Below are 55,969 nucleotides of genomic sequence, written 5' to 3'. Positions count from 1 at the left end.
GGCAGGCGTGATCTGGCAGTGGCGTCGCTGGTGCCTGAATCCTCTGTACGCCATGGGGGTGGAGGGGCGCTGGGCCGCCGAGGCCTATGCAGCAGCCCACTACCCCTTGCATGCGCTGTATTTCGAGGACGACGAAATGATGTCGCTGGCCAGCGTTCAGTCGCTGGTGAACTGGTACAAAAGTGCGCCCAGCACGCTGGAGCGAGTGGACCCGGGGCTGGCTCCGGGCGGACGCATAGGCCATCTGGGGTATTTCAAGGAAGAGATGCGCGAGCTACTGTGGCAGCCCCTGTTGCCTTTGCTGCAGAGCTGGCGCGACGGTGATCGCGGCCCAGGCAAACCCTTGTTCGGGCCGCATGAGTCACCTGTTTGACGGCTTTCATTCCCACCCTTGGGCAACACTGCCAATCATGAGCACAGACCTCCACCCCTTTGATCGTGCCGTAGCGCTGACCGCTACGGGCGTGCCCAATCAGTACCAGGGAGCGGCCTCGCCCGATTACTGGAATATGGTCGGCCCTTATGGCGGCATCACGGCGGCCAGCCTGGTGCAGGCCATTGCGCAACACCCGCAGTGCCTGGGCGATCCGCTGTCCATCACCGTCAACTATGCGGCAGCCGTGGGACCGGGTGCTTTCGAGATCGACGCCAGGCCGGTGCGTACCAACCGCTCCACCCAGCACTGGCTGCTGACGATCACCCAGCCCGATGACCAGGGCCAGCCGCAGATCGTGACCACGGCAACGGCCGTGACTGCGGTACGCCGTCAGACCTGGAGCGTCAGCGATATGCCCATGCCCGAGGTCCGGGCTGCTGCCGAGGTGGAGCGTGTGCCGCCGCTGTTCAAGGCCTCAGAGTGGCTGACCCGCTATGAGATGCGATTTGTGGACGGAATCCTGCCGCGTGAGGAGGACGGGGCCGAGCGCGACAGTCTGACGCGACTCTGGGTGAGAGACAATCCGCCGCGTCCGCTGGATTTCGCGTCGCTGGCTGCGGTCTCCGACGTGTTCTTTCCGCGGGCGTGGCTGCGCCGCTCCAGGCGCGTGCCGGCGGGTACGGTGTCCATCACGGTCTACTTCCATGCCGGACGCGAGGAGCTGGCCGAGGCAGGTGACGGATTGCTGCTGGCGCAGGCGCGCGGGCAGGAGTTCCGCAACGGATTTTTTGACCAGACGGCCCAGTTGTGGAGCCAGTCCGGCCAGATGCTGGCGACCAGCCACCAGATTGTTTACTACAAGGAGTAGCGCGCCGAAACCGGCAAGCTGTTCACATCATTCACAAGGCAACACCATGAGCAATACCCAGGATAGCCAGGACATCCTGGTACACACCGAAGAGGGCGTGTGCACCATCACCTTCAATCGTGCGGCGAAGAAGAACTCCTTCACCGAGGCCATGTACACCCAGATGGCGGATGCACTGGCGGCCGCCAAGGTCGACGCAGGCGTGCGCGTGGTGGTGTTCCAGGGCGACATCGCCATCTTCAGCGCAGGCAACGATATTGCGGACTTCCTGAAGCAGGCCTCCACCCCCGATGCCATGGGCGCCGATGCCCCCGTGTGGCGTTTTCTGCAGGAAGTCTCGGCCTTTCCCAAGCCGCTGATTGCTGCGGTCTGTGGCCCGGCCGTGGGCATTGGCACCACGCTGCTGCTGCACTGCGATCTGGTCTATGCCGGCGATAACGCCGCTTTCTCGCTGCCCTTCATCAACCTGGGCGTATGCCCCGAAGCGGCATCCAGCCTGCTTCTGCCCCAGATGCTGGGTTATCACCGCGCCGCCGAGGCCCTGCTGCTGGGCGAGCCCTTCATGGCAGAAGCCGCGCTGGAGGTGGGCCTGATCAACCGCGTGGTGCCGCCCAACGAATGCAATGCCGTGGCACAGGCCCAGGCCAGAAAGCTGGCGCGCAAGCCCTTGTCCTCGCTGATCGAGACCAAGCGCCTGATGAAGGGCGGCCAGGCCAAGGCAGTGGGCGAGCGTATCGTGGAAGAAGGCGCGGTCTTCGCCCGCATGCTGCGCGAGCCCGCAGCCAAGGAAGCCCTGACGGCCTTCATGGAAAAACGCCACCCCGACTTCAGCCAGTGCTGAAGTCAGACATTGCGGCAGCAATTGGAGCGTAGCGATGGGTGGCGGTTTCGCCAAAAACGCCACCCCGACTTCAGCCAGTGCTGAAGTCAGACATTGCGGCAGCAAGTGGAGCGCAGTGATGGATGGTTGCTTTACTCAAAGCGCCATCCGGATTTGGGCATGTACCGGCATCCCGGCCAGCTTCGCCGGCTTGCGGCCGTGCCGATCTGAGAATCGCCCGTTGCAGGGCGATTTTTCTTTGACCGTTTTTCAGGATTGCCTATGACATCCAGGTCCGTACCGTCCCTCAATTGGGCGCAGGAGGCTGCCGAGTCCGTGCAGTTCGAGCCGGAGTTCATCTCCGGCTTGCGCGAGATCTTTGAAACGCGCGTGGCCTTCAACCAGACCATAGGGCTCAAGATCGGCGAGATCACGCCCACGCTGGTGCAGGGGCATATCGCCATGCGACCTGATCTGATCGGACATTCGGCCTATCAGCGCATTCATGGCGGCGTGATCAGCGCCGGCCTGGACTCCATGGGCGGGCTGGCTGTAATGGCGGCCATTGCGGCCAAGCATATGGACGATACGCCCGCGCAAAGACTGCATCGGTTTTCCCGGCTGGGCACAATCGATCTGCGGGTGGACTACATGCGCCCCGGCATCGGCAAGGAATTTCTACTCACTGCCAGAGTGCTGCGCCTGGGCTCGCGGGTGGCGAATACTCAGATGGAGTTTCTGTCGGTGGATGGCGAGCTGCTCTCGACCGGCACAGCGGCCTATATCGTCTCTTGACGCTCTCTGAAACGAGAGCGTCAAGCGCCAGCGAAATATGGACTGGCAGCAAAAAGTGCTTCAAAGATGGGCAAGTGAACGCTTGCCCGGATGCAGCCAAATCTTTCATTGTGTGAGATCAGGCAATGCATGCAAGTAACTGAAACTTGTGAAAGCTTTGCTTACCGTTATTGCGAGATGACGGTAAATGTTGCTACTTATGCTGCATAGGATGGCACTTTCTGACTAGGAGATTCCTGCCATGGCTGTGCAAAACCCGTTCTTCGGCAAACGCGATAACGATAACTTTCCTTCACGCAGTTCCGTCAGCGGGCTTTCGACAGCGAATAGTGCTGCGACATCTGGCGCCAGCTCTCTGAGTAACGCGGGCCTTGGCACGGCACCATCGAGCACCATGCGTGCGGCTGCGACTGCGACTGCAACTGCCACCGCACATGCTGCGGAGGAAAACGGAGGCAGCAAGCTGACCGTCGGTCCGAACATCAAGCTCAAGGGCGTGGAGATCACGGACTGCGACACCTTGGTAGTGGAGGGAACGGTTGAGGCGACCATGAACTCCCGTGTCATCAAGATTGCCGAACAGGGGGCGTTTCACGGTACGGCCGAGATCGATATCGCAGAAATCCACGGCAAGTTCGACGGCACTCTCACGGTGCGCGAAAAGCTGGTGATCTATGGTTCCGGCAAGGTCAGCGGCACGATCCGCTATGGCAAGGTGGTGATCGAAGAGGGGGGCGAGTTGACGGGGCAGATCGAAGCGGGAACCCGCTCCGGCACCAGCAACTCCAGCACTGCCTCTGCTTCAGCCTGGAGCAAGAGCAGTGCCGGCAGCAGCGCCAGCAGCCAGGTGAGCGGTGTGACCAGCAGCAATGAAACGACGGGTAGCGCTGCAGTCGCCTGAATCTCTGCGCACAGCCCATGAAAAAAGCGACCTTCGGAGGTCGCTTTTTTATGCCTGAACAATGTCAGTTCTTGCTGGCAGCAGCCTGAGCCTGGATTTTCTCGCGCCAGGCACGTGTCTGCTCGGTGTCGGGCAGAGACTGGGGCTTGCCGGTAGCGTCTATGGCCACATAGGTCAGGCGGGCCTCGGTCACTTTGACATATTTGCCCTGGTCGGAAAAGCGCTCGGCAAAGACTTGCACATCCACGGCGACCGAGGTGCGACCCACATGCTGCACGCCAGCATAAAAGGACAGGATGTCGCCCACGCGCACGGGTTGCTTGAAGATGAATTCGTTGACGGCCACGGTCACCATGCGGGTGTGGCTGATGCGTTGAGGCAGCACCGAGCCGGCCAGATCCACCTGCGCCATGACCCAGCCACCGAAGATGTCGCCATTGGCATTGACATCGGCAGGCATGGGCACGACTTTGAGAACCAGTTCCTTGTCGGCGGGCAGGGCAACGCTGGGAAGGTCGGGCGAACGGGGGGGCATGGAAATCTGTGACACGAATGGAAAGATTGAATTGTCCCTCAACATCGGGTTTCTACCATGTTGGCGAGGAAAAGCCACTAACGACGGTTCGGGCAAGTAAGTAGGGGGTAACTATGCAGCGGTGTTTGTGGTGGATCTGTGGATGCCTGAGTGTCGTGCTGGCGGCCTGCAGCAGCCATCCGGTAAAAGCCCCAATATCGGGCAGAGACGATGTGACATCTGCAACGCCGCTCAAACCGCTTGTGCAGGCCGTGCAGCCCTCCTGCCATCCGGAGCCCTTGACCGGCGCGGCAGCGCTGGCCGGACCTTTCACGGCAATGACTCCCAGGCAGGCCTTGCAGGCCGGTGCGCTGAATGCGCGTGTCTGCTGGGCTGGCGGGCTGCGCACCCTAAGAACGTGTTGACGATCTCCTCGCGCCACGACAGTGGCTTTGCGGGATGGGATGCAAGGCGCGTTACCGCAGCAATAGCTGTGCTATTGCGAGGATTCGCAACGCCGCAGACCGCCCGCAAAGTCCCTGTCCCGAAGGGTTGGAGCGCAATCGGGCGATTTCTGTACGCTGTCTCTTGCTTGCACCCCGGTGCAAGCGGCGAGCCATCGCTTCGAACTCATCCCGATTGCGCTCCAACGCGGCTGCGTAGAGATCGTCAACACGTTCTAAAGGCGGTCAGCGAGCAGCGCGATTGCATGGTTGTGCTGCATGCCGAGTTCAGCGAGCAGGGCTTTCTGTCCTGGCCGCGCGAGGCAAGCTTCTTCAAGGCCTGTGGTGCAGGCCCGTATGACAGACAGTTGCTGCAGCCCTTCACCCTGGTCTGGGTGAGCGCAAAAGTGACGGGACAGGCAGAATTCGTGGGTACCCAGATTCCCGTCATAGAAATAGACGCCCTCTACCGCGGCTCCGACTGCCTGCAGGGCGACACAGCTCCACAATGCGTTCACAGTTACCTGCAACCCCTGAAGAAGCCGCAGTAGCGGCAAACCAGTCAGACGGCGCCACGCTGCGCCGCCTCTTTCCCTATATCTGGCGCTACAAATGGCATGCGCTGGCAGCGCTGGTGTTCATGATCTGCGCCAAGCTGGCCAATGTGGGCGTGCCCATCTTGCTCAAGCATCTGGTCGATGCGCTGGATATCAAGCCCGGGCAGGCGCAGGCCGTGCTGGTGGTCCCCGTGGGGCTGCTGGCGGCCTATGGATTGCTGCGTTTTTCCTCCACCATGTTCACCGAGCTGCGGGACCTGGTCTTTTCCAAGGCCACGCAGGGCGCATCGCGCTCTATTGCGCTGTCGACCTTCGAGCATCTGCATGCCCTGAGCCTGCGCTTTCATCTGGAGCGCCAGACCGGCGGCATGACGCGCGACATCGAGCGCGGCGTGCGCAGCACCGAGTCACTGATCTCGTATTCGCTCTACTCCATCCTGCCCACGCTGATTGAAATGGCATTGGTGCTGGGCATTCTGGCCGTGCGTTTCGACATCTGGTTTGCCGTCATCACGCTGGCAGCGCTGGTGTTCTATATCGGCTTCACGGTTACCGTGACAGAGTGGCGCACCCGCTTCAGAAAAGAGGCCAATGCGCAGGAGTCGGCGGCCCATACCAAAGCCATTGATTCGTTGCTGAACTACGAGACCGTCAAGTACTTCAACAACGAGCAGTTCGAGTCCGCGCGCTATGACGAGAACCTCGAAAACCTGCGCCGCGTGCGGCTCAAGAGCCAGACCACGCTGTCCATGCTCAACTGCGGCCAGCAACTCATCATCGGAGCGGCGCTGGTGGCCATCCTGTGGCGGGCCACGCAGGGCGTGGTCGACGGCAGGCTGACGCTGGGCGATCTGGTCATGATCAATGCCTTCATGATTCAGCTCTACATTCCGCTGAATTTCCTGGGCGTGATCTATCGCGAGATCAAGCAGAGCCTGACCGACCTGAACCGCATGTTCACGCTCATGGACAAGGAGCGCGAAGTGGCCGATGCGCCTGGCGCCCAGCCCTTGCAGATCGACAATCCGCCGCCCGAAGTGCGCTTTGAGAACGTGCAGTTCGCCTACGATAGCGCGCGGCCCATATTGCATGACGTGAGCTTCACCATTCCTGCGGGCAAGACCGTGGCCGTGGTCGGTCCCTCGGGTTCGGGCAAGAGCACGCTGGCGCGTCTGCTGTTTCGCTTCTATGACGTGCAGGGCGGCCATGTGCGCATTGCCGGACAGGACATCCGCACGGTGACCCAGAGCAGCGTGCGCCATTGCGTGGGCATTGTTCCGCAAGACACGGTGCTATTCAACGACACGGTGGCCTACAACATCGCCTATGGACAGCCGGGTGCCACACAGGAGCAGGTGGTTGCAGCGGCCAAGGCTGCACGCATTCATGACTTCATCGAGCACACGCCCCAGGGCTATGCCACGCGCGTGGGCGAGCGCGGCCTCAAGCTCTCGGGCGGTGAAAAGCAGCGTGTGGCGATTGCGCGCACCCTGCTCAAGAACCCGCCGATCCTGATCTTCGACGAAGCGACTTCGGCACTGGACAGCGCCAATGAGCGCGCCATCCAGAACGAGCTGCGCAGCGCGGCGCAAGGCAAGACCTCACTGGTCATTGCGCACCGCCTGTCCACCGTGGTCGAGGCGCATGAAATCCTGGTCATGGACAGCGGCCGCATCATCGAGCGCGGCACGCACGAGGAGCTGCTGGCCGCCGGAGGACGTTACTCCAGCATGTGGAATATGCAGCTCAACCAGGCGGAGTCAGCGGAGATTCCCGCCTGAGTGCGGTCACCTTTCGCCAGACGTTTGATAAGCCACCTTCGGGTGGCTTTCTTTTTGGCTGCTCTGCTTGTATGTATACATGTTGCTAAGTGTTTGCCCTTGGATTTGCAATTAAATCGCTGTTATTTGATTTTTATGTATACATTTCTTCCATCGCCAAGAACTAAATACCCGCGAGACATGCCTCCCTCCATTGCCCCCGCTGCAGCGGAAGAAAACCATTCCCAGGTCGTGAAGGCGCAGTTGCAGCTGCGCGAAATGATTCTTGCCGGCGAGATGGCGGCCGGAGAGCGCATCTCGGAGCTGGTGCTGGCCGAGCGTCTGGGCATCTCCCGCACCCCCATACGTGCAGCGCTGATGCGGCTTGAGCAGGAGGGCATGCTGGAAGCCACGGCTGGCGGGCGTGGCTACAAGGTGCGCGTGCTGTCCGAAGCAGACGTGTCGGATGCCATCGAGCTGCGCGGCACGCTGGAAGGTCTGGCGGCGCGCATGGCGGCCGAGCGCGGGGTGGATGAGGCCCTGCTGGCGCGAGCCGCGCGCTGTCTGGATGCCATCGACCGTGTGCTGGATGCCCAGAACTGGGGTGACGAAGCGTTTTCCGCCTATGTGGCCTTGAACTCCGAATTCCACGACATCCTGCTGGAGATGTCCGGCAGCAGCTTCATGCAGCGCGAGCTGGAACGGGTCAAACGCCTGCCGTTCGCGTCCCCTTCGGGCTTTGTGGTGGCCGACTCCGAGTCGCCGCGTGCCCTGCGCAGCCTGATCCTTGCGCAGGAGCAGCACCGCGAAGTGATTGACGCCATCGAGCACCGCGAAGGCGCGCGTGCCGAGGCGCTGATGAAAGAGCACTCGCGCATTGCGCGTCGCAATCTGCGCGAAGCCATGCGCTCGCCAGAGACCACGCGCGTACCCGGTGCGCAATTGATACGCGCCAGCCGCTGACGGCCGGTCCGAGGCCGTCGCTCGGCGCAGCAGACCCTGACGATAAATACAAGGAGACACCCATGATGAGCAAGCAAGCACAGCCCACCTATCCTCGCAACACCTGGTATGTCGCTGCCACGGCGGCCGAAGTCACGGACAAGCCGCTGGGGCGCCAGATCTGCGGTGAGCGCATCGTTTTCTACCGCGCCCTGGAAGGCAAGATGGCCGCCGTCGAGGACTTCTGCCCGCACCGTGGTGCACCGCTGTCGCTGGGCCGAGTCTGCGAAGGCAAGCTGGTCTGCGGCTATCACGGGCTGGAGATGGGCTGCGACGGCAAGACGGTTTCCATGCCCGGTCAGCGCGTGCGCGGCTTTCCTGCCATCAAAAGCTACCCGGTGGAGGAGCGTTACGGCTTTGTCTGGGTCTGGCCGGGTGACAAGGATGCGGCCGATGCAGCGCTGATCCCGGATCTGCAATGGCATGACAACCCCGAGTGGGCCTACGACGGCGGGCTGTTCCACATCAAGGCCGACTATCGTCTGATGATCGACAACCTCATGGATCTGACCCATGAGACCTATGTGCATGCCAGCAGCATCGGTCAGGCCGAGATCGACGAGACGCCCTGCAAGACTGAGGTCATAGGCGAGAGCGAAGTGGTCACCAGCCGCTTCATGGAGAACATCGAGGCGCCTCCGTTCTGGAAGATGGCATTGCGCAGCAATGGTCTGGCCGATGACGTGCCTGTGGACCGCTGGCAGGTCTGTCGCTTCACTCCTCCCAGCCACGTGCTGATCGAAGTGGGTGTGGCACATGCCGGCAAGGGCGGCTATGACGCAGCGGACGAGCACAAGGTCTACAGCATGGTGGTGGACTTCATCACTCCGGAGACCGATGGCAGCATGTGGTACTTCTGGGGCATGGCGCGCAAGTTCAATCCTGGCGATGCATCGGTGACGGCGGCCATCAAGCAGGGCCAGCACAAGATCTTCAGCGAGGACCTTGAGATGCTGGAGCTGCAGCAGCGCAACCTCGCTGACTATCCGGACAGGCAGCTGCTCAAGCTCAATATCGATGCCGGCGGCGTGCAGTCGCGCAAGATCATCGAGCGCCTGATCGACGAGGAGAAAACCGAGTCGGTCGTTGCGGCGCTGGCTTGAGCGGCGGCAGGCAGGGGCAGATCATGTCTGTAGATGGAGTAATCTTGCAGCTCCCCGAATCGGAGTCAGCGCTGTCCATAGTCAGCGCTGCCCTTGCTACGCTGCTGCATGGAATCGCCCACCACACCCAACCCGCTTTCCCTGGATCTCTACGACCAGCCAGGTCATCTGATTCGACGCGCCCAGCAGATTGCTGCGCTGCTGTTTCGAGAAGTGCTGGGCCCCGATGTGACTCCGGTTCAGTACGCCATCCTGCGCATGCTGCAAGAGTCTCCCGGTATCGATCAGGTGACGCTGGCGCGTCTTGTCGCACTGGACAACTCGACCACGGCCGATATCGCTGCGCGACTGGAAAGCAAGGGCTGGATTCATCGCGAGCTGCTGCCAAGGCGTCAGCGCCGCTTGAGTCTGACCACCGAGGGCGAAGCCATGCTGGCCGCATTTGTGCCCAATGTCTACGAGCTGCAGCAGCGCATGCTCTCCGCGCTGGAGCCCGAGGAGCAGGCGGAGTTCAAGCGTCTGTTGCGCAAGTTCGTGCAGTTGCACGACAGCACTGAAGCCGGCGAGCAAGCGGCGATCAACGGCTAGCAGCCCGTTCTGGCGCGGCGGATGCACCTCGATCACGCCGGCCAGCGCAGGCGGTGAGCCGGCACGACTAGGGAATCCACTTGTGCTGGATCAAGACTTCATTCAGTAAACTGAATGTGATTCAGTATGCTGAATGAATGATAAAAAACAAGGAGACAACGATGGAACAGGATTTGCGCGCGCATCTGGACCAGCGGCCCATGACGACCTTCCAGTGGTCGGTCATCGCGGTATGCATGGCCCTGAACATGATTGATGGTTTTGACGTGCTGGTGATGGCTTTTACGGCGTCGGCGGTGTCCGGGCACTGGAAGCTCAGCGGATCGGAGCTGGGCTTTTTGCTCAGTGCCGGCCTCTTCGGCATGGCCGCAGGTTCGCTGCTGCTGGCGCCCATGGCCGACAAGCTGGGGCGTCGTCCCTTGATTCTGCTGTGCCTGGCCGTGTCCGGACTGGGCATGCTGGCGTCGGCCTGGAGCCAGACGCCTATGCAGCTTGCGGTGCTGCGTGTGATCACGGGCCTGGGCGTGGGGGGCATCCTGGCGTGCAGCAATGTGATTGCCAGCGAATATGCCTCGCTGCGCTGGCGCAGTCTGGCGGTCACGCTGCAATCGACCGGCTATGCGCTGGGCGCGACCATTGGCGGCAGCATTGCGGTCTGGCTGCTGGCGCACCATGGCTGGCGTTCCGTTTTTATGTTCGGCGGATTTTCCACGCTCGCGGTGCTGGTTCTGGCCTGGTTCGCCTTGCCTGAGTCCATGGACTTTCTGCTGGTCAAGCGGCCCGCCAATGCGCTGCAGCGTCTCAATGCACTGATCCGCAAGATGGGCCTGCCCGCAATGGGCTCCTTGCCTCAGGCCGTGGTGGCCGGCAGTGGTGAAAGCAAGCGCATGGGCCCGTTGCAGCTGCTGTCTCCCCAGCTGCTGCGCCCCACGGTGCTGGTCTGGCTGTCCTTCTTCTCGGTGATGTTCGGCTTCTATTTCGTGATGAGCTGGACGCCCAAGCTGCTGGCAGCCTCGGGCCTGACGCCCGAGCAGGGCGTGACCACGGGCGTGCTGCTGAGCCTGGGCGGCATTCTGGGCGCGACCTTGCTGGGCCTGCTGGCGGCGCGTTTTGCGATTCACCGTGCGCTGGCGGTCTTCATGCTGGTGACGGCAGTGCTGCTGTGCTTTCTGGTGGGCAGCTCCGGTGCGCTATGGATGTCGTACACGCTGGCCTTCCTGATCGGCATGTTCGTGAACGCCTGCGTGGCCGGCCTTTATGCGATTGCGCCCGTGGTCTACGGCAGCGATGTGCGCGCCACCGGCGTGGGCTGGGGCATCGGCATCGGCCGCATCGGTGCGATTGTGTCGCCGCTGGTGGCCGGCGGACTGCTGGATGCCGCCTGGTCGCCCGATCAGCTGTACCTGGGTTATGGCATGGCCTTTGTCCTGGCTGCCGTCATCGTGTCCCTGCACCGCATTGCCGGTCCGCAGGCCGGGCACAGGCGCACCGCGTCCGAAACCGTGGCCGCTCATTGAGCAGGGAGACTTCGATGAACCAGATTTCTCACACCATGAGCGCAGCCGTGCCGGCCTTTGCGCTGGATCAATGGTATGTGGCGGGCTTTGCCTGGGAGCTCAAGGACCAGCCGCTGGCGCGCACCTTGCTGGGCCAGCCGGTGGTCTTGTTCCGCACGCAAGATGGCCGCGTCGCGGCGCTGGAGGATCGCTGCTGCCACCGCGAGTTGCCGCTGTCCTGTGGCACGGTGGAAGCTGCGGGTCTGCGCTGTGGCTACCATGGCCTGCTCTTCAGCCATGAGGGGCGTTGCCTGGAAATACCGGGCCAGGAACGGATTCCGGCCAAGGCCTGCGTGAAGCCCTTCGAGCTGCGCGAGCGCGACCAGATTCTCTGGATCTGGATGGGAGCGACGCCGGATTCCGTGCCGGGCACGGAGCCGCCGGCCTATGCCGTGCACAGCGACCCGCAATACCGTTTTGGTGGCGGCGTCTACCACTATGACGCACCGTATCAGTTGATTCACGACAACCTGCTGGATCTGAGCCATCTGGGCTATGTGCATCTCAAGACCATCGGCGGCAACGCCAGGGTGCATATGAACGCGGATCTCAAGGTCAGCCAGGACGGGGACTGCGTGAAGGTCGTGCGCTGGATGCCTGACTCCGATCCACCGCCCACCTATGCGCAGGCCTGGCCATTTCAGGGCCGCATCGACCGCTGGCAGGAAGTGGAATTCCACCCCTCGCATGTGCGTATCTGGACCGGTGCCATGGATGCCGGCCAGGACAGATTGGACAACCCGGCGCGCGAAGGATTCCATATGCGCGGCTTTCACGGCGTGACGCCGGAGACGGAGACCAGCGCGCATTACTTCTGGACGATTGCGACCAATCCGCATCCGCAGATGCAGGACACGACACAGCTGGTGATCGATCAGACGGCGGCCACTTTCGAAGAAGACAAGGTGGTCATCGAAGCCCAGTTCCGCAACCAGCAACGCTTTGGCTCACGCGCCGTGGTGGATATCCATGTGGATGTGGGCCCCAATCGTGCGCGGCGCGTGATCGAGCGCTTGCGCCAGGCCGGCGCGCAGGCCTCGCAGGCGCTGGCCTAGCAACGCACAAGCAAAAGAGAAGTACCCGAGATGAAGAGTGAAACCACGTTCGATGTGCGCATTGCGCACAAGCAGGAGCAGGCGGCTGGCATCTGCAGCCTGGAATTGCGGGCTCTGGAAGGCAGCAGCCTGGCGCCGTTCAGCGCCGGCGCGCACATCGATGTGCACCTGCCCGGAGGGCTGGTGCGCCAGTACTCGCTGAGCAACGACCCCGCAGAGCTGGACCGCTATGTGATTGCCGTGCTGCGCGAGCCTGCCTCGCGCGGCGGCTCGGCGGCCGTGCACGAGCAGTTGCAGGCCGGCCAGCAGATCACCATCAGCCAGCCGCGCAACCATTTCGAGCTGCATGCGCCGGCCCGCAAGCACCTGCTGCTGGCGGGCGGCATAGGCATCACGCCGATTCTGGCCATGGCGCGCAAGCTGGCGCGTGACGGTGCGGACTTTGCCTTGCACTACTGCGGCCGCTCGCGCGAGCGCATGGCGTTCGCCCAGACCATCGAGGCGGCGCAGTGGGCTGACAAGGCGCAGATCCATGTGGATGACGCCCATGGAAAGTCGTCGCTGAGCTTGAGCGAGTTGCTGCAGGTGGTAGAGCCGGACCAGCATCTGTATGTCTGCGGGCCCAAGGGCTTCATGGACGCCGTGCTCGATACGGCGCGAGCGGCGGGCTGGCCTGCCGAACAGTTGCACTACGAGTTCTTTGCCGCCGAAGTGGAGCACCGCGACGACGACGAGAGCTTCGAGGTGGAAGTCGCCAGCAGCGGCCAGGTGGTGCGCGTCACGCCGGCGCAGACCGTGGTGCAGGCGCTGGAGTCCATCGGCGTCTGCGTGCAGACCTCGTGCGAGCAGGGCGTCTGCGGCACCTGCCTGACGCGCGTCATCTCGGGCAAGCCCGATCACCGCGATATGTATCTGACGGAAGACGAGCAGGCGGCCAATGACCAGTTCCTGCCCTGCTGCTCGCGCGCCAAATCGGGCCGCCTGGTGCTGGATCTGTGATGCAGGGCCGGGGGCGGGCTTTGACCATGCGCGGGCAGGGCTGGCGCAGCCTGCTCAAAATAGGCGTTTTCCATGAAAGCGCCGCGTTCCCGCCATGAAGCCTGCCCTGCTAGTTCTGAATCTCCAGGTCCCCGCCCATCTGCAGCAGATGGAGCAGACCTTTGCCGACTTTGATGTGATCTATGCGCCCGAGGCCGATCAGGCCGAGGCCGCAATCGCCGCCCACGGCACGCGCGTGCAATGTGTGTGCACGATTGGCGCGACGGGCCTGTCGGCCGCGCAGATGCAGCGCATGCCCCGGCTTTCGCTGGTCTGCGCCATGGGCGCGGGCTACGAGAACATCGATGTGGCCTATGCCAAGGCGCACGGGATTGCCGTCGGCAACGGCGTGGGAACGAACGACGACTGCGTGGCCGACCACGCCATGGGTCTGCTGATCGCCGCCGTGCGCGGCATCGTCAAGCTGGACAAGGCCACGCGTGCCGGCATCTGGCGCTCGGCCCTGCCGCTGCCGGCCAATGTCTCAGGCAAGCGCCTGGGCATCGTGGGACTGGGCCAGATCGGCGCCAAGATCGCCAGGCGCGCGGCCGCGTTCGATATGCCCGTCGGCTATCACAACCGCAAGCCCCGCGAGGGCGTCGAGCACCAGTACTTCGACGATCTGCTGGCGCTGGCCTCCTGGGCCGATGTGCTGCTGGTGGCCACGCCGGGCGGCGCTGGCACCCGCCATCTGATCAATGCCGAGGTGCTCGATGCACTGGGCGAAAAAGGCGTGCTGGTGAATATCGCGCGCGGCTCGGTGGTTGATACCGCAGCGCTGGCCGACGCCGTGCGCGCAGGCCGTCTGGCCGGTGCCGGGCTGGATGTCTACGAAAGCGAGCCGCTGCCGCCACAGGAGCTGATCGATCTGGACGCCGTGGTGCTGACGCCCCATGTGGGTGGGTGGTCCCCCGAGGCGGTGCAGAACTCGGTGGACCGCTTCATCGCCAATATGCGCTGCCATCTGGATGGCAAGCCCTTGGTCTCGCCTATCTGAGTGCTATTGAATTGGAAGCTGCTTGCGCTTGATATTGTTGTATTTCAATATGATTTGACTTTGAAATTCAATTATATAAAGCGCTTATAGCTTTGATATTCATAGCAATAAAAATCCCCGCCACGGAAAGCCGTGCGGGGATTTTTACTATCTGCGGTGCCATGAAGCTGGCGCGGACCAAACCAGTGACACCAAGCAAGGGCCGCCCCGCAGCGAGGGTGTCGTCCCCCTCCCGAAGAGAGAGGGGGAAGCTGCGGGGCCGCCTAGGCGTAGCGGCTCAGGGGAGCTTATTTCTGGCTGGCGGCAATGGCTTTTTCGGCCTTGTCGACCAGCGGTGCGCCGATCTGGCTCTTCCACTTGTCGTAGACGGGGCGGGTGGCCTTGACAAAGGCTTCGCGCTCGGCCGCGTTAGGGGTGGTCACGGTCACGCCCAGGCCGGCCAGGTCCTTGAGCAATGGCTTGTCGGCTTCCACCAGGCCCTTGCGTGCAATGGCGATTTCTTCCTTGGCGGCGTCCAGTGCGGCCTGCTTGACGATGGCCTGGTCGGCAGGCGTCCAGCTGGCCCACACGTCCTTGTTGACGACAAAGATCAGCGGATCGTTCATGTAGCCCCACATGGTCAGATGCTTCTGGCCCACGGACTGCAGCTTGGCAGCCATGTACACGCCAATGGGGTTCTCCTGGCCGTCCACGGCACCACTGGCCATGGCTGGCTGGGCATCGGCCCAGCTCATCTGCGTGGGGTTGGCGCCCAGGGCCGTGAAGGTGTCCAGGAACAGGGGCGAGCCCACGACGCGGATCTTCATGCCCTTGAGGTCGGCGGGAGTCTTGATGGCGTGCTTGGAGTTGGAGATTTCGCGGTAGCCGTTCTCACCCCAGGCCAGGGGCACCACGCCGCCTTTTTCCAGGGTCTTGAAGATTTCCTGGCCCACTTCGCCCTGGGTCACGGCATCCACGGCCTTGAAGTTGGGGAAGAGAAAGGGCATGGAGAACAGGTTCAGCGACTTGACCTGGGGCGACCAGTTGATGGTCGAGCCCACGGCCATGTCGATCACGCCCTGGCGCAGCGCGGAGAACTCGCGCGTCTGGTCGCCCTGCACCAGCGAAGTGCCGGGGTAGAGCTTGATGTTGATGCGGCCCTGGGTGCGCTCGCGCACCTTGTCGGCCCACAGCTCGCCGCCCTTGCCCCAGGGGAAGGCCGTGCCCAGCACCAGGGACATGCGGTATTCGCTCTTGTACTTGGTCTGTGCCATGGCCATGGGCGATGCAAAGGCCACAGCGGCGGCAGTGGCCACGGCGGATGCGAGGAAGGTACGAAGTTTCATTTGGTTTGTCTCCCTTTTTAGAAACGAAAAAATGCTTTGCTTGATTGACGCATTGCACATGGAATAAACACGGCCCATCTCAGCGGACACCACGCAAGGGCCTGAGCCGGCCGCGCCGCTCCGCAGCGCTGGTGTCGTCCCCCTCCCGCGAAGCGAGAGAGGGGGAAGTGGTGGGGCCGCCCAGGCATAGCCGCTCAGGGGATCAATAGCCAAGTCTGGCGGGCAGCCACAGTGCCAGCTGGGGGAAGGAAATGACCAGAATCATCACGGCGAACATGGACAGCAGCATCCAGCCCACCCAGCGCACGGTGGACTCCATGCGCACGCCCGCAATGCGGCAGCTGACCATCAGGTTCACGGCCAGCGGCGGCGTGAACTGGCCCAGTGCCACCTTGAGCGTGAGGATCACGCCAAACCAGACGGGATCCCACTGGTAGTGATTCATGATGGGCAGCAGCAGCGGCACAAAGATCAGGAAGATCGAGATGCCGTCCAGGAACATGCCCACGGTGATCAGCAGCAGGATCAGCAGGCCCAGCACGCCGTATTCGCCGAGACCGGAATTCACGATGGCATTGGCCACCGGATCGATCACGCCCAGCGTGGACAGCGAGAAGGCAAAAATACCGGCCAGCGACACCACCAGCAGGATCACGGCCGACAGCTCGCCCGCCTCGCGCAGAATCGGAAACAGGTCGCGCACGCCGATGGTGCGGTGAATCACCATGCCGACGAACAGCCCGTAGAACACGGCAACCACGGCGGCCTCGGTGGGAGTGAACCAGCCCATGCGCATGCCGCCCAGGATCAGCACCGGAGCTGCCAGGCCCCAGGATGCCTCGCGCAGGCTCTTCCAGAACGGCGGGCGGGGCATGGAGGCTTCGAGCGCGCCCATCTTGTGCTTGCGCGACATCCACACGGCGGGAATGATGAGCGCGATACCCGCCAGCACGCCGGGAATCATGCCTGCCGCGAACAGGGCCGGCACCGAAGCGCCGGGCACCAGCACCGAGTAGATGATGAAAGCCACCGAAGGCGGAATCAGAATGTCCGTCGCTGCGGCCGCTCCGACCACGCTGGCAGAAAAGCTCTTGGGATAGCCGGCGCGGCTCATGGCGGCAATCATCACGCCGCCCACGGCCGCTGCATTGGCCGGCCCGGAGCCGGAGATGCCGCCCAGGAACATGGCCACGGCGATCGCCACCAGCGGCAGCATGCCGGGGCCGCGGCCCACGATGGCCACGGCAAAGTTCACCAGCCGCAGGGCAACGCCCGAGCGATCGAAGATGGAGCCCACCAGCACGAACATCGGAATGGCCAGCAGCGGATATTTGCCCAGTCCGGCATAGAAATTCTGCGGCACGGCCAGCAGGCCGAACCACTGCGTATCGGCATTGGCAAGAGCAATCGCGGCCACCCCGGCCAGACCGAGGGCCGCGCCGATGGGCACGCCAATGAACATCAGGCCCAGAAAGGCCACGAACAGCAAGGTGGCGATCATGCGATCTCCTTGCTGTGGTCTTTTTCCACGGGCTCGTCAGGGATGGCGCCGGGCTTGCCCTGGCGGATGAACAGCCCGATGGCGCGCGCGGTGATCAGGGCTGATACCAGGGGCAGCCAGATCGAATACCACCACTGGGGCAGGCCGATGCCGGGCGAGGTCTCCTCGAAGCGGAAGTCGTCCCAGACCACGCGCACGCTGAGCACGGCGATGATGGCAAACAGCAGCGCCACCATCAGAGAGCCGAACCGGGCCAGAGCCTTGCGGCGCTGGAGCGAGCCGCTGTCCGAGAAAAACTCGATGCGGATATGCTGATTGCGGGCCACGGCGGCAGAGCCTGCGACCAGGGCCAGCAAAATCATCAGAAAGACGGAGATCTCCTCGGTCCAGGCGAAGGAGGAGTTGGTGAAGTAGCGCACCAGCACATTGGCAAACGTGATCAGGGCCAGAGCGGCCATGATGATCACGGTCAGCCAGTCTTCGATGCGCAGGGAGCGAGGCTCGTCCGGGCGCGCGCCGGTATCGGCGGCACCATCGGTCTCGGGAGGAGTGGAGGACATGAACGCGGAAAGTCAGAAAAACACACAGGAGTCAGGGCAGCTCGCCTGAATGGCGTGATCCGCGCGCACTCGATGAGAATGCCCTTATGTTCACGACTTGCGCAAAACGGGTTCAGGCAAGACGATTGCCTCAGGAGGCAGGCCGTCGTTGCATTCTTGTTTGCGTAAGTCCTTATGTTGTTCCTTGACCTTCACGGCGTTGTGCGCCGGGATGGCTTGGAGCGAGTAGACACACCGGATAGATGTGAACAAATATTATCAAGGTATCTATGCCGCAGGGCTTACGTCCGGCGGCAGGCATTACCCTAGGGTCTGGCGACCAAGGCATGGCTCATCGTCGAGTCTGTGTTTTGTCCCGTTTACCAGCCAACAAGGATTACCTCCGTTGCACAGCTTTGGTGCAGGGCAGCGGATAATGAGAGTCTATGGAAACCAAATGGCTTGAAGATTTTGTCAGCCTTGCTGAAACCCGCAGTTTCAGCCGCTCGGCCCAGCTGCGCCACGTTACGCAGCCTGCGTTCTCGCGCCGTATCCAGGCGCTGGAGGCCTGGGCGGGAACCGATCTGGTCGACAGAAGCTCGTATCCGACGCGCCTGACGCCAGCAGGCAAGACCATGTACGAGCAGGCGCTGGAGATACTGCAGTCCTTGCAGAGCACCCGAACCATGTTGCGCGCCCACGTCAGTGCGGGCAAGGGCATGGTGGGCTTTGCCGTGCCGCATACCTTGGCGTTCACGTTCTTCCCGAACTGGGTTTCGGCCGTGCACGAGAAGTTCGGCCCCTTCCGCAGTCGTCTGTTTGCACTCAATGTGCATGATGCGGTGATGCGCCTCGTGGAAGGCGGCTGCGATCTGCTGATTGCTTACTACCACTCTTCTCAGCCCTTCCAGCTGGACCCTTCGCGCTATGAGATGGTGAGCCTGGGGCATGAGGTGCTGGCTCCCTACTCCAAGCCGGACGAGAACGGCAACCCCATCTTTGTCCTGCCCGGCCGCCAGGGTCAGCCGCTGCCATACCTGGGCTATGCCGCTGGTGCCTATCTGGGGCGGGTGACGGAGCTGATCCTCAAGGAGGCGGCCGAGGCCGTGCACCTGGAGCGCGTCTATGAAACCGATATGGCCGAAGGCCTCAAGGCCATGGCGCTGGAAGGTCATGGCGTGGCTTTTCTGCCCTACAGCGCAGTACGCGGCGATCTGGAGTCCGGTCGACTGGTGCGTGCCGTGCCGGAAGGCGTGACCGGTTTTCAGATGGACATGGAAGTGCGGGCCTATCGGGAAAAACCCACGGGCGATGCCCCTCAGGGAGGAGCGGCCGCGCTCTGGAACTTCCTCAAGGAGCAGGGCGAGATTGCGGGTGGCGAGGTCAAGGCTGTGTAACCGGGTCGCGTGTTGCTTTTCTTCCAAAAGGGCCAGTTGGCCCTTTTTTTGCTTGTGTGACCAGTATGTCGTGATTTCAGGTATTTTCCTGGTGAAAACCCTAATGTTATGCATCGGGTTAATACTGAATATGCAAGTTGCGCATAAGGATTTTTGCCATCGGCATTGGCTTGTGAAATCACGAAAGCATTAGAGTTCGCAGCTTGCACAAAAAGAGGTGCTGCTTTGCAACACAAGATTGAGGCGGTAAGTAGGTGGTTGCCTTCCTGAATTACCTACGGGAAAAGTCTTAGAAATGATTGCATTTCAGCCATCTTCATGACTGCACAATGTGTGCAGTACATTTGTTAACGCAACCTGTCCACCCTCACAAAGGGCGATGCGTTAAGGAGTGGCAAGCGTTTTTGGTCCTTACCAATAGGAGATCCGTATGAAGAAGCATTTGTTGGCCATCGCCGTAACCGCACTGGCAACTGGCACCGTGTTTGCCCAGGCCAATGACACCTTGGCCAAGATCAAGTCCACCGGCAGCGTCACTCTGGGCGTGCGTGAATCGTCCGGCCTGGGCTATACGCTGGGCAATGGCAAATATGTAGGCTTCCATACCGAAATGGGTGAGCGCATTCTCAAGGACATCCAGAAGCAACTGGGCCTGACAGCGCTGGAAGTGAAGTACCAGCCTGTGACCTCGCAAAACCGTATTCCTCTGGTGCAGAACGGCACCGTGGACATCGAGTGCGGCTCCACCACCAACAACACGGCTCGCCAGAAGGATGCAGCCTTCGCCTTCACCACCTATGTGGAAGAAGTGCGCATTGCCACCCGTGCCAACTCCGGCATCACCGGCATCAAGGATCTGAACGGCAAGACCATCGTGACCACGACGGGTACGACTTCCGTGCAGACCCTGCGCAAGAACAAGCGCGCTGACGGCCTGACCTTCAAGGAAGTCATGGGCAAGGACCACGCCGACAGCTTCCTGATGCTGGAGACCGGCCGCGCCGATGCCTTCATCATGGACGGCTCCATCCTGGCCGCCAATATTTCCAAGTCCAAGACTCCCAACGATTACAAGATCGTGGGTGAAGTGCTTTCGGTGGAACCCATCGCCTGCATGATGCGCAAGGACGATCCCGCCTTCAAGAAGGCGGTGGACGAATCCATCGTGCGTCAGATCAAGGACGGTTCTCTGACCAAGCTGTACGACAAGTGGTTCCTGCAGCCCATTCCTCCCAACAACGTGAAGGTGGGTCTGCCACTGTCGGCAGCGACCAAGGATGCGTGGGCTCACCCCAACGACAAGCCGATGGAAGCTTACGAAGTCAAGTAATCCCGCCTATAGGTGTACCGCCCCTTCTGCCAAGCGGTTAGAAGGGGCTTTTTTGTTGCGAGGGCCGGTGTGAGCGTTTGCCCTCATAAACCGAGAATGAAAGAGGTGCTCGTATGAGTTGGGATTGGCAGGTGTTCTGTCAGGACACCATTACCCAAGAGGTCGGGCAGAGTTGTTTTGGCAAGAACGGTGACATCACCTATCTGGACTGGATGCTGTCGGCCTGGGGCTGGACCGTGTCGGTGGCATTGCTGTCGCTGGTCATCGCTCTGGTGCTGGGCGCAGTCATCGGTACCTTGCGTACCTTGCCCGATCGTCCGTGGATCGTGCGCCTGGGCAATGTCTGGGTGGAGTTGTTCCGCAATATTCCGTTGCTGGTCCAGGTGTTCATCTGGTACCACGTGGTTCCGGCCATCTTCCCTGCAATGAAGTCCCTGCCGGGCTTTGTGCTGGTGGTATTTGCGATCGGTTTCTTCACCTCGGCGCGTATCGCCGAGCAGGTGCGCTCCGGTATTCAGGCTTTGCCGCGGGGCCAGCGCTACGCCGGTATGGCCGTGGGGTTCACGACCTTCCAGACCTACCGCTATGTGCTGTTGCCGATGGCGTTTCGCATCATCATCCCGCCGCTGACCAGCGAGGCCATGAACGTGTTCAAGAACTCGTCCGTGGCGTTTGCCGTTTCCGTGGCCGAGCTGACCATGTTTGCCATGCAGGCCCAGGAAGAGACTGCTCGCGGCGTCGAAATTTATATGGCTGTGACAGGTCTGTATGTGATTTCTGCCTTCATCATCAACCGCATCATGGCCTTCATCGAGAAGCGTTCGCGCGTTCCCGGCCTGATTGCAGCCAGCGGTGGAGGCCACTGATATGAATCTCAACCTTGACTGGTCGTTTTTCTCGCCGGGCCTTTTCAGCAACTATGTGCTCAAAGGCCTGTATTTCAGTCTCACGCTGACGGTGATTGCCACATTGGGCGGCATCTTCTTTGGCACGCTGCTGGCGCTGATGCGTCTGTCGGGCAAGAAGTGGCTGGACCTGCCTGCCACCATCTATGTCAACGGCATGCGCTCCATCCCGCTGGTGATGGTGATTCTGTGGTTCTTCCTGCTGATGCCTATGCTCATCGGCAAGCCCATCGGCGCGGAAACCTCGGCCATCATTACCTTTGTGGCGTTTGAGGCCGCATATTTCTCTGAAATCATGCGCGCCGGCATTCAGTCCATTCCACGTGGTCAGGTGTTTGCCGGCCAGGCGCTGGGCATGACCTATGGTCAGAACATGCGTCTGGTGGTGCTGCCTCAGGCCTTCCGCAACATGCTGCCCGTGCTGCTGACGCAGACCATCATCCTGTTTCAGGACACTTCGCTGGTCTATGCGATCGGCGCCTACGACATGCTCAAGGGCTTCGAGCTGGCGGGCAAGAATGATGGCCGGCCGATTGAATCCTATCTGGCGGCTGCCGTGACCTATTTTGTGATCTGCTTTGCACTGTCTTGGTTCGTCAAGCGTCTGCACAAGAAGATCGCCATTATTCGATGAAACACCCCCTGAGTCGCTTTGCGCCCTCCCCCTCAAGGGGGACGACGGCCTCGGCTGCGGGGCGGCCCTTGCTGGCCGACCCTGGCCTGACCGAGCCCGTTGCAGGCGCTGCGATGGATCACTGACAAAAGTCGGAGTGAAAAATGATTGAACTCAAGAACGTTTCCAAGTGGTACGGCAGCTTTCAGGTGCTGTCCGATTGCTCCACCAATATCAACAAGGGCGAGGTGGTGGTGGTGTGCGGCCCTTCGGGCTCCGGCAAGTCCACGCTGATCAAGACCATCAATGCGCTGGAGCCTTTCCAGAAGGGCGAGATCTTTGTGGACGGCACGGCAGTGCACGATCCCAAGACCAATCTGCCCAAGCTGCGCAGCCGCGTGGGCATGGTGTTCCAGCACTTTGAGCTGTTCCCCCACCTGTCGGTGACGGAGAACCTGACCATCGCTCAGATGAAGGTGTTGGGCCGCAGTGCTGCCGACGCCAAGACCCGTGGCCTGAAGATGCTGGACCGTGTGGGCCTGACCGCTCACAAGGACAAGTTCCCCGGCCAGCTCTCCGGTGGCCAGCAGCAGCGCGTGGCGATTGCGCGCGCTCTGTCGATGGATCCCATCGTCATGTTGTTCGACGAACCCACTTCGGCGCTGGATCCTGAAATGGTGGGCGAAGTGCTGGACGTGATGATGGGCCTGGCCCATGAAGGCATGACCATGATGTGCGTGACCCACGAAATGGGATTTGCGCGCAAGGTGGCCAGCCGTGTGATCTTCATGGACGTGGGCGGCAAGATTCTGGAAGACTGCAGCAAGGACGAGTTCTTCGGTCATCCCGAAAACCGCCAGCCGCGTACCAAGGAATTCCTCAACAAGATCCTGCAGCATTGATGCTGCAGGCAACCCGCTAAAGGCGCTCGCAGGAGCGCCTTTTTTCATGGTCAGGCCATGAGAGGGTTTGAATAAAAGATGAGCCCGCCTGCATCAGGCGGGGCCTGGCCGGCGCGCGCTAGTCAAGCTGCACGCCGGTTTCCCTGACCAGCTGGCTCCAGTCGTCCAGGTCCTGGCGCAGGGTCTGGGTGAATTGCGGAGGCGTGGTCAGCGGCAGGTCCGAGAAGTTGAGCTCGCGCATGCGCTGGATCAGGACCGGGTCGCGCAGCGCACGCAGCACCTGTTCGTTGAGCCGCGCGACGATGGCCGGCTTGGTCTTGGCCGGCGCGAAGATGCCGTACCACGAGTAGTTCTTGAATGGGTAGCCGGCCTCGGTCATGGAAGGCACCTCGGGCAGGGAGGGCAGCCGCTCCGTGCTGTGCGCCAGCGCCTTCACGCGGCCGGCCTTGACCAGTTCCACGGTGGTGGCGGTGTCACCGAAGCCCGCATCCACCTGCCCGCCCATGATGTCCTGCACGCAGGGGCCGGAGCCCTTGTAGGGGATGTGGGTCATGGTGATGCCGGCCTGTTTCTTCAGGCTTTCCATGGTCAGGTGGCCGCCCGAGCCCAGACCCCAGGAGCAGTAGTTGAGCGTGTCGGGATGGGCCTTGGCATAGCTCACGAATTCCTGCAGCGTGTTGACGGGCAGGTCCTTTCTGACCAGCAGCAGATTGCCGGCACGCCCGATCTGGGCGATGGGGGCGAAGTCCCTGAGCGGGTCGTAGGGCAGCTTGCGGTAGAGGCTGGGGTTGACCGCCATGGTGGCCGCGTAGGTAAACAGCAGGCGGTAGCCGTCGGCCGGGCCCTTGGCCACGGAATCGACGCCGATGATGCCGTTGGCGCCGGGGCGGTTGTCCACCACGAAGGGCTGCTTCATGGCCTTGCCCAGCGCGTCGGCGAACAGGCGGGCAATGGTGTCGGTGCCGCCTGCGGCCGCTGTGGGCACGACCAGGGTCACGGGCCGGCTGGGGTAGCCGGCGGTGTCTTGCGCATGGGCGGTGCCGGAGGTGGCGGAGGCCAGCGCTGCAGCGAGGGCCAGGCAGCGGCGCAGGTGGTGCGGTTGAGTGTGCATGGATATCTCCTTGGTGGGACTGGCCAGCGGGCGGGCTAGCGGATGCCGAAGCGGCCCTGCGTGCCTTGCTCGATCATGTCGGCGCTGACTTTGTAGAGATTGCGCGATACATAGCTGGCGACCTGGGCCGCGCGCTCGCGCAGCCAGGCGGCCTTGAGGGCACGCGCCTGGGCGAGTTCGGGCGCGTCGCCATGGGCGGTGGCCAGCAGGTCGATGACGTGCAGGGCCAGTTGCCACTGGCCGGCGTCGGCCAGGGCCTGGGCGCTGGCGATGACGGCGGCCTTGTCGGTGATGGCCCGGGCCACGGCGGCGCCCACGGCTTCGGGCGGCTCGGGGTGCAGGGTGGTGGGATTGCGGTCCCACCAGCCGTTTTCCGAGCGGTAGATGTCGCGCACGATGTAGCTGGGGTCCCCATACGTGGGTTTCATCCAGGGCATGCCGAACAGCTCCTCGGGGTAGTGCATCCGGGCCAGCACCTGCTGCTCGCCCAGGCCCTGGTTCATGAGGCTGACCACTTCGGCGCGCAGCCAGCGCAGCGCGCGGGCCGTGTGGGTGAGCACCTTCTGCACTTCGGCCTCGCCCTCGATCACAGGGCCGAATTCGCGCACGGCGATGCGTGGATCGAGCGCGGCCAGGGCTTCGAGCGTGCCGGCCCAGCGCACGGTGTCGCGCAGCGTGCGAAACGGCGTGCCGATGTTGGGAATGGAGTCCAGCAGCGCCGCGCCGCCGTAGATCACGCGCTGCGCGGGGCTCCACAGGGCGATGGCGTCGTCGGTCTCGGACGGAGTCCACAGCAGTTCGATGCGCTGCTCGCCGCTGCCTATGACCAGGCGCTGGTCAAAGGTTTCAGTGGGCTCGTGCATGGCCAGCCGGCGCTCGAAGAAGCCGGGTGAGCGGTTGAACTGCACTTCGGCCATGCGGTGCTGCAGGGCCTGCGTCTCGCGGTAGCGTGCGTGGCGGCGCAGCACGTTGCGGTGGGCGATGAGGCGGGGCGCGGGCTCGCCGCGCTGGCGCGCATGCTCCAGCCACTGAGGCACGCCGGCGTTGTAGCCGATGTGGCCGTGGCTGTAGCACAGCGCATGCACGGGGGCGTCGCTGAGCGAGCGCAGGCTGTCGATCATGCCCTGGGTAACGGAGCCGCCGGGGCCAGCGTCCACGACCACCAGGCCGGCGTCCGTCTCGGCCACGAAGGACTGGCCCTGGCCGCGCAGTATGTGCAGGCCCGGGGCCACGGTTTCGCTGCCCGTGCCCACGAGCAGGAAGGGCTTGTCGTCGTCTTTGCTGTCCATGTCAGGTCTCCTGTTCATCGTTCAGGCGCTGCAGCGGCGGCAGTGCGTAGCGCCCGTTCAGCAAGTCGGTGCGCGGCAGATAGGCGCGCAGGCAGAGGTAGAAGCGGCCTTCGGGCGCGGGCAGCCAGTTGGCGCGCGCGGCTTCACTGTGTGGCGCGGCGTGCTGTATGTGCAGGGTCAGGCCACCGTCGGCGTCGTGCTGCATGCCGGTGCTGCGGTCGCCTATGGCGTAGCGGTCCAGCGGGTTGTCCACCAGCATGTAGCTGCGCGCGTCGTACAGGGTGATGGACCAGAACGCGTCCACGGGCGGCAGGGCCCCGGGCGCAAAGCGCAGGCGGTAGCGCGCGCCGCCGTCCAGGGGCAGGCCCCGGGCATCGGTCCAGGCCATGGGGTAGACGGCTTCGCGCCCGTCCAGCATGCCTATGTACTTGAGCGCTACCTGGGCGCGGGTGGCGTAGTCGTCGCCGAAGCTGTCCATCACCAGCGGCGGCACGATCCAGCCCGAAGCCTGGCTCGTGCCGGACTGTGCGCTGCGCAGCCGCAGCAGCACGGCGTCCAGCGCCTGTTGCAGGACCGGGGCCTGCCCCTCGTCCGGCCCGGTGCAGCCGCTGCCCAGGCCCACGGCTGCAAAGCGCTCCACCAGTTCGCGCTGCGCCGCGGGCGGCGGATTCTCCCGCAGCGCGGCGTTGACCTGGGCAGCGAAGTGGGCTGCCGTGGCCGGGGCCTGGGGGTCGCAGTCCGGCGTAAAGGCGTGGGGTGCGGGCGCGACTGCCGCCTGGCCGGCCAGCCAGTCGGCCAGCGGGGCCATGCTGAAGCCGTCCTGCAGCGCATGCACGGCCGCCAGGTCCCGGGGGCCGTCCACCAGGATGCGGCCTATGATCCAGAGCCAGCGCGTGGGCGCCTGGATGTGGGCGCCGGGCGCATCGAAGCCCGCGGGCAGCGCGCCGCTCCAGCCTGGCGGCGTGACCAGGAAGGAGCGCGCCTGGGTACCGGTCAGGCGCGGGCCTATGTGGGCGAAGGGATTGGTGTAGAAGTCCAGCAGGCCCAGCACGTAGTAACGCCCCGCGGTGTCGGGCACATTGATGACCAGCGGTCCTGCGCCCAGGTCCAGCCAGGCATTGGTGTAGAGCGTGTCGTTGTTGGGTGTGACCACGCGGCTGGTGCCGGCGCGCAGCAGCTGGCGCGCGTGGGTGAAGAGGTTGCACCAGCGCATGCCTTCAGGCGCGGCCTGGCCCGCCTCGGTGCGCCGGGGCGAGGTGGCAGCGCGCATGCGGCGCATCTCGTAGAGCGGGTAGGCCCAGGTCACGGCTTGCTCGGCCAGGGCCTGCTGTGCGGCGGCCGTTGTGGTGACCGTCATGCGTGCACCGCCTGTGCCTGCAGGGCGGGAATGCGCCAGCTCTGCACGCCGTCGCGCGGGTAGTACATGCGCAGTATCAGATAGAAGCGCCCGGCGGGCGAGGGAAGCCAGTTGGCTGCATTGGCGGGGCGCTCGTGGTCGATCTGTATCTCCAGGCTGCCGTCGGCGCCGAACTGAAGGTCTGGCGTGCGGTCGCCGATGGCGTGGCGGCGGATGTCGTTGGGGTAGAGAAAGCGGTCGCTGTCATACAGCGTCACGGACCAGAAGGCATCGGCCGGCGGCAGGTCGCCCGCTTCGAAGCGCATCACATAGCGCTGCTGGCCGTTGAGCGGCTCGAGGTCGGCGTCGTAGTGCGAGGCGGAGTAGATGGCCTCGGTGGTGGCCAGCGCGCCCAGGCCCAGGTAGGCGGTGCGGGCGCGGATCAGGAAGTGGCTGCCGTAGCGGCCGGTATTGGTCGTCATAGTCCACGGCCTAGGACGGCGGTTGCTGCCCATGGCCGCCACGGTCTGCACGCCGTCGGCAAAGCCTTCGATGAGGCCGGCGCGCGTGGGCTCGTCCAGTGCCTCCCAGGAAAAAGGCACGCCGGGCACCAGGCCGGCCTGGCCCAGCCAGGCGACCAGGCCGCGGTCCTCGATGCGGCCAGGCGCCTCGGCCAGCGCCTGGCAGAGATTGGTGAAAAAGCGCGGCGCCACCTGCTGCGCGGGCTCTCCGTTCTCGAAGGCTGCGGCCATGGCGTCCACAGGCTCGCCGCACCAGTGCGCGATGGCGGCGGGGCGACCCTGGAGCACGGTGCCGGGCGCGGGCTCCAGACGTATCTCCGACTGCAGCGCGCGCGCTGCGGGCCAGTCGCTCTCGTCGCCCGCGAGGATGCGGCCTATCAGCCAGACCAGGTGGGTGGGGCAGTGCACCGCGCGCAGATGGGACATCGATGGCGGCACCTGGCCGCCGGGGCCGAGCAGGACCACGGTCTCGCCTTCGGGATTGCAGTTGCGCGGGCCCAGGTTCTCGAAGTTCTCGGTATAGGCGTCGTACAGCGGCAGCACGAAGTAGCGCTCCGGATGGCGGGCCGAGGACGGAATGGTCAGCAGCATGGGGCCACCTTCCAGGTTCAGCCAGGCCATGGAATACAGCAGGTCGTTGGCCGGAGTGACCACGTCGCGATCCTCGTGGGTGGAAGGGCGCGGCGCATGGTGCAGCGTGTTCATGGGCGCGCGCACATCCGAGCCGGCCGAGCTGCCGGGGCGCAGCCGAGCCTGCTCGGCGGTCTGCAGGGCGCAGGTGCGGTAGGTCTCGGTGAGCGGGTAGCCGTAGACGAAGGCGGCCTGGCCTATGGAGCGGGCCAGAGCCTGGCGCGTCTGCTGCAGGGTCGTGGTGGACTGGGTCATGGAATCTACCTTTGCAAAAGGAACAGGAAGGCGTTCGGGAAAAGGGGGCAGGGCTTCAGTTCGGCTGCACGCCGGTGGACCGGGTCAGCGCAATGGCGACGGGCAGGTAGGACTGATAGTCGCTGGCGGCCTGGGCGGGCGTGTTGCCTATGGGGTCGGCCCCCATTTCCTGCAGGCGGCGCAGCATCTCGGGCTGTCGGACCACCACGGCCACCTCGCGGCCTATGCGCTCGACGATGGCGTCGGGCGTCTTGGCCGGAGCCATCAGCGAGGTGGGTGCCATGAAGGTGTAGACGTTGTCCTTGAAGCCCTGTTCGGCAAAGGTGGGGACGTCGGGCATGGCGGTGGTGCGGCTGGTGCCTGGCACGGCCAGGGCGCGCAGCCGGCCGGACTCGATATAGGGCTTGAGCGTGGAGATGGAGGCCGAGGTCATCTGGATCATGCCGCTGATGAGGTCGGAGACCATGGGGCTTTCGCCCTTGTAGGCGGCGTGCAGCACCTTGACGCCGTACTTGCGCTCCATGAAGGCCTGTATCTGGTGCGGCTGCGTGCCCGCGCCCCAGGAGCCCATTGCGTAGTCTCCGGGCGCCTTGCGCACCAGCTCGATCAGCTCGGCAAAGGTCTTGGCAGGCACGGAAGAGTGCACGGCCATGACGGTGCGCTGGCCGGCCACGTCCGAGACCATGCGCAGGTCGGTGCGCGGGTCGTAGGGCAGCTTCTTGTACAGCACCAGGTTGGCGGCGATGGGGCCGGGCACGGTCAGCAGCAGGGTGTAGCCGTCCGCGGCGCTCTTGACCACGTAGTCCGTGCCAATGATGCCGCCCGCGCCGCTGCGGTTTTCCACGATGACGGGTTGGCCCAGGCGCTTGGACAGACCGTCGCCCAGGGTGCGCGCGAGGATGTCGGAGGAGCCGCCGGCCGCGAACTGCACGATGATGCGCACGGGCCGGCTGGGGTAGCTGCCCTGGGCGCGCGCGGCGGCCGGAGTCAGGGCGAATACGGGAGCGAGTGCGGGAGCCAGGCCCGCCAGATGCCGCAGGCAGCTGCGCCGGGACAGGGCTGTGTAGTCGGTGCTGGAGTCGGCTGCGCAGCTGCCTGCAGGCAGGCCCGGCATGGCGCCGTCGTTGTGGCCGCCAGCGGCCGGGGCTTGGGTGTGATGGGTCTTCATGCGAATCCTTGGGTTGGAGCAGAGGGCATGCGGGCCGCGCTCAGCGGGCTGGGACTGTGCAGCGGTCGGCGCCTATCACCAGCGCATCGACCGCCACGCAGCCGCCCTGCTCCCGGGGCAGGGCGATCAGCGGGTTGATCTCGGCGCTGGACAGGGTGTCGCCGCAGCGCTGGGCAAAGTCGGCCAGGGCCACCAGCGCATCGGCCAGCGCCTGCAGGTCCGCGGGCGGCTTGCCGCGCGCGCCAGCCAGGATGGGAAAGGTGCGCAGCTCCTGCACCATGGCCAGGGCATCGTCCCGGGTGATGGGCAGTGCGCGCAGCGACACGTCGCGCAGGATTTCGACGTGGATGCCGCCCAGGCCGAACATCAGCACCGGGCCGAACACCGGATCGCGGTGCACTCCCGCAATGCATTCGACGCCGCCGTGCACCATGCGGGCGGCCAGCGCTCCGTCCAACTGCGCTGTGGGCCGTGCCTGGCGCGCACTGGCGAGAATGCGCTCGAAGGCGGCGCCCGCATCCACGGCCGTGCGCAGGTTCAGCGCCACGCCGCCGACCTCGGACTTGTGCGCGATGTCGGCGCTGGCCACCTTCAGCGCAATGGTTCCGCCCAGGGCCTGCACGGCCTGCGCCGCCTGCTGCTGGGTGCGCACCAGCTGGTGGGGCACCACGGGCATGCCGGCCTCGGCCAGCAGTTCCATGCTGCGGGCTTCGGACAGGCTGCCTGGGGGCAGCTGCAGCGCGGACTGGGCCGGGAAAGCCGGCGGCAGCGGCGCTGCGCGCGGCGCATCGGCCAGCGATGCCAGGGCGCCTATGCAGCGTATGGCCGCGCTGGGGTCCGAGAACACCAGGCAGCCCAGGGCTTCCATCTCGGCGCGGCGCGCGTCGGAGCACAGCGTGCAGATGGCCAGCAGCGTGTCGGGGTGGGCGGCGCGCAGCTTTTCCACCAGGGAGCGCAGCACGGCCCAGAACGCGTCGGACAGGCCGCCCGCGGCGAAAAAGCCCAGCCAGCTCGCGAAGTTCCGATCCCGCATCATCAGCTCGGCGCTGCGCTCGAGCAGGGTGACATCGTTGGTGACCTGGCCCGTGATGTCCACGGGGTTGCGCGGCGCGGCAAACGGCACCCATTCGAGCAACTGGCGCTGGGCGGCCTCGGACAGGGGCTGCACGTCGAGGCTGGCGGCGCTGGCGTCGTCGGCCATCATGGCGCCCACGCCGCCCGAGACGGTGAGCAGGCCCAGGGAACGGTTGCGCGGAATCGGCGCGATGGAGGCGCTGGCCGCCAGCGCGAAGAAGTCGCTGATGGTGTGGGCGCGCAGCACACCGTACTGGCGGAACACGGCGTCATAGACGGCATCGTTGCCGGCCAGCGATGCCGTATGCGAGGCGGCCGCGGCCGCGCCCAGCTCGCTGGTGCCCACCTTGAACATGATCACGGGCTTGCCGTGCTCGCGCGCCAGCGCCAGGGCCGCGCGCAGGCGCTCGCCGTCGCGGCAGCCCTCCAAGTAGGCCATGATGACATCGGTCTCCGGATCGCGGGCCAGCCAGGCCAGGCCGTCGGCCAGCTGCACGTCGGCTTCGTTGCCCGTGGTCGCCCACAGGGACAGGCCCAGACCGCGCTCGCGCGCCATGCTGTAGGCATAGGCTCCAAAGGCCCCGGACTGGCTGATCAGGCCTATGCGCCCGGGCTTGACGCGGCCCGCATTGGGGGCGGGCGAGAAGGTTGCATAGGTCTGGTGGCCGGGGCGCATGAAGCCCAGGCAGTTCGGGCCTATGAGGCGTACGCCGGCTGCGCGGGCGCGTTCCTGCAGGGCCTGCTGGGCCGCCGCGCCTTCGGCGCCGGTCTCGGCAAAGCCCGACGAGAACAGCACCATGGAGCGCACGCGGGCTGCGGCCGCGTCCTCGAGCACTGCGGCCACGTGGGCCTGGGGCACGGCCACGATGGCCAGATCCACGGGCTCGGGGATGTCGGTCAGCCGCGCGTGGGCCGGCAGGCCCTGCACCGTGGCCGCGCGCGGGTTCACGGCATGCAGGCGGCCCGTGTAGCCGAAGCGCAGCAGGTAGTCGAGCGGAATGCCGCCTATGCGCTGCGGCGAGTCGGTGGCACCGACGACGGCGACGGAGCGTGGCGAGAACAGGGCGTCCAGCCCGGCGAAATCAAAGTCCATGGATGGCTGCATAAAGTTCCTCTGTCAGAAGTTGTGGCGCACGCCCAGTGCCAGCGAACGCACGCCGTTGCCGCTGTCGGCCACCACGGGCACGTTGGCGATGGATACCGAGGAGCCGCCCGCGTTGCTCAGTTGCAGCCAGCGCGCGTACAGCGTGGTGCGCTTGCTCAGGTAGTGGTCGTAGCCCAGGGTCCAGGCGGTCTGGCGGCGTTCGGATCCGTCGACCTTGCGGCGTGCCACCGATAGCAGCACCTTGGATGTGAAGGTTGCGCTCCACTCCGTGCCCAGCTGCAGGAGGCGGGCGTCGCCCGTACCGGCCTGGTTGATGCTGCCGCGGCTGTAGCTGCCGCTCAGGCGCAGCTCAGGCATGGCCTCCCAGCTGGCCACCAGCGTCTGGTAGCGGCTGGTGCGCGGCGTGGCCACGGGCGCTGCCGCGCTGCCTTCTGTGGAGTTCTGGACGCTGTAGGCCACGAAGAAGGGCTTCCGGTTCCAGCCCACGGTGCCGCCGTAGAGCCGGGCGTTGTTGCTGTTGGGCGAGGGCACCTCGCCGAACGAGTAGGCCAGGTCCAGCACCCAGGGCTGGCCCTCGGGAAGGCGGTAGCGCACGAGATTGCTGCCGCGCGCGGCAAAGGCCTTCAGGCTCGGCTGGCCGTCAGTGCTATAGCCGAGGTTGGTGGGAGAGAACAGCGAATTCATGCCGAACGGATCGGCGCTGAACAGGGCGCTGAACATGGGCGTGTACATGCGGCCCATCTGGACGTGGCCCCAGGGCGCGCTCAGGCCGATGAAGGACTGGCGGGTGAAGGCCAGGGAAGGGCCGGGAATGGTGCCCATGCCGGTGTCGGGAGTGACGCCGGCCTCAAGCATGAAGCGGGCGCGCCAGCCGCCTCCCAGCTCCTCGACGCCGCGAAAGCCTATGCGCGAGGCGGCGCTGCCGCCGTCCTCCAGGCGTGTCAGCCGCGTGGCCCCTGATCGGGCGCTGTTGAGATGGACGTCCATGACGCCGAAGATCTCCACGCTGCTCTGCGCCCAGGCGGCACTGCCGAACATTGCCCAGCCTGCGGCGACCAGCCATTGCTTGTGCTCCACGATATGTCTCCTGTGTTTGTGCTTTGCACGGGCGCACAGCCTTGTGCTGTGGTGTGACTGCTACTATCCGAACCAGTGCGGTTGGCACTCTGTCAACCCTTTGACAATTGGCGGCACTCAAGCCCGGGACTAACCCGGAGCCTGTTTTCCCGCGCACACAGATCCATGCCTCGCAAATACCACCCTGAAGCCGATTCCGTGGCGCTGATACGGCGTGCCCTGAGGCTGTGCCCGCTGATGGGGCACTGGCCGGATGACGTGCTGGACGAAGTGGTGGACGTGGCGCGGCTGAGGCGCTATGACAAGCGAACGCCCCTCATGGTCGGCGAGCGATCGCGCCGCGAGGTGCTGGTGGTGGCTTCGGGGCGTCTGGCGGTGGAGGGCGTGGATGCAGCGGGCGTGCGCTTCGTGCTGTCGCTGCACGGCCCCGGAGAGATCGTGAGCCTGGTGCGCATGCTGGGCAACATCCGCTTCGTCTATCACTTCGTGGTGCAGGAGGGCACGGTGCTCGTGCACCTGCCGGGCGGGGCCTTCATGGCCGTGCTGGATGCGTATCCGGCGCTGTGGCGCGATGTCTGCATGCTGGTGCTGGAGCGCCTGCACGAGCAGATCGCCACCCAGCAGCGCCGCGCCCTGGGCGATACCGCCAACCATGTGGCCGATGCGCTGGCGCGGCTGGCGCTGATCCACGGCAAGCCCATCGAAGGCGGCCAGGCCGTGAGCCTGCGCATCTCGCAGGGCGATCTTGCGGCCATGCTGGCGGTCTCGCGCCAGACCGTGAACAAGGAGTTGCGCACGCTGGAGCAGATGGGCGTGATCAATGCGGCCTATGGGCGCGTGACCATCCGCGACCTCGAAGCCCTGCGCCAGGCGGGCGGCGGCTGATCCGCCTGTGGCACGTGTGGTGCCGGCCTCAGCGCGGCGCTGCTTGCGGCGCGGGGCGCATCAGCGTGCTCTGGCCGAACAGGCTTTGCACCAGATCCACCACCAGCTCCGCCGTCTGGTTGCGCAGGTCCAGCGCCGGGTTGAGCTCCACAATGTCCAGCGAGGCAAGACGGCCGGTGTCGGCAATCATTTCCATGCACAGCTGGGCCTCGCGGTAGGTGGGACCGCCGCGTACTGGCGTGCCGGTGCCGGGAGCAATATCGGGGTCCAGGAAGTCCACGTCGAAGCTCAGATGCAGGTGGATGTCCCTGTCGTTGCGTCCCAGCAAGGTGAGCAGTGCGCGGCGCATCACTTCACGCATGCCCAGCTCGTCAATGGCCCGCATGTCGTAGACCTCCAGCCCCAGCTCTCGGATCATGTGCTTTTCGCTCTCGTCCACGCTGCGCAGGCCGATCTGACAGAACGATGAGGCGGGCAGAGCGGGAGTCGTGCCCGACAGCGAGGCCAGCTCCGTCGGCCCCAGTCCGCAGAGGCTTGACACCGGCATGCCGTGCAGATTGCCCGTGGGCGAGCTTTCGGGGGTGTTGCAATCCGAGTGGGCATCGAGCCAGAGCACGCGCAGCTGCTTGCCCGTGGCGCGGCAATGGCGGGCCACGGCGCTGATGGAGCCTGTGGCAAGCGTATGGTCGCCACCCAGCAGTATGGGCAGCCGGTTTTGCTGCAGCACCTGCAGTACCGCGTCATGGGCGATCCGGTTCCAGCTCAGGCATTCGGCCAGATTGCGCAGACCCTGGGCATCGCGCGCGCCACGCGGGTTGGCGGGGCCGCTCAGATTGCCCAGATCGCTGACCTGCACGCCCAGCCGTTCAAGGGCTGGACCGAGCTGGGCCACACGCAGGGCATCGGGTCCCATGGCCGCGCCAAGGCGTGAGGCACCGATATCGGTGGGCAGACCGATCAGTGTGGACGATGTGTATGCCATGAGCCGCTCCGCTTCAGGCCGTCTTAAGGGCCGCAAGATTGATGATCTGGGGGGGCGATGCCTGTCTCACCATGGCAAACAGATCCTTGGGGTCGGCGAGCTCCGGCACCAGCTCGATCTGAGACAGCAGGCCCGCGCCTTGCGCCAGGCTGTGCATGGTGCGCAGCGCCGAGTAGTCCTCCAGTGCGAAGCCCACGGAGTCGAACAAGGTGATCTGGGCGGCCGATGTCCGGCCCGGCGCCAGCTTCTGCAGCACGCGCCACAGCTCGGTCACGGCAAAGTCGGCAGGCATTTGCTGCAGCTCGCCCTCGATGCGCGTTTGCGGCTCGTACTCGACAAAGACCTGCGCACGTTGCAGGGCGTTGGCATCGAACTCTGTCTTGCCGGGGCAGTCTCCGCCCACTGCATTGATATGCATGCCGGGCTCCAGCAAATGCCCGGGAATGATGGTGGCGTGGGTCTTGTCGGCGGTGACGGTGGTCACGATGTCCGTGCCGGCCACGGCGTCTCGCACGCTGGTGCAGACGATGGCCGTGGCGCAAAAGTCGGGCAGGAACGGCTGCAGGTTGCGCAGCAGCTTTTGCGAGGCTGCAGGGTCGATGTCGAACAGGCGCAGCTCGCGCACGCCCAGCAGCTCCATGAAGGCCAGCGCCTGAAATTCACTTTGCGAGCCATTGCCTATCAGCGCCATGCTGCGGTTGCTGGTACGCGCCAGATGACGCGCGGCCATGGCGGATGTAGCGGCGGTGCGCAAGGCCGTGGTCAGCGTCAGCTCGCTGACAAAGCGCGGCATGCCGGTGGCGACATCGGCCAGCGCGCCGAAGGCCATTACAGTGGGCAGTCCCAGACGCGGATTGCGCGGGTGGCCGTTGACGTATTTGAAGGCGTAGTCCCGCGCATCGGCCACCGGCATCAGCTCGATCACGCCGCTGGCGGAATGGGCGGCCGTACGCGCGCTTTTGTCGAAGTCCTGCCAGCGGCCGAAGTCGGCCTCCAGGGCTTGGCTGATCAGGCGCAGCACCTGGGGGATGCCGATGCGCGCCACCAGCCGGGCTGCATCGCTGGCGCTGAGAAAGTCGGTCCGGAATGGTGTCCGGGCCAGAGCTTGAGGAACAGACATGAGACTTCCTCCTTGACCTCATTTTTGAGGATTTCAGCGCCAAATGCCAGAGAAATGCCTGGGAAATGCCCAAGAGGTGGACCCATGACCGCGCTGTACGCAGCTCCAGGGCATGGCCCGCACGGGTTTGAGCGCGGGCCTGTCGCCAGCGAAGATGGGACAATATCGGCCATGACTCAGACCATCACGATTACCCGCCCCGATGACTGGCACCTGCATGTGCGCGATGGCAATGCCATGCGCTGCGTGGTGCCGCACACTGCCCGCCAGATGGGCCGCGCCATCATCATGCCCAACCTCAAGCCCCCGGTCACCACGGCAGAGATGGCGCAGGACTACCGCGCCCGCATTCTGTCGGCCGTGCCTGCAGGCAGCCGGTTCCAGCCGCTGATGACGCTGTATCTGACAGACAACCTGGGGCCCGAGGAAATTGTGCGCGCCAAGGCGGCCGGCGTGGTGGCCTGCAAGCTCTATCCCGCAGGTGCCACGACCAATTCCGACCATGGCGTGACCGATCTGCGCAAGATCTATCCGACGCTGGAAGCCATGCAGCGCGAAGGCCTGGTGCTGCTGGTGCACGGTGAAGTGACCGATCAGAGCATCGACCTGTTCGACCGCGAGGCCGTGTTCATCGAGCAGCAGCTCAAGCCTCTGCGCCAGGATTTCCCCGAGCTCAAGATCGTCATGGAGCATGTGACGACCAAGGAAGCCGCCGAGTACGTGGCCGCAGCCGATGATTTCCTGGCAGCGACCATCACGCCCCAGCATCTGCTGTTCAACCGCAATGCCATCTTCCTGGGCGGCGTGCGCCCGCACTTCTATTGCCTGCCGGTGCTCAAGCGCGAAACCCATCGCCTGGCACTGGTGCAGGCCGCCACCAGCGGCAGCCGCAAGTTTTTCCTGGGCACGGACAGCGCTCCTCACGCCGCGCACCTGAAGGAAGCCGCCACCGGCTGCGCCGGCTGCTACAGTGCTCACGCCGCCATCGAGATGTATGCCGAGGTGTTTGACGGCGTCGGCGCCCTGGACAAGCTCGAAGCCTTTGCCTCCTTCAACGGCGCCGATTTCTACGGCCTGCCCCGCAACACCGACACCATCACTCTGGTCAAGGAAAGCTGGACGCCGCCCGTGAGCTTTGAATACGGCGAAGGTGCGCAGCTCAAGCCGCTGCGCTTTGGCGAAGCCCTGCCCTGGAAGATGCTGGATTAAAAACAGTAGCTGCAAGCGCCTGTTTTCAGTTGAATTGCAGGTGTTTTCACTCTGAAATATAGAAAGGAGTTGCGCGAGCTGCTCCTTTTTTAATTTGGCGTTGCGCAAGGCCTCGGTTAGGCTTGGCCAAACAGCGCTCAGGAGATTGCATGCCCAACGATGTCCAGCCCAAGATTGCCTTGCTGATCGATGCGGACAACGCGCCCGCAGAGATGATTGACGAGATATTGACCGAGCTGTCCACCTTCGGCCTGATCAATATCCGCCGTGCCTATGGCAACTGGACCAAGGCCGGTCTGCATGGCTGGCAGAGCAAGCTGCTCGAATATGCCGTGCGGCCCATGCAGCAGTTCGATTACTCCAAGGGCAAGAACGCGACCGACATGGCCATGACGGTGGATGCCATGGAGCTGCTCTATACCGAAAAGCCCGATGCCTTCGGCATCGTCTCCTCGGACGCCGACTTCACGCCGCTGGTCATGCATTTGCGCGCCAAGGGCGCTGCCGTCTATGGATTCGGTGCGGAGCAGACGCCCAAGGCTTTCGTCAACGCCTGCTCGCGCTTTCTGTATTTCGATGCGCTCAAGGAGCTGGGCGACGGCATTGCCAGCCGCAGTGAACGCCGCGAGCTGGAAGAAGATGCGGGGGAAGCTTTGCCGCAGTCATCTGCCAGCCTTGTCGCGGCTGTGACGCCCGTGCCTGCCATCCTTGAAAAAGCACCAAGCTCTGCGGAGCCGGCGACTCCGGCTCCGGTGCCGACCAATTTGCTGCGCCAGAACACCAAGCTGCTGGCGATGTTGCGGGATGCGGTGAAGGCTACCCAAGATGAGGCCGGGTGGGCGTTGGTGGGTACGCTGGGCACGCACATCGGCAACAAGCTGTCTTTTGATGCGCGCAACTATGGCTACCCTTCCTTGAGCAAGCTGCTGGCGGCAATTCAGGCATTTGAATTCCGCGATGAAGGCACTTCGCGGGTCGCCGTGCGTGACAAGCGCATGAAGAAAGCTGCATCGCCCCAGAGCATCTCGGCCGCAATGCCACCGCCAAAATAGCGGCATGGAATGCATGAATCCGCCGCGCACCGCATGCCCGGGCCTGTCGAGTGCCAGCGATGCCGAGGCATTTTTGGCGATCGACTGGTCACGCCCTTGGCTGAGCTGTCTGGCCTGTGCCGGGCGGACGATGGCGCAGCGCATTGCGAAAGGGATGCCTGTGTACCTTGCGCTCAATGACAGGCTGCCCCCGGCATTGAGCGATCATGGCTGGCACTTTTTGCCGCAAGAGGCTTTGCCGCCAGGCCAGGCCTATGAGGCCTTCATCCACCGAGAGCGCGGCATTCCCACGCGCGACAATCTGCATGACTTCTTCAACGGCCTGATCTGGCTGCACTGGCCGCTGCTCAAGCAGCGGCTCAACGCGCTGCAGGCGGCCGAGATAGCGCGCCAGGGCGTGGGAGCGCAGCGCGGTCGCCTGCGCGATTCGATCACGGTGCTGGACGAAAACGGCGGCTTGCTGCTGGCACCTCAGGCCCTGTGCGATGCGCTGCGCGACAAGCGCTGGCAGGAGCTGTTTGTGGCCAGGCGTGCGCTATGGCAGCAGGCGCGCTTGCTTCCCATAGGCCATGCCCTGCTGGAAAAGCTGGTTCAGCCGCGCAAGGCCATCACCGCACATGTGATCTGCGTGCCGCTGGAGCAGGCGCCGCGCCTGGCATCGCTGGCCAAGGCCGATGGCTGGCTGGACGATCAGTTGCGGACCCAGTCTTGCAATTTGGCCAGCAAGCCCTATCTACCAATTCCCATATTAGGAATCCCGGACTGGTGCCTGCAAAACCAGAACTTTTCCTTCTATGATGACTCTCTAGTTTTCCGAGCCCCACGTACCGCACAAACAACACAACAACGGGTACCGCCAGAAAGAGAGCTGGCTTGATGAGCATTCGTCCTGCACAGGCGGTGCCTCAGGGGTTCTGGTCATTTTGTCCCCTGTGTGGAGTACACCCTCGATGAAACGTATTGCCTTATTTCTACTGACCAATATCGCCGTGGTGGCGGTATTGGGCATCGTCGCCAGCTTGCTGGGCGTCAACCGCTACCTCACTGCCAACGGCCTCAATCTGGGCGCCCTGCTGGGTTTTGCCTTCATCATGGGCTTTGGCGGCGCCATCATCTCGCTGCTGATCTCCAAACCCATGGCCAAGTGGACTTCGGGTGTGCAGGTCATCAACGAGCCGCGCAACGCCGATGAGGCCTGGATCGTCAACACCGTGCGTGGCTTTGCCGAGAAGGCCGGCATCGGCATGCCCGAGGTCGGCATCTATGAGGGCGAGCCCAACGCCTTTGCGACTGGTGCCTTCAAGAACTCGGCCCTGGTGGCCGTGTCCACCGGTCTGCTGGAAGGCATGACGCGTGAAGAGGTCGAGGCCGTGATCGGTCACGAAGTGGCCCACATCGCCAATGGCGACATGGTGACCATGACGCTGATCCAGGGCGTGATGAACACCTTTGTGGTGTTCCTCTCGCGCGTGATCGGCTATGCGGTCGACTCCTTCCTGCGCCGCAACGACGAGCAAAGCTCGGGCCCCGGCATCGGCTACATGATCACCACCGTGGTGCTGGATATCTTGCTGGGCTTTGTCGCCGCCATGATCGTGGCCTGGTTCTCGCGCCAGCGCGAGTTCCGCGCCGACGCGGGTGCCGCACAGCTCATGGGTCGCAAGCAGCCCATGATGAATGCGTTGGCTCGTCTGGGCGGCATGCATCCGGGTGAGCTGCCCAAGAGCGTGGCGGCCATGGGCATTGCCGGCGGCATCGGCCAGCTGTTCTCGACCCACCCGCCCATCGAGCAGCGCATTGCTGCACTGCAAAACGCCCGTTAAGCGTACACATGTGTAAACGGCCGTAGCCGGTCTTTACCGCTGCTTCACAAGCCCCTGTCAACAGCTGGCAGGGGCTTTTGCGTTGTAAGAGCATCTACATGTCCCCGGACTTTCAGGAGTTGTGATGTCCTTCATCTCTCAAACCATGACCCGCCGCCTGCTGCCGGCCCTGCTGCTGGGCGGCTCGGCTGCCCTGCTTGCGGGCTGTGTGGTGGCCCCGGCCTATCCGGCTTATCCGGCGTATGGATCCGAGGTGGTCGCGGGCGACGTCTATGCACCCATGGCCCCGCCTCCCCTGATCAACGAGGTGATCCCGGTGGCTCCCTCGCCGGCCTATGTCTGGATTGGCGGCGCCTGGGGCTGGGGCGGCGGACGCTACAACTGGCGTCCCGGTCGCTGGGCCGTGCCGCCACGTCCCGGCTACGGCTGGCATGACGGGGGCTGGAACCATGGCCCTGGCGGCTGGCATCATGGCGGTGGCCATTGGGGACCGCGCCGCTGAGGGCGTCCGCTAGGTGACAAGAGGTGGCACTGGCCCGCTAGGCGGTCGGTGCCTGCGTCGCTAGAGTCGGGTGCAGGAGGTGTGCCGTGAATCCTGCTCTTGTCACCCGCCGCGAAGGCGCTGTTCTCGTTCTCTCCAACAACAACCAGGCCGCGCGCAATGCGCTGTCGCCCGAGTATTACCACGCGGTCATGCAAGCGCTGCGTGGGGCCGGCACCGATGCCTCGGTGGCCGCCGTGATCCTCACGGGCGAGGGCGGTCATTTCTGCGCTGGTGGTGATCTGAACCAGCTGGCGACGCGGCGAGAGATGCCGCTGGCCGAGCGCCGTCTCAGGCTCGAGGATCTCAACCATCTGATGCGTGCCATACGCGACTGCCCCAAGCCCGTGATCGCGGCGGTGGAGGGCGCTGCTGCGGGTGCGGGCCTGTCTCTGGCCATGGCTTGCGACATGCTGGTGGCGGCAAGGTCGGCGGTTTTCTCGGTGGCCTATGTGAAGGTCGGCCTCACTCCCGACGGTGGTGCGACCTCGTTTCTGGCCGAGTTCATGTCCCGTCAGTTGCTGACCGAGCTCTGCCTGACGGGCGAGCGCATCAGCGGTGAGCGCATGCATGCCCATGGCTGCGTCAACCGTCTGGCGGAGCCGGGCCAGGCCCTGGAGCAAGCGCTGGAGATGGCCCGGCAACTGGCCCAGGGGCCGGAGGTGGCGACCGCGCGTATCAAGGCGCTGTGCCGGGTGGCCCACCGCCACAGCCTGGAGGAGCAGCTGGCGCTGGAGGCCGACCATATGGTCGAGGCGCAGGGCAGCGAGGAGTCCCGCGAAGGCATTGCCGCATTCCTCGAAAAGCGTGCCCCCGACTTTGCCAGGCTGCGCGGTGCCTGACAGGTCGTATCCGGTGGCCTAGCGAACCGTGTAGTTGAGCTGGAACATCACGCCGGCATTGCCCAGCACATTGATCTGGGCTCCCCAGTTGCGGTTGAAGTCATAGCCCACGGCCGGAATGGCCGTGATGCCCCAGCCATGCCGGTTGTTGAACGGGATCTTCTTGTTGTAGGGAAACTTGTAGCCGTGAATGATGCCGCCCGTGACCTTGAAGAAAAGGCCAGGCACGCTGTCAAACGGCCTGAAGCGCCAGCCATAGTAGGCGTACTGGCTGGGCTGGCCGAATGAATTCTTGAAATAGGCAAAGCCCGCGATATGGCGCTCGTCCAGTTCCTTCTCGGCCTGGATCAGCCAGACATAGGCGTGCTTTTGTTCGTCGGGCTCGAAATCGTTTTCCTTTTTGGCATCGGAGAAATGCCAGTCCAGGGGGGCGTAGCCAAACATCCAGCCAGACAGCGCAGAGGGCTTGCTGCCGACGGTATCTGCAGCAGCGGAATCACTGGTTTGTGCGCCGGCACTGGCGGCAGCCAGCCAGCAGGCCAGTCCCAGGGTTAGAGAGGCAGGGGCGAGTCGCAAAGGTTTCATGGTGACGCTTGACGTGCGATGAAGCCCTCAGCGTACCGATGCCCAGCCTGGTGCACTGTCAGTCAGCGTCCAAAAACCTGTAGAGCCATGACGTCAGGTATGGAAGAGCACCCATCAAAGGCAGCCAGCAGCAGGTCTGGCAGCCTGGGAGTGGGTGCAGCGAGGCTGTCTGCTTCGCTTACAGAGCGCCGCCCGAGCCGCGCGCGCCCGAGGAGGGGACTGCTACGCCGAGAATCGCTGCAGCCACGGCCTCGCCGACCTTGATGCCGTCCACACCGGCCGACAGAATGCCGCCCGCGTAACTGGCACCTTCGCCGGCCGGGAACAGACCGCGCGTGTTGTCACTCTGGAAGTCGGCGCCGCGGCCGATCTTGACTGGGGACGAGGTGCGGGTTTCCACACCGGTCAGCACGGCATCCTTCATGTCGTAGCCGCGAATCTTCTTGCCGAAGGCGGGCAGGGCTTCGCGCATGGCCTCAATTGCATACGTAGGCAGGGCCTGGTGCAGATCGCCGAGGCTGATGCCGGGCTTGTAGGAGGGCTGAACTTCGCCGATCGCGCTGGAGGGCTTGCCGGCCACAAAGTCGCCCACGAGCTGGCCGGGCGCGCTGTAGTTCTGGCCGCCGAGCACATAGGCTTTGGACTCCAGCTGGCGCTGCAGCACAATGCCGGAGAGCGGGTGATGCTCGCCTTTTTGCAGCTTTTCGACGCCAAAGGTCTTGCCGTCAAAGGCCCAGGCAAAGCTCTCGGCGTCCTGCGGGTAGTCCTCAGGGCTGATGGCGCAGACCATGCCGGCATTGGCATTGCGCTCGGCGCGCGAATACTGGCTCATGCCGTTGGTGACGACACGCCCGGGTTCGCTGGTCGCGGCCACCACGGTGCCGCCAGGGCACATGCAGAAGCTGTAGACGGCGCGGCCGTTTTTGGCATGGTGCACCAGCTTGTAGTCGGCAGCGCCCAGCAGCGGATGGCCGGCATCCTTGCCCCAGCGGGCGCGGTCGATCACGCTTTGCGGATGCTCGATGCGAAAGCCCACGGAGAAGGGCTTGGCCTCCATGGCCACGCCGCGCTCGTAGAACATGGCAAAAGTGTCGCGCGAGCTGTGGCCCAGAGCCATCACGGCGTGATGGGTGGGCAGTGCATAGCTTTGGCCAGTGGTCTGGTCGAGCACCTGCAGCCCGACCAGCTGGCGCTGGCCGTCGACTTCTTCGATCTGTACATCGGTCACGCGCTGCTCGAAGCGGATTTCGCCGCCCAGGCGCACGATTTCCTCGCGGATGCCTTCGACCAGCTTGACCAGCTTGAAAGTGCCGATATGGGGGTGAGCCGCGTAGAGGATCTCGGGCGGTGCACCATAGGTCACGAACTCGGTCAGCACCTTTCGGCCCAGATGGCGCGGGTCCTTGATCTGGCTGTAGAGCTTGCCGTCGGAGAAGGTGCCGGCACCGCCTTCGCCGTACTGCACATTGGACTCGGGCGTCAGCTCGCGCTTGCGCCACAGCCGCCAGGTGTCCTTGGTGCGCTCGCGCACGGTCTTGCCGCGCTCCAGCACGATGGGCTTGAAGCCCATCTGGGCCAGCACCAGTCCGGCAAACATGCCGCAGGGGCCAAAGCCCACGACCACGGGGCGCTCGTCCAGATCCGCCGGGGCCTGGCCCACGGGCTTCCAGCTCATGTCGGGCGTGGGGTTGACATGTGGATGGTCGGCAAACTGCGTCAGCAGCGCGGCCTCCCGGCTTGCGTCGGCCAGCGTGATATCGACGATGTAGACGGCCAACAATTCAGCCTTGCGCGCATCGAAGCTGCGCTTGTGCACATGCACATTGGCAATGGCGTCGGCCGCAAGGCCCAGACGCTCGGCCGCGAGCTGGGTGAGCTTGTCCGTGGGCTGGTATTCGGTGTGGTTCTCGGGGTGGTATTCAACCGCCGAGAGAGGGAGTTTGAGTTCTGCGATCCGGATCATGGCTTGTACCTATCAAGCAAGGGTCTGGATGGTAAGCCAAAGCCTTTGGGCTGGCTCGGCACGGTCGGGGTGACCTTGGCGCCTGATCGGTGAAACTATCAAAAACCATAGCGAATGGCGCTTTGCGGTAAAGGCATGGATCGCATTTTTTTATAGCATCGGTAAAGATGGGGCGGTCGCTGACTGCGTGGGCGGCTGCGGCGCTAGCATGGTGCGATTCACAGACGAGTCCTTGCCGCCCATGACCCAGCCGCACTCCTCATCCGAAACGCTTGCACCGTCCGCGCGCGCAACTTCACGCAGAAGCTGGCTGCGGCAATCTGCAGCCCTGCTGGGGGCACTGCCCTTGGTGCCATTGCCCGGTCGTGCCGCGCCCGCCACAATCGGTTCGGCAGCAGCGCCGGCCACGGCCGGCACGGCGAAGGCCGCTGCTCCATGGCTTAGCGGCGGCACCAAGGCCATCACCGCCGCCGTACGCAGCATCAATCCGTTTGCTGGAGCAGGGCTGGCGGGCGGTTGCCGCCTGACCTGCGAGGCCACCATAGGCCCCTGCCATACGCTGTCGCCCGAGCGCATGGATGTCAGCGATGGCTGGGATGGCCTGCCGCTGCATATGCAGATCCGCGTGGTCAACGAGCGCTGCGAGCCGGTGGCGGGAACGATTGTCGAGATCTGGCATACCAATCACACGGGCGGTTACTCGGGCCAGATTCACCGCATGTGCAACAACGATGCCGCCGATGTGAACAAGCAGTTTTTTCGCGGCTATCAGCGCACCGACGGCCATGGCGTGGCGCGCTTCGACAGTTGCTACCCCGGCTGGTATCGAGGCCGTGCCGTGCATGTGCACTTTCGCATTCTGCAGGGCAGCTACGACCCGGCGGACAGCGCTGCATCGTGGCTGACCAGTCAGTTGCTGTTCAGCGATGCGCTCAACCACGAAATCTTTGCGCAGGCACTGCGCTACAAGGACAAGGGCCAGCCCGATACCCGCCTGGATGTGGATAACGTGGTCGGGCAGGAGCCGGACAAGACGCCTTATGTCTTCGATGTGCAGAACCTGGGCGGGGTGATGCTGGCATCGAAGACCGTGGTGGTGCGCAGCGATAGTGCCGACAAGCTCTGCCAGGTCAAGGGCTTCATGCCGCCAGGCGGCCCAGGGGGGCCAGGTCGGGCTGGAGGTCCGGGGCGGCCCGGCGGCATGCGGCCGCCGCGCCCGGGCATGATGCCGCCACCTCCGCCCGGCACCTGAGCCAGGCTTCAGATCACCAGTCTGGAGTAGCCGATTCCGGCCGCTTTTTCCACGCGGATCTGCGCCGGAATGCGCTCCTTGAGCGCTTCCACATGGCTGATGACTCCAATCATCTTGCCGCTGGCGTTGAGTGCGTCGAGCGCGGTGAGGGCCATCTCCAGCGTGTCGCCGTCCAGCGTGCCGAAGCCTTCGTCGAGGAATAGCGAGTCAATCGAGGTCTTGCTGCTGACCAGGTCGGACAGTGCCAGTGCCAGTGCCAGGCTGACGAGAAAGGCCTCGCCGCCGGAGAGCGTGCGCGTGTCGCGTGCCACATCACCCTGCCAGCCGTCCACGATGTCCAGCTCCAGCTCGCCAGTGGGCTTGCGCCGCAGCAGATAGCGACCGTGCAGGCGCTGCAGGTGCCGGTTGGCCAGATGCAGCAAATGGTCCAGCGTCAGCCCCTGTGCAAATTTGCGGAACTTGTCGCCCTTGGCCGAGCCGATCAGGCCGTCCAGCCGCTGCCACAGGTCGCAGTCTTTTTCCTGCTCGGCAATCTGGGCCAGCAAGGCCTGCTGGCCGGCGCGGCGGTCATCATCATCCTTGAGGCGGGCGCGGTGGGCGCCCAGTTGCTCGGCCTTCTGGGCGCGTTCGGTCTCCAGCTGGGTAATGTGCTCGGTAATGGTTTCAGGTGCTTCATCGCTGAGCGCCTGCGCTTGCAACTCGGTCAGTCGCTGGCTTGCATCGGCCAGCAAGGTGGCTGCGCGTTGTGCCGCGCCCTGAAGCTGGTTGCTCAGTGCCTGCAGACCTTGCTGTTCGGCATCGGACAGCAGGGCTGCGGTGTACTGCGCCTCGTCGGAGAACGGGCTGGCCTGCAGCGCCTGCTGCCATGCGAGCAGGGCCGTCTGCGTCGATTGCTGCAACTGCTCGAGCGTGGCTTGGGCCTGGCTTGCCTGACCTTGCAGCGTGGCCAGCTGCTGCATTGTCTGCTCGATCAGGATCTTGCACTCTTGCAGCGTGGCGGCGGGTGGCGCTGTACAGGCAGTGGCGTCGGCGGGGAGATCGGGCAGGGCCTGGCTGCGTTGCAGCCAGTGCTCGGCATCCTCTGCGGCTTGCTCGACCCGGCGTTGCAGCAGGTCGATCTGCTGGGCCAGCTCTTGCATTGCCTGTTGCTGGCGCTGCCATTGCTGCCATTCCTGCTGTCGTGCAGCCAGCCACTCTGTCGTGTCCGCGCTGTCGGGCAATGCGTAGCCTGCCGTTTGCAGAGCAAGCTGCAAGCGATTTTGCAGGTCGCCGGCCTGCTGCATCAAGGCTTGCAGTGCCTGGTCGGTCTGCTGCTGCTGCGTCAGATTGTTCTGCCGAGCCTGCTGGGTGCTGGCCTGTGCATGCTCGATCTGCTGCTGGTGTTGCACAGCCGCCTGGCAGGCGTCCTTGGCCTGTTGCAGTTGGCGTTCGGCAGTTTCGGCATCGGCCAGGTTCTGCTGCAGCTGCGCAATCTGCTGCCCGGCTTCAGCGCAAGCGGTGCGCAGTGCATCGGGCTGTTGCCATGCCGCCTCATCCAGCGGCACCGCGCTCTGTGCGCGTAGGTCAGCCCAGCGTGCCAGCCATTGTTCAATCTGCTGGGCAATGACCTGATGCTGCTCCTGCTGCTGGTGCCGCTGACCCTGGGCAGTGGCCAGCGCGGTGTTCAGCTGCTCGCCCTGGCGCTGCAGCAACTCGAGCTCGCTCTGCGCTTGCTGCAGTGCAGCGGCAGTGGCCGATACATCCAGCGCCGCGTATTCGGTGATGGCCGGGTGCTCGTGCGATCCGCACAGCGGGCAGGCATCGCCGGGCTGCAGCGCGGCGCGGTGCTCTTGCAGGCTCTGGATGAGGCGCTCCTGGTCAAGCAGGGCTTGCTTGTCGGCCACCTTGTCCTTGAGCGCCTTGTACTGCGCACGCAAGTCATCGCGTTGCGCAAGCTGCTCCTGAATGCGGGCTTCAACGGAGCTCAACGCCTGCGCATTGCGTTGCTCTTGCGCATCCAGGGGCTGGCGCAGTGCGGCATGCTCCTGCAACTGCTGCCAGTGATGCAGCTGGCGCTGCGCGTTTTGCCAGTGGCTGCGCAGTTGAGGCAGGCTGCCGTGCGTGGCCAGCAGCTGCTGCAGGGCTTGTTCAGCGGCCTGCTGCTGCTGCAGCGCCAGGGCAGCTTGCCGTGTCGACTGCATGCCTTGCTGTGCCTGCTCATCGGCCTGCTGCTGCAGGTGCAGGGCGACTTGCTGCAACTGCATTGCCTGCGCTTTTGTCTGAGCAGCTTGCTGCTGCAGGTGCTGGCCTTGCTGCAGCTGCTCGCGCCAGCCGCTGAGGTTTTCACCCAGCAGGGCGCGGCTGGCATGGGTCTGCAGCCATACGGCCAAATCAGCCTGCTGAGCCTGTGCAGACTGCAGCTGCAGCCTTGACTGCTGCAGCTGATCGCCAGCCAATTGCCGGGCCTGTTGGTGTTGCTGCCATTGCGCGCTTTGGGCTTGCAGCCGCTGGGTATGCAGTTGCTGCAATTGCGCGGCCTGTTCGCTTTGCTGGTCTTGCGCCTGCTGCCAGCGATGGTGCATGGGCTGGATTGCCTGCGCAGGTCCGTGGGCCTGCAGGCGCAGCAAATCGTGCGCGGCATCACTGAGCGCTTGCTGGGCGCTCGCTTGTGCATTGCGTGCCTGCTCCACCTCCTGCATGGCCTGCATGGTCTGTGCCTGCCAGCGTTGTACGGTTTGCAGCTGCTGGTGGCGTGCCTGCAGATCCGTCAAGCCGGTTTGCAGCAGTGCCGCCTCGGATTGCAGCTGCTCGCGCGTGCCTGCATCCAGCAGCTGCATGCCCTGGGCCTGTGCCTGTTGCTTTTCCAGGGCCTGGCGGGCGTCGCGGGCGCGTGCAAAGACGCTTTCCGAGATGCGGCCGTAGATATCGGTGCCGGTCAGTTCCTCGAGCAGCTCGGCACGCTCATTGGCCGTGGCCTGCAAAAAAGCGGCAAAGCCGCCCTGGGCCAGCAGCATGGACTTGGTAAAGCGCGCAAAGTCCAGCCCGGTGATCTCGGCGATGCGCCGGGCTTTGTCCTTGATGTGGGTGGTGAGTATGCTGCCGTCCGCCACCAGTGCCAGCTCCACCCTGGGCGCTTGCAGGGCTGCGTCCGGCTTGCCGCGCGCGCGGCGCTGGCTCCAGAAGGCGCGGTAGGCCACACCTTTGACTTCGAACTCCACCTCGGCTTCGCACTCGCCGGTGTGGCGCGTCATGATGTCGTTGCTGCCGCTGATGCTGTCGAGGCGCGGCGTCTGGTGATAGAGCGCCAGGCAGATGGCATCGAGCAAGGTGGACTTGCCCGCACCCGTGGGTCCGGTGATGGCAAACAGGCCGTTGTCGGCAAAGGGGGCGACGGTGAAGTCCACCTTCCACTCGCCCTTGAGCGAGTTCAGGTTCTTCAGGCGCAGTTTGAGAATTCTCATGCCGCTGCTCCTTGCTCGTCATGGAGGCCGTGCAGCACTTGTCGATAGCGCTCGGTCAGCGCCGATTGCAGCGGCGGCTCCAGGCTCTCCTGGGCCAGTCGGCGCGCAAACACATCGAGCGGAGTGAGTTCATCAAGCGACTCGCGGGCCTCGCCGGACAGCAGTGCCGAAGCCTGGCTGCGCTGGCGCTTGATGCGCAAAATCTCCACGGGCAGTGACTCGGCCATGGCCTGCACGCGCGCCGTGAGGTCGGACAGGTAGTCGTCTTCCTGTACCGTCACTTCCAGCCAGACAGGCAGATGGTTGCGGGTTTGAGCGGCGGCAGACTTCAGCAGCTCCGGCATCTGCGCCAGACTGCCGGTGATGGAGGCCATGGGCTGGAACACCGGCACGGGCAGGGCGGTGACGGCCTGCAGTCCGTCGGCATCCAGATCCACCAGCAGTACCTGCTTGGTCTGCCTGGCTTCGTCAAAGCCCAGCGCGATGGGAGAGCCGCTGTAGCGGATGTGATCGAGCCCGCCGACGAGCTGCGGCTTGTGGATATGGCCAAGGGCGATATAGCAGGCTGGCGGGAAGGCATTGGTCGGAAAAGCCTCCAATGCGCCCACATAGATTTCACGTACCGATTCATTGCTGCTGGCCCCCACCGTGGTCAGATGGCCGGTGGCAATGATGGGCAGCAGCTCGCCCTGGCTGGCCTGTATCTCCTGCTGCGTTTGAAGGGCTGCGGCATACACGCGCTGGTAGGTGGACGCAATCGCGGTTTGCAGTGCCTGCTGCTTGTCCTGTGCGCTTTGTCCGGCCTGGCTTTGCTGCACATCACGCGGGCGGATGAAGGGCAGGGCGCAGACGATGCAGCCGGGCTCCTGCGCTGTGCCGCGCCGCGCCAGCGTGACGACATGTCGGGCTTCATCACCGGTCGAGCTGACCACCTGAGCGCCCAGGTAGGTCAGCAGCTCGCGGCTTTCATCGAGCACGCTGACCGAGTCATGATTGCCGGCCAGCAGTAGCAAGGCCGCGCCTGCGTCGTGCAGGCGCACGATGAGCTGGTTGTAGAGTTCGCGCGCATAGCTGGGCGGGGCTCCGGTGTCGAAGATGTCGCCGGCGATCAGCACGGCATCTACGACATGGGTCTGGACCTGGGTGAGCAACCAGTCGATCAGGGCCTGATGCTCGGTCTGGCGGCTGCGGCCCATGAAGTGCTGGCCCAGATGCCAGTCGGAGGTATGGAGAAGACGCATGCGGCGATGGTATGCCAGACGGGGCGACTGGCGGGCGCAGGCGCTGTCTTATCCGCTATTGAGCCGTGCTTGCGACAGCTCTTGCTCGAACAATGCACGGCCTTTGGCCCAGCCGCCACCCCAGATCAGATCCAGGGTCTCGGCCAGCGCCTCCAGGCGCGGTTCGTCGAGGTCGCTGCGTGCATGTTCGGCCAGGTACAGGCGGTAGAGCGCGACCTGGCTCATACCTTCATCCCTGAGGGCATGCGCCAGTTTCTCTAACGCAGCCACAGTCGGTGCCGGCCGACCTGGCCGCAAAGCGGCTTGCAGGCGTCGGGCAGGCATCGTTTCAGCGTTTGCCTGTGCGCTTGGCCGTCCAGTAGCTGAATTCTTCCTTGCCCACTTCATAGTCCAGCTCCTGCAGCCGGGCCTGCAGGCTCTCCTGCACATCGGCCACGGCACGGTTGTAGATGCTGGGGCCTATTTCCGCGAGAAAGAAATTCAGCAGGGCACCGGATTGCATATTGCCTATGGGCTCGTCCATGTTTTCGCGGAAATAGCGTTCTATGGAGGCAATGGCCTGCTGCTGTGCGTGTTTGGGGAGTTCTATGCTCATCGATCAAGCTTTCTTGTAAAACTTCTTTCGCTTCAGGCGTCTGATTCGGCTTCGTGACCTGGGTACAAGCTCAGGGCTTGAGGCGAATATTGCTGCACCACATGCACTTATTATGTGCATGCGCCCATGTTGATGCACGCAGATGGCACGAATACGATGGCTGCTTCATCATTCGCAAGGAAAAGCCATGGCCCTCGCCATTCGAATCTACAGCTCAGGTGCACCCGAAGTGATGCAGCTCGAAGCGCTGGATCTGCCCTCTCCAGGCCCGGGCGAGGTTCTGCTCGAGCAGACCGCCATCGGTGTCAATCCTCTGGATGTCAATCAGCGCAAGGGCATGGTCCCGATTGCATTGCCTTCGGGTTTGGGCCTTGAGGGCGCGGGTATCGTGGCCGCAGTGGGCTCGGGGGTGTCGGGTCTGAAGTCAGGCGATCGGGTCGGCTACGCCACCGGTCCCCTGGGCGCGTATGCCAGTGCGCGCCTGTTTCCCGCGGATCGCCTGATCAGGCTTCCGGACGCACTTGGGGAGGAAGCCGCCGCAGCGGTCCTGTTCAAGGGCATCACGGCCCAGTACCTGCTCAAGACCACCGGCCAGGTGAAGCAGGGCAGCCGCGTGCTGATCTATGGCGCTGCGGGGGCTCTGGGGCAACTGATGTGCGCGTGGGCAAAGCATCTGGGCGCCCAGGTTCTGGGCGTCGTCTCCAAGCCCGCCAGTGTGGAACGCGCCAAGGCGGCAGGCTGCGACCATGTGTTTGTCTTCGAGGCGCAGTCACTGCCATCCCAGGTGATGCAGGCCACACAGGGACAGAAGGTGGATGTGGTCTACGACTCCATCGGAAAAGACACCTTCTTCGCTTCGCTGGACTGCCTGCGACCCAGAGGGCTGATGGTGTCGTTTGGTGCCACATCGGGCCTGCCGCCTGCCGTTGAGGTGGGCGTGCTCAATGCCAAGGGCTCGCTGTTTCTGACCCGTCCGTCTCTGGCCGCGCATACGGCAACGACACAGGAGTATCAGAGCCGTGCGCAGGACGTGCTGGATGCCATCGCAGCCGGCATACTCACGCCTCGCATATGGAAAAGCTACGCGCTCAAGGACGCAGCCCTGGCGCACGCAGACCTGGAGCAAGGACGCTCGCAAGGCTCGATCATCCTCACCCCTTGAATCGCTATAGACACCATGGAGATATTCGACAGCCAGCACACAGATGAGCTCGCCACGCTGGTCGCACTGGCGGACCAGGGGTCGTTTGCCGCTGCGGGACGATTGCTGGCGCGTCACCCTTCGGTGCTCTCCAAGCGCATGCAGGCTCTTGAGCGAAGACTGGGCGTGCGTCTGGTCGAGCGCACCACGCGCCAGCTGCATTTCACCAATGAGGGCTGGCGACTTGTCGAAAAGCTGCGCCAGGCTGCCCATCTGATTCGGGACGCAGAGCAGGAAGCGGCTCAGGGAGCGCAGGAAGTGCGGGGGCGCCTGCGCTTGTCCATGCCCGCGACGATGGGGCGGCGGTGGATCAGCCCCATGCTGGCGGATTTTTCCCTGGCCTACCCTCAAGTAGCGCTCGAAGTGGAGTACAGCGAGCGCATCGTGGACATTGTGGGGGAGCGTTTTGACGCCGCCATACGTATCGGCAATCTGGCGGACAGCAGGCTGGTGGCCACGCGGCTGTGCGATCAGTACCGCTTTCTGTGTGCATCCTCCAGCTATCTTGAGCGCCATGAAGCGCCAGGCAGGCCTGCGGATCTCGCCCGTCACAACTGCCTGGGCTACACCGGCTTGCTGGACTTTCCGCAATGGCGGCTGGTTCAGTCGGCAGGAGAGAAGGTCGCCAGGGTTGCCGAATCGGTGCGCGTCAGCGGCTCCATCCTCAGCAACGACAACGAAGCTTTGCTGCATGCGGCACTCAAAGGCGTGGGCATCATCGCCGGCAGTGACTGGCACCTCATGCCTTCCATCCATGCTGGAGAGCTGGTCCGCATATTGCCGCAATGGACATTGGGGGAAGCCGGCGGCATCTACCTGCTGCGACCTTCGGGGCAGTACAACACGGGCGCCATGAAGGCGTTCAAGCAATGGGTGACGGAGGCTTTTGCGGCGGCTCCCTGGCGGCCCTCGGACCGCTGAGTAGCCCTGCCTGCCCTGCGGCTTCAGGGCGATGAGTACGGGCCGCTCAAGGCTTGGAGCGCGGTGGCCGCGCGAGGATCAGGTGCCGCTCCTGCTTCCCAGCCAGGCAGCGCTATTGAGAAAAAAGCGTACCAGCTCGCTTTGACGGCGGGCACCGGTCTTGGAGAAGATGGAGCGCAGGTGAGCTCTTGCGGTATTGAGGCGAATGCCCAGCGCCTTGGCGGCTTCGTCCAGCGTCAGGCCGTGGGTCAGCTGGATCACCAGCGCGGTCTCCGAAGACGTGAGCTTAAACAGCTGCTGGGCCAGGTGCGCCGACGGATCGGCCTTGTCATCGGTGTTGCGCATGAACACCGCGACGCAGGGACGGCTCTTGGCCTCTGCGTTGTCACCCGAGGAAATGCTCTGGACGACAAGCCCCCAGTTGAGCTGACCCGAAGGACGGGCAATCGAGATGCCTTCGGTCATGACGGACGCCGATGCCTGGGAGGACAGCAAAGCATCCTTGACCAGTCGCTGGAGCTTTCGGTTGTCGCTGGCATATTCAGCCTCCAGCATGCCGCCGGAGATCCTGAGTCCATCCTGAGCATCGAGAATGCCTTTGGCCGCAGGATTGCTTTCCAGTAATTGGCCATTCTGGTCCAGGATGACGACACCGACCATCAAGCGAGCCGTGACAGTGCTGTACAGCGACATGACCTGGCGATCATGGTGCAGTGCCAGATGCATATTCAGCGCACGGCGGATGTGCGGCATGAGCATGCGCCCCAGATCCAGATCCCGCTGGCTGAAGGCCGGCTCTGATTCGGGGCGCGTGATCCGCAGGCCGTAGACACTGCCGTCTGTGGTCACGATATCGGCAGCCATCACATGGAAAATATTGTGCACACGGCACCAGTCCTTGTAATAGACGCTGCTGCGCCATTCGCTCTCGGACATCAGGTCGGGAATGGTCTTGAATTGCTCCTTGGGCATGCCAAGGAATGGACTGTGCTCGCTGTAGACGTCGTGCGTGAGCAAGCCCTCGAGCCCTCCGGATGCGGTGACCACCAAACCGATATTGTCCCCTGCGGTCTGGCGGATGATCAGCACGGCAAAATTGCTGCGCATATGCGTGCGAATCACCTCCAGGCAGGGAACCCAGGCCTCCGGCAAAGAAGCCGCGTCATAGAGGTGGTTGATGAATTCGCTGAAGCGCTCCGCACTGATCAGCTCTTCGGTCTCAGGGGTCTGAATTCCGGATGTCGAGCCATCTTTGAGCGCAAAAGTCATTGAGGCTTGTGCGTAATCGATGGGTTTGAGTTTGCCGTAGGTGGGGCTCATTGCGTTGACCTCTTGCTGTATTGCATTATCAGCGCCTCATTGCCCGGCTTCGATTCACAAGACCTCATCCCTGGTGCATGCAATGGGCGGCCGCCGGACGGCGGCTTCTTTGGAGCGCACCGGTCAGGTTTTGCTGGCCATCTCGCCGCGCCAACCCAGGAGTCGTCAGCCCCGGACATCAAGCAGGCTGCGCTGCCGTATCCAATGCAGCAGGCAGACCGGCTCGTCGGCTTACTGCACGGCCTCGTCCTGGTCGGCCAGGAAGCCGCCGCTTTGGTGCGCCCAGAGCTTGGCGTAGATGCCGCCGCGCTGCAGCAGTTGCTGGTGCGTGCCTTCCTCCACGATATGGCCTTCGTTCATGACGATCAGGCGATCCATGGCCGCGATGGTGGACAGGCGGTGGGCAATGGCGATCACGGTCTTGCCGTCCATCAGCGAGTCCAGGCTTTCCTGGATGGCCGCTTCCACCTCGCTGTCCAGTGCACTGGTGGCTTCGTCGAGCAGCAAAATCGGAGCGTCCTTGAGCATCACGCGTGCAATTGCCACGCGCTGGCGCTGGCCGCCCGAGAGCTTGACGCCGCGCTCGCCGACTTGGGCGTCATAGCCGCTGCGGCCTTTGAGGTCGGTCAGCGTGGCGATGAAGTCAGAAGCCTCGGCCTTGTCGGCAGCGGCGTGCATGTCGGCTTCGCTGGCGTCGGGGCGACCGTAGAGGATGTTGTCGCGCATGGAGCGGTGCAGCAGCGAGGTGTCCTGTGTCACCATGCCGATGGCGCTGCGCAGGCTGTCTTGCGTCACGCTGCGGATGTCCTGGCCGTCGATGGTGATGCGCCCGCTTTGCGGCTCGTGAAAGCGCAGCAGCAGATTGACCAGCGTGGACTTGCCCGCGCCCGAGCGTCCGATCAGGCCGATGCGCTCGCCGGGACGGATGTGCAGGTTCAGATGGTCCAGCACCTTTTTGCCGCCCGCCTTGTAGCCAAAGCTCACATCCTCGAAGGCAATCGCTCCTCGCGTGACCTGCAGCGGTTTGGCGTCGGGTGCATCGACGATGGTACGCGGCTTGGTCAGCGTGGTGATGCCGTCCTGGATGGTGCCCACGTTCTCGAACAGGCCTGTCATCTGCCACATCACCCAGTGCGAGTAGCCCATCAGCCGCAGCGCCATGGCAATCACGGCCGCCACCACGCCGGCGGAGGCCTGACCCTGCGTCCACAGATACAGCGCCGTGCCGCCGCTGCCCAGCAGCAGCAGGGCAATCATCAGGTGGTTGGCGATCTCGAACAGGCTGACCAGACGCATCTGCGCATAGCCCGTGGCCTTGAAGGCCTCCATGGCATTGCGCGCATATTCGGCTTCGCGGCGCGTGTGGGCAAACAGCTTGACGGTGGCGATATTGGTATAGGCATCGGTGACGCGGCCCGTCATCATGGAGCGCGCATCGGCCTGCTCCTTGCCGATATGGCCCAGGCGCGGCACGAAATAGAAGCAGGCTCCGGCATAGGCGACGAACCACAGCGCAAACGGAATCATCAGCCGCCACTCGAAGCTGGCCGCCAGAATCAGAATGCCGATCATGTAGACGCCCACGCCTACAAACACGTCCACCACCATGAACACCACTTCCCGCACCGACAGCGCGGTCTGCATGATCTTGGTGGTGATGCGGCCGGCAAATTCGTCCGCATAAAAGGACATGCTCTGGCCCAGCATCAGCTTGTGGAACACCCAGCGCAGCCGCATGGGAAAGTTGATGGCCAGCACCTGGTGCATGACGGTGGTGTGCAGGGCCAGCAGCGCCACGCTGCCCAGCAGGATGGCGGCGATGCCCAGCACCATGGCTTGCTGTTCGGCCCAGAAGTGGGCGGGCGAGACCGTGCCCAGCCAATCCACCACGCGGCCCATGATGGCGAACAGCACTGCTTCATAAGCGGCCAGCAATGCCGAGGTGAGGGTCATCAGACCAATCCAGCCGCGCATGCCTTGCGTGCAGGCCCAGACAAAGGCAAAAAAACCTTTGGGCGGGACCTTGGGCTCCTGCGCGGGATAAGGTGGAACCTGTTTTTCAAAAAATCGGAACAAGATGGAAATTCTCCCGGTTCATGCTTGTGGCATATCTTGTCCGCATGGTAGGGGAGTGCCCGGGATGGGTGTCAAGCGGACTCGATGACCGCTCGTCCCATGGGCCATTGGTGCAGGCCTGATGAGCGCATGGCGCACTCGGGCTATAGCGGGTTATTGCGGGCTATAGCAGGTTATAGCGGCGGCCTGCGCGGCGAAAAAAAACGCCGCATCGTGTGCGGCGTGGCAGGAAAGCGCGCGGCGCGATCAGGCGTTGGGCAGGAAGCCTTCCACCGACAGGTAGCGCTCACCCGTGTCGTAGGCAAAGCCCAGCACCCTGGCGCTGGGGGGCAGCTCGGGCAGCTTCTGGGCAATGGCGGCCAGTGTGGCGCCCGAGGAGATGCCGACCAGCAGGCCTTCCTCGCGAGCGGCGCGGCGCGCGTATTCGCGTGCGGGCTCGGCCTCCACTTGAATCACGCCGTCGAGCAGGC

Annotated in this window: 51 protein-coding genes (2 of these 51 cut by a window edge); 29 read left to right on the top strand and 22 right to left on the bottom strand. The window is 64.0% G+C overall.

Annotated features, from left to right (window positions below; all coding sequences use genetic code 11):
* From AC1RTQ_RS02600 to AC1RTQ_RS02580, 5 genes are all read left to right on the top strand, one after another.
* Positions 1-373 carry the 3' end of an alpha/beta hydrolase family protein gene (locus tag AC1RTQ_RS02600; protein ID WP_492874101.1) on the top strand. Its footprint begins 593 nt before the window's first position, so 373 of the gene's 966 nt are visible here — the last part of the coding sequence; its start codon lies off the left edge, out of view; the stop codon is at positions 371-373.
* A gap of 37 nt (positions 374-410) precedes the next feature.
* The gene (locus AC1RTQ_RS02595) at positions 411-1,244 is read left to right on the top strand and encodes an acyl-CoA thioesterase (protein WP_492874099.1); all 834 of its coding nucleotides are present in this window, start codon (positions 411-413) and stop codon (positions 1,242-1,244) included.
* Between the two features lie 46 nt (positions 1,245-1,290).
* On the top strand, positions 1,291-2,085 hold the full coding sequence (locus AC1RTQ_RS02590) for an enoyl-CoA hydratase (RefSeq protein WP_492874098.1): 795 nt from the start codon (positions 1,291-1,293) through the stop codon (positions 2,083-2,085).
* A 261-nt stretch (positions 2,086-2,346) separates the two neighbouring features.
* A complete protein-coding gene (locus tag AC1RTQ_RS02585; protein WP_492874097.1) occupies positions 2,347-2,859 on the top strand; it encodes a thioesterase family protein in 513 nt (170 codons plus the stop codon).
* A gap of 241 nt (positions 2,860-3,100) precedes the next feature.
* Positions 3,101-3,760 carry a bactofilin family protein gene (locus tag AC1RTQ_RS02580; protein ID WP_492874096.1) on the top strand — a complete coding sequence of 220 codons (660 nt, stop codon included), beginning with the start codon at positions 3,101-3,103 and terminating at the stop codon, positions 3,758-3,760.
* A gap of 64 nt (positions 3,761-3,824) precedes the next feature.
* Here AC1RTQ_RS02580 and AC1RTQ_RS02575 read toward each other — a convergent pair whose 3' ends face one another.
* Complete coding sequence (locus tag AC1RTQ_RS02575; protein ID WP_492874095.1) at positions 3,825-4,295, bottom strand: acyl-CoA thioesterase; 471 nt, start codon at positions 4,293-4,295, stop codon at positions 3,825-3,827.
* A gap of 688 nt (positions 4,296-4,983) precedes the next feature.
* On the opposite strand from AC1RTQ_RS02575, the gene AC1RTQ_RS02570 reads away from it, so the two are divergent.
* From AC1RTQ_RS02570 to AC1RTQ_RS02530, 9 genes are all read left to right on the top strand, one after another.
* On the top strand, positions 4,984-5,268 hold the full coding sequence (locus AC1RTQ_RS02570; RefSeq protein ID WP_492874093.1) for a hypothetical protein: 285 nt from the start codon (positions 4,984-4,986) through the stop codon (positions 5,266-5,268).
* A complete protein-coding gene (locus AC1RTQ_RS02565) occupies positions 5,226-7,055 on the top strand; it encodes an ABCB family ABC transporter ATP-binding protein/permease (protein ID WP_304349448.1) in 1,830 nt (609 codons plus the stop codon). The genes AC1RTQ_RS02570 and AC1RTQ_RS02565 overlap by 43 nt, the downstream gene beginning before the upstream one ends.
* A gap of 180 nt (positions 7,056-7,235) precedes the next feature.
* Positions 7,236-7,997, top strand: coding sequence for a GntR family transcriptional regulator (locus AC1RTQ_RS02560; protein ID WP_302089001.1), 762 nt, complete (start codon positions 7,236-7,238; stop codon positions 7,995-7,997).
* A gap of 65 nt (positions 7,998-8,062) precedes the next feature.
* Positions 8,063-9,139 (top strand): aromatic ring-hydroxylating dioxygenase subunit alpha, encoded by a 1,077-nt coding sequence (locus AC1RTQ_RS02555; protein WP_492874514.1) that lies wholly within the window; start codon positions 8,063-8,065, stop codon positions 9,137-9,139.
* A 108-nt stretch (positions 9,140-9,247) separates the two neighbouring features.
* Positions 9,248-9,727: a MarR family winged helix-turn-helix transcriptional regulator gene (locus AC1RTQ_RS02550; protein ID WP_003081275.1), complete on the top strand. Its 480-nt coding sequence runs from the start codon at positions 9,248-9,250 to the stop codon at positions 9,725-9,727.
* Positions 9,728-9,888: 161 nt separating this feature from the next.
* On the top strand, positions 9,889-11,244 hold the full coding sequence (locus AC1RTQ_RS02545) for an MFS transporter (RefSeq protein WP_492874090.1): 1,356 nt from the start codon (positions 9,889-9,891) through the stop codon (positions 11,242-11,244).
* Between the two features lie 14 nt (positions 11,245-11,258).
* Entirely contained in the window at positions 11,259-12,338 is a 1,080-nt protein-coding gene (locus AC1RTQ_RS02540; RefSeq protein ID WP_492874088.1) for a Rieske 2Fe-2S domain-containing protein, read from the top strand.
* Between the two features lie 30 nt (positions 12,339-12,368).
* A complete protein-coding gene (locus AC1RTQ_RS02535; RefSeq protein ID WP_492874086.1) occupies positions 12,369-13,337 on the top strand; it encodes a PDR/VanB family oxidoreductase in 969 nt (322 codons plus the stop codon).
* A 94-nt stretch (positions 13,338-13,431) separates the two neighbouring features.
* Complete coding sequence (locus AC1RTQ_RS02530; RefSeq protein WP_492874084.1) at positions 13,432-14,373, top strand: 2-hydroxyacid dehydrogenase; 942 nt, start codon at positions 13,432-13,434, stop codon at positions 14,371-14,373.
* Between the two features lie 287 nt (positions 14,374-14,660).
* Here the strand turns inward: AC1RTQ_RS02530 and AC1RTQ_RS02525 are convergent, their stop codons facing one another.
* The 3 genes from AC1RTQ_RS02525 to AC1RTQ_RS02515 all read right to left on the bottom strand — a co-directional run bounded on the left by AC1RTQ_RS02525 (position 14,661) and on the right by AC1RTQ_RS02515 (position 17,759).
* Positions 14,661-15,698 (bottom strand): DctP family TRAP transporter solute-binding subunit, encoded by a 1,038-nt coding sequence (locus tag AC1RTQ_RS02525; RefSeq protein WP_304349444.1) that lies wholly within the window; start codon positions 15,696-15,698, stop codon positions 14,661-14,663.
* A gap of 202 nt (positions 15,699-15,900) precedes the next feature.
* Entirely contained in the window at positions 15,901-17,199 is a 1,299-nt protein-coding gene (locus tag AC1RTQ_RS02520; protein WP_492874082.1) for a TRAP transporter large permease, read from the bottom strand.
* Positions 17,196-17,759, bottom strand: a complete 564-nt coding sequence (locus AC1RTQ_RS02515) for a TRAP transporter small permease (protein ID WP_302089007.1) — start codon at positions 17,757-17,759, stop codon at positions 17,196-17,198. The genes AC1RTQ_RS02520 and AC1RTQ_RS02515 overlap by 4 nt, the downstream gene beginning before the upstream one ends.
* A 425-nt stretch (positions 17,760-18,184) precedes the next feature.
* Here AC1RTQ_RS02515 and AC1RTQ_RS02510 point away from each other — a divergent pair, with 425 nt between their 5' ends.
* The 5 genes from AC1RTQ_RS02510 (at position 18,185) to AC1RTQ_RS02490 (ending at position 22,885) form a co-directional block, all read left to right on the top strand.
* On the top strand, positions 18,185-19,135 hold the full coding sequence (locus tag AC1RTQ_RS02510; protein ID WP_003081255.1) for a LysR family transcriptional regulator: 951 nt from the start codon (positions 18,185-18,187) through the stop codon (positions 19,133-19,135).
* A gap of 430 nt (positions 19,136-19,565) precedes the next feature.
* Positions 19,566-20,465, top strand: coding sequence for a transporter substrate-binding domain-containing protein (locus AC1RTQ_RS02505; protein WP_302089008.1), 900 nt, complete (start codon positions 19,566-19,568; stop codon positions 20,463-20,465).
* A gap of 113 nt (positions 20,466-20,578) precedes the next feature.
* Entirely contained in the window at positions 20,579-21,331 is a 753-nt protein-coding gene (locus AC1RTQ_RS02500; protein WP_302089009.1) for an amino acid ABC transporter permease, read from the top strand.
* Between the two features lies 1 nt (position 21,332).
* Positions 21,333-22,004, top strand: coding sequence for an amino acid ABC transporter permease (locus AC1RTQ_RS02495; RefSeq protein WP_302089010.1), 672 nt, complete (start codon positions 21,333-21,335; stop codon positions 22,002-22,004).
* 143 nt (positions 22,005-22,147) lie between these two features.
* Positions 22,148-22,885 (top strand): amino acid ABC transporter ATP-binding protein, encoded by a 738-nt coding sequence (locus tag AC1RTQ_RS02490; protein ID WP_034373277.1) that lies wholly within the window; start codon positions 22,148-22,150, stop codon positions 22,883-22,885.
* Between the two features lie 118 nt (positions 22,886-23,003).
* Here the strand turns inward: AC1RTQ_RS02490 and AC1RTQ_RS02485 are convergent, their stop codons facing one another.
* The 7 genes from AC1RTQ_RS02485 to AC1RTQ_RS02455 are packed head-to-tail and all read right to left on the bottom strand — an operon-like array spanning position 23,004 to position 32,451.
* Positions 23,004-23,996 (bottom strand): Bug family tripartite tricarboxylate transporter substrate binding protein, encoded by a 993-nt coding sequence (locus tag AC1RTQ_RS02485; protein ID WP_492874079.1) that lies wholly within the window; start codon positions 23,994-23,996, stop codon positions 23,004-23,006.
* 35 nt (positions 23,997-24,031) lie between these two features.
* Positions 24,032-25,285: an alkyl sulfatase dimerization domain-containing protein gene (locus AC1RTQ_RS02480; RefSeq protein WP_492874078.1), complete on the bottom strand. Its 1,254-nt coding sequence runs from the start codon at positions 25,283-25,285 to the stop codon at positions 24,032-24,034.
* Position 25,286: 1 nt separating this feature from the next.
* Positions 25,287-26,642, bottom strand: a complete 1,356-nt coding sequence (locus tag AC1RTQ_RS02475; protein ID WP_492874076.1) for a DUF1254 domain-containing protein — start codon at positions 26,640-26,642, stop codon at positions 25,287-25,289.
* Complete coding sequence (locus tag AC1RTQ_RS02470; RefSeq protein WP_492874074.1) at positions 26,639-28,027, bottom strand: DUF1254 domain-containing protein; 1,389 nt, start codon at positions 28,025-28,027, stop codon at positions 26,639-26,641. The genes AC1RTQ_RS02475 and AC1RTQ_RS02470 overlap by 4 nt, the downstream gene beginning before the upstream one ends.
* A 55-nt stretch (positions 28,028-28,082) precedes the next feature.
* A complete protein-coding gene (locus AC1RTQ_RS02465; RefSeq protein ID WP_492874072.1) occupies positions 28,083-29,195 on the bottom strand; it encodes a Bug family tripartite tricarboxylate transporter substrate binding protein in 1,113 nt (370 codons plus the stop codon).
* 40 nt (positions 29,196-29,235) lie between these two features.
* Positions 29,236-31,374 (bottom strand): acetate--CoA ligase family protein, encoded by a 2,139-nt coding sequence (locus tag AC1RTQ_RS02460; RefSeq protein WP_492874070.1) that lies wholly within the window; start codon positions 31,372-31,374, stop codon positions 29,236-29,238.
* A 12-nt stretch (positions 31,375-31,386) separates the two neighbouring features.
* Positions 31,387-32,451, bottom strand: a complete 1,065-nt coding sequence (locus tag AC1RTQ_RS02455; protein ID WP_492874068.1) for a porin — start codon at positions 32,449-32,451, stop codon at positions 31,387-31,389.
* A 165-nt stretch (positions 32,452-32,616) separates the two neighbouring features.
* On the opposite strand from AC1RTQ_RS02455, the gene AC1RTQ_RS02450 reads away from it, so the two are divergent.
* Positions 32,617-33,336, top strand: coding sequence for a Crp/Fnr family transcriptional regulator (locus AC1RTQ_RS02450; RefSeq protein ID WP_492874066.1), 720 nt, complete (start codon positions 32,617-32,619; stop codon positions 33,334-33,336).
* Positions 33,337-33,364: 28 nt separating this feature from the next.
* Here AC1RTQ_RS02450 and rocF read toward each other — a convergent pair whose 3' ends face one another.
* Positions 33,365-34,318 carry an arginase gene (rocF, locus tag AC1RTQ_RS02445; protein WP_003081233.1) on the bottom strand — a complete coding sequence of 318 codons (954 nt, stop codon included), beginning with the start codon at positions 34,316-34,318 and terminating at the stop codon, positions 33,365-33,367.
* 13 nt (positions 34,319-34,331) lie between these two features.
* A complete protein-coding gene (ocd, locus tag AC1RTQ_RS02440) occupies positions 34,332-35,438 on the bottom strand; it encodes an ornithine cyclodeaminase (RefSeq protein WP_492874064.1) in 1,107 nt (368 codons plus the stop codon).
* A gap of 162 nt (positions 35,439-35,600) precedes the next feature.
* Between ocd and pyrC the strand changes: the two genes are divergently transcribed.
* From pyrC to AC1RTQ_RS02410, 6 genes are all read left to right on the top strand, one after another.
* On the top strand, positions 35,601-36,647 hold the full coding sequence (gene pyrC / locus AC1RTQ_RS02435) for a dihydroorotase (protein ID WP_304349467.1): 1,047 nt from the start codon (positions 35,601-35,603) through the stop codon (positions 36,645-36,647).
* A gap of 149 nt (positions 36,648-36,796) precedes the next feature.
* Positions 36,797-37,699 (top strand): NYN domain-containing protein, encoded by a 903-nt coding sequence (locus tag AC1RTQ_RS02430; protein ID WP_492874062.1) that lies wholly within the window; start codon positions 36,797-36,799, stop codon positions 37,697-37,699.
* A gap of 4 nt (positions 37,700-37,703) precedes the next feature.
* Positions 37,704-38,576, top strand: a complete 873-nt coding sequence (locus tag AC1RTQ_RS02425; RefSeq protein WP_492874060.1) for a DUF3025 domain-containing protein — start codon at positions 37,704-37,706, stop codon at positions 38,574-38,576.
* A gap of 73 nt (positions 38,577-38,649) precedes the next feature.
* On the top strand, positions 38,650-39,522 hold the full coding sequence (htpX, locus tag AC1RTQ_RS02420) for a protease HtpX (RefSeq protein ID WP_003068113.1): 873 nt from the start codon (positions 38,650-38,652) through the stop codon (positions 39,520-39,522).
* Between the two features lie 124 nt (positions 39,523-39,646).
* Positions 39,647-40,024, top strand: coding sequence for a hypothetical protein (locus tag AC1RTQ_RS02415; protein ID WP_492874058.1), 378 nt, complete (start codon positions 39,647-39,649; stop codon positions 40,022-40,024).
* An 86-nt stretch (positions 40,025-40,110) separates the two neighbouring features.
* On the top strand, positions 40,111-40,905 hold the full coding sequence (locus AC1RTQ_RS02410; protein ID WP_492874057.1) for an oxepin-CoA hydrolase, alternative type: 795 nt from the start codon (positions 40,111-40,113) through the stop codon (positions 40,903-40,905).
* An 18-nt stretch (positions 40,906-40,923) separates the two neighbouring features.
* On the opposite strand, the gene AC1RTQ_RS02405 is transcribed toward AC1RTQ_RS02410, so the two are convergent.
* Both AC1RTQ_RS02405 and AC1RTQ_RS02400 read right to left on the bottom strand, forming a co-directional pair.
* On the bottom strand, positions 40,924-41,490 hold the full coding sequence (locus AC1RTQ_RS02405; RefSeq protein WP_492874056.1) for a hypothetical protein: 567 nt from the start codon (positions 41,488-41,490) through the stop codon (positions 40,924-40,926).
* Between the two features lie 178 nt (positions 41,491-41,668).
* Positions 41,669-43,453, bottom strand: coding sequence for an NAD(P)/FAD-dependent oxidoreductase (locus AC1RTQ_RS02400; protein ID WP_492874054.1), 1,785 nt, complete (start codon positions 43,451-43,453; stop codon positions 41,669-41,671).
* A 208-nt stretch (positions 43,454-43,661) separates the two neighbouring features.
* Between AC1RTQ_RS02400 and AC1RTQ_RS02395 the strand changes: the two genes are divergently transcribed.
* Entirely contained in the window at positions 43,662-44,705 is a 1,044-nt protein-coding gene (locus AC1RTQ_RS02395; protein WP_492874053.1) for a dioxygenase family protein, read from the top strand.
* A gap of 8 nt (positions 44,706-44,713) precedes the next feature.
* On the opposite strand, the gene AC1RTQ_RS02390 is transcribed toward AC1RTQ_RS02395, so the two are convergent.
* From AC1RTQ_RS02390 to AC1RTQ_RS02375, 4 genes are all read right to left on the bottom strand, one after another.
* Positions 44,714-48,145: an SbcC/MukB-like Walker B domain-containing protein gene (locus tag AC1RTQ_RS02390; RefSeq protein ID WP_492874052.1), complete on the bottom strand. Its 3,432-nt coding sequence runs from the start codon at positions 48,143-48,145 to the stop codon at positions 44,714-44,716.
* Positions 48,142-49,386 carry an exonuclease subunit SbcD gene (gene sbcD / locus AC1RTQ_RS02385; protein WP_492874050.1) on the bottom strand — a complete coding sequence of 415 codons (1,245 nt, stop codon included), beginning with the start codon at positions 49,384-49,386 and terminating at the stop codon, positions 48,142-48,144. Before sbcD ends, AC1RTQ_RS02390 begins: the two co-directional genes overlap by 4 nt.
* A gap of 48 nt (positions 49,387-49,434) precedes the next feature.
* A complete protein-coding gene (locus AC1RTQ_RS02380) occupies positions 49,435-49,611 on the bottom strand; it encodes a hypothetical protein (protein ID WP_492874049.1) in 177 nt (58 codons plus the stop codon).
* 103 nt (positions 49,612-49,714) lie between these two features.
* Positions 49,715-49,981, bottom strand: a complete 267-nt coding sequence (locus AC1RTQ_RS02375; RefSeq protein WP_003081203.1) for a DUF2164 domain-containing protein — start codon at positions 49,979-49,981, stop codon at positions 49,715-49,717.
* A gap of 187 nt (positions 49,982-50,168) precedes the next feature.
* Between AC1RTQ_RS02375 and AC1RTQ_RS02370 the strand changes: the two genes are divergently transcribed.
* Positions 50,169-51,143: a quinone oxidoreductase family protein gene (locus AC1RTQ_RS02370; protein ID WP_492874047.1), complete on the top strand. Its 975-nt coding sequence runs from the start codon at positions 50,169-50,171 to the stop codon at positions 51,141-51,143.
* A gap of 15 nt (positions 51,144-51,158) precedes the next feature.
* Complete coding sequence (locus tag AC1RTQ_RS02365; RefSeq protein WP_492874045.1) at positions 51,159-52,103, top strand: LysR family transcriptional regulator; 945 nt, start codon at positions 51,159-51,161, stop codon at positions 52,101-52,103.
* A gap of 78 nt (positions 52,104-52,181) precedes the next feature.
* Here AC1RTQ_RS02365 and AC1RTQ_RS02360 read toward each other — a convergent pair whose 3' ends face one another.
* The 3 genes from AC1RTQ_RS02360 to cysK all read right to left on the bottom strand — a co-directional run.
* Entirely contained in the window at positions 52,182-53,423 is a 1,242-nt protein-coding gene (locus AC1RTQ_RS02360) for a helix-turn-helix transcriptional regulator (protein WP_492874044.1), read from the bottom strand.
* Between the two features lie 231 nt (positions 53,424-53,654).
* Complete coding sequence (locus AC1RTQ_RS02355; RefSeq protein ID WP_492874042.1) at positions 53,655-55,499, bottom strand: ABC transporter ATP-binding protein; 1,845 nt, start codon at positions 55,497-55,499, stop codon at positions 53,655-53,657.
* A gap of 246 nt (positions 55,500-55,745) precedes the next feature.
* Positions 55,746-55,969 carry the end of a cysteine synthase A gene (cysK, locus tag AC1RTQ_RS02350; protein ID WP_492874040.1) on the bottom strand. It continues 697 nt past the right edge of the window, so 224 of the gene's 921 nt are visible here — the last part of the coding sequence; its start codon lies off the right edge, out of view; it ends in the stop codon at positions 55,746-55,748.

It is taken from the genome of Comamonas sp. GW821-FHT11H03 (assembly GCF_058807955.1).
The sequence above is the reverse complement of the archived record's forward strand: the minus strand, read 5'-3'. Positions and strand labels throughout refer to the sequence as shown.

What these genes read in the sequence shown, in the direction of transcription:
- AC1RTQ_RS02430 (WP_492874062.1), top strand. Translation starts at nt 36,797, where the DNA reads ATGCCCAACGATGTCCAGCCCAAGATTGCCTTGCTGATCGATGCGGAC.
- AC1RTQ_RS02530 (WP_492874084.1), top strand. Translation starts at nt 13,432, where the DNA reads ATGAAGCCTGCCCTGCTAGTTCTGAATCTCCAGGTCCCCGCCCATCTG.
- AC1RTQ_RS02590 (WP_492874098.1), top strand. Translation starts at nt 1,291, where the DNA reads ATGAGCAATACCCAGGATAGCCAGGACATCCTGGTACACACCGAAGAG.
- AC1RTQ_RS02395 (WP_492874053.1), top strand. Translation starts at nt 43,662, where the DNA reads ATGGTGCGATTCACAGACGAGTCCTTGCCGCCCATGACCCAGCCGCAC.
- AC1RTQ_RS02585 (WP_492874097.1), top strand. Translation starts at nt 2,347, where the DNA reads ATGACATCCAGGTCCGTACCGTCCCTCAATTGGGCGCAGGAGGCTGCC.
- AC1RTQ_RS02500 (WP_302089009.1), top strand. Translation starts at nt 20,579, where the DNA reads ATGAGTTGGGATTGGCAGGTGTTCTGTCAGGACACCATTACCCAAGAG.
- AC1RTQ_RS02380 (WP_492874049.1), bottom strand. Translation starts at nt 49,611, where the DNA reads ATGAGCCAGGTCGCGCTCTACCGCCTGTACCTGGCCGAACATGCACGC.
- AC1RTQ_RS02465 (WP_492874072.1), bottom strand. Translation starts at nt 29,195, where the DNA reads ATGAAGACCCATCACACCCAAGCCCCGGCCGCTGGCGGCCACAACGAC.
- AC1RTQ_RS02425 (WP_492874060.1), top strand. Translation starts at nt 37,704, where the DNA reads ATGGAATGCATGAATCCGCCGCGCACCGCATGCCCGGGCCTGTCGAGT.
- AC1RTQ_RS02540 (WP_492874088.1), top strand. Translation starts at nt 11,259, where the DNA reads ATGAACCAGATTTCTCACACCATGAGCGCAGCCGTGCCGGCCTTTGCG.
- AC1RTQ_RS02390 (WP_492874052.1), bottom strand. Translation starts at nt 48,145, where the DNA reads ATGAGAATTCTCAAACTGCGCCTGAAGAACCTGAACTCGCTCAAGGGC.
- AC1RTQ_RS02560 (WP_302089001.1), top strand. Translation starts at nt 7,236, where the DNA reads ATGCCTCCCTCCATTGCCCCCGCTGCAGCGGAAGAAAACCATTCCCAG.
- AC1RTQ_RS02405 (WP_492874056.1), bottom strand. Translation starts at nt 41,490, where the DNA reads ATGAAACCTTTGCGACTCGCCCCTGCCTCTCTAACCCTGGGACTGGCC.
- AC1RTQ_RS02365 (WP_492874045.1), top strand. Translation starts at nt 51,159, where the DNA reads ATGGAGATATTCGACAGCCAGCACACAGATGAGCTCGCCACGCTGGTC.
- AC1RTQ_RS02510 (WP_003081255.1), top strand. Translation starts at nt 18,185, where the DNA reads ATGGAAACCAAATGGCTTGAAGATTTTGTCAGCCTTGCTGAAACCCGC.
- AC1RTQ_RS02520 (WP_492874082.1), bottom strand. Translation starts at nt 17,199, where the DNA reads ATGATCGCCACCTTGCTGTTCGTGGCCTTTCTGGGCCTGATGTTCATT.
- AC1RTQ_RS02595 (WP_492874099.1), top strand. Translation starts at nt 411, where the DNA reads ATGAGCACAGACCTCCACCCCTTTGATCGTGCCGTAGCGCTGACCGCT.
- AC1RTQ_RS02570 (WP_492874093.1), top strand. Translation starts at nt 4,984, where the DNA reads ATGGTTGTGCTGCATGCCGAGTTCAGCGAGCAGGGCTTTCTGTCCTGG.
- rocF (WP_003081233.1), bottom strand. Translation starts at nt 34,318, where the DNA reads ATGGCATACACATCGTCCACACTGATCGGTCTGCCCACCGATATCGGT.
- AC1RTQ_RS02505 (WP_302089008.1), top strand. Translation starts at nt 19,566, where the DNA reads ATGAAGAAGCATTTGTTGGCCATCGCCGTAACCGCACTGGCAACTGGC.
- AC1RTQ_RS02375 (WP_003081203.1), bottom strand. Translation starts at nt 49,981, where the DNA reads ATGAGCATAGAACTCCCCAAACACGCACAGCAGCAGGCCATTGCCTCC.
- AC1RTQ_RS02415 (WP_492874058.1), top strand. Translation starts at nt 39,647, where the DNA reads ATGTCCTTCATCTCTCAAACCATGACCCGCCGCCTGCTGCCGGCCCTG.
- AC1RTQ_RS02475 (WP_492874076.1), bottom strand. Translation starts at nt 26,642, where the DNA reads ATGACGGTCACCACAACGGCCGCCGCACAGCAGGCCCTGGCCGAGCAA.
- AC1RTQ_RS02580 (WP_492874096.1), top strand. Translation starts at nt 3,101, where the DNA reads ATGGCTGTGCAAAACCCGTTCTTCGGCAAACGCGATAACGATAACTTT.
- AC1RTQ_RS02450 (WP_492874066.1), top strand. Translation starts at nt 32,617, where the DNA reads ATGCCTCGCAAATACCACCCTGAAGCCGATTCCGTGGCGCTGATACGG.
- AC1RTQ_RS02550 (WP_003081275.1), top strand. Translation starts at nt 9,248, where the DNA reads ATGGAATCGCCCACCACACCCAACCCGCTTTCCCTGGATCTCTACGAC.
- AC1RTQ_RS02485 (WP_492874079.1), bottom strand. Translation starts at nt 23,996, where the DNA reads ATGCACACTCAACCGCACCACCTGCGCCGCTGCCTGGCCCTCGCTGCA.
- AC1RTQ_RS02470 (WP_492874074.1), bottom strand. Translation starts at nt 28,027, where the DNA reads ATGACCCAGTCCACCACGACCCTGCAGCAGACGCGCCAGGCTCTGGCC.
- htpX (WP_003068113.1), top strand. Translation starts at nt 38,650, where the DNA reads ATGAAACGTATTGCCTTATTTCTACTGACCAATATCGCCGTGGTGGCG.
- AC1RTQ_RS02460 (WP_492874070.1), bottom strand. Translation starts at nt 31,374, where the DNA reads ATGCAGCCATCCATGGACTTTGATTTCGCCGGGCTGGACGCCCTGTTC.
- AC1RTQ_RS02555 (WP_492874514.1), top strand. Translation starts at nt 8,063, where the DNA reads ATGAGCAAGCAAGCACAGCCCACCTATCCTCGCAACACCTGGTATGTC.
- AC1RTQ_RS02495 (WP_302089010.1), top strand. Translation starts at nt 21,333, where the DNA reads ATGAATCTCAACCTTGACTGGTCGTTTTTCTCGCCGGGCCTTTTCAGC.
- AC1RTQ_RS02370 (WP_492874047.1), top strand. Translation starts at nt 50,169, where the DNA reads ATGGCCCTCGCCATTCGAATCTACAGCTCAGGTGCACCCGAAGTGATG.
- AC1RTQ_RS02545 (WP_492874090.1), top strand. Translation starts at nt 9,889, where the DNA reads ATGGAACAGGATTTGCGCGCGCATCTGGACCAGCGGCCCATGACGACC.
- AC1RTQ_RS02525 (WP_304349444.1), bottom strand. Translation starts at nt 15,698, where the DNA reads ATGAAACTTCGTACCTTCCTCGCATCCGCCGTGGCCACTGCCGCCGCT.
- AC1RTQ_RS02535 (WP_492874086.1), top strand. Translation starts at nt 12,369, where the DNA reads ATGAAGAGTGAAACCACGTTCGATGTGCGCATTGCGCACAAGCAGGAG.
- ocd (WP_492874064.1), bottom strand. Translation starts at nt 35,438, where the DNA reads ATGTCTGTTCCTCAAGCTCTGGCCCGGACACCATTCCGGACCGACTTT.
- sbcD (WP_492874050.1), bottom strand. Translation starts at nt 49,386, where the DNA reads ATGCGTCTTCTCCATACCTCCGACTGGCATCTGGGCCAGCACTTCATG.
- AC1RTQ_RS02515 (WP_302089007.1), bottom strand. Translation starts at nt 17,759, where the DNA reads ATGTCCTCCACTCCTCCCGAGACCGATGGTGCCGCCGATACCGGCGCG.
- AC1RTQ_RS02575 (WP_492874095.1), bottom strand. Translation starts at nt 4,295, where the DNA reads ATGCCCCCCCGTTCGCCCGACCTTCCCAGCGTTGCCCTGCCCGCCGAC.
- AC1RTQ_RS02490 (WP_034373277.1), top strand. Translation starts at nt 22,148, where the DNA reads ATGATTGAACTCAAGAACGTTTCCAAGTGGTACGGCAGCTTTCAGGTG.
- AC1RTQ_RS02565 (WP_304349448.1), top strand. Translation starts at nt 5,226, where the DNA reads ATGCGTTCACAGTTACCTGCAACCCCTGAAGAAGCCGCAGTAGCGGCA.
- AC1RTQ_RS02480 (WP_492874078.1), bottom strand. Translation starts at nt 25,285, where the DNA reads ATGGACAGCAAAGACGACGACAAGCCCTTCCTGCTCGTGGGCACGGGC.
- AC1RTQ_RS02360 (WP_492874044.1), bottom strand. Translation starts at nt 53,423, where the DNA reads ATGAGCCCCACCTACGGCAAACTCAAACCCATCGATTACGCACAAGCC.
- AC1RTQ_RS02400 (WP_492874054.1), bottom strand. Translation starts at nt 43,453, where the DNA reads ATGATCCGGATCGCAGAACTCAAACTCCCTCTCTCGGCGGTTGAATAC.